This is a genomic window from Bordetella sp. MIP270_01_BMS (assembly GCF_054958705.1).
This window is the reverse complement of record NZ_CM143297.1, coordinates 3059153-3115357: the sequence shown is the minus strand read 5'-3', so window position 1 is coordinate 3115357 and position 56205 is coordinate 3059153. Positions and strand designations below refer to the sequence as shown.

Sequence of the window (56205 nt, the reverse complement as noted above, 5' to 3'; positions counted from 1 at the left end):
CTGCCCGTAGAAGTTGTACTGCCCGGCGATGCTCTCGTAGGCCTGCCGCGCTTGCGCGTCGCGGCCCAGGGCGGCGTGTCCCCGCGCCTTCCAGTACACCCAAACGGCTTCGGACTGTTGCGAGGCCGGCATGTGTTCGATGGACTCGATGACCCAGCGCCAGTCGATCCTGGGCTGGCGCAGCGCCGAGCGCACGCGCCAGGCTCCGTTGTATTCGGTGAGCTCGACCGTGTTGCCCACCTCGCGATACCAGGCGTCGGCACGGCTGTCCAGGTTCAGCGCCGCGATAAGGGCAAACTGGCTGCGCACCCAGGCCAGGTTCGACTTCGGCAAGGTGCGGGACCATTCTCGACGCACGTAGGCATCTCCCACGTCGAGATCCTGCCGGGCCAGGCGCGCCAGCGCCACCGTCACCAGCTCCTTCTCGTTGCGGCCCACGCGCTGGCGATTCTGCCGCGTCAACCATTTCATGGGGCTCTTGAGTATCGCGTCGAAAGCCTTCTGGTCGGCGGGCTCGAACAAGTATTCGGCAAACTTGCGCGCATCGGCCGTGCGATCGGTTTCGATGGCGGCCCGCAGTTGCGGCTGCAGGTGGTCCCAGCCCAGCACGCCATCGGCCACCAGCTGGTCATACAGATTCCAGCAATCGCGGCCGGGCGCAAAAATGTCGAGCGCCTCGCTGGCCTGGGCGCGCTGGCCGGTCAGGTGGCGGGCTTCGAGACTGGCGCATTGCACCTGCGCACCGGCACCCGGCACATTGCCGAGCTCGCGCACGGTTTCGAAATCGCCGCGACGCGCCGACGCCTGGATCCAGTTGCTGCGCAGCCGGTCGGCGAGATAGCTGCCGGAGTAATCCTGCAGGAAGCGCGCTATCTCGGCCCTGGGCACGACATTGCCGGGCGGATTCCACAACTGGTAGTTCAACAGCCAGTACTGCGGGTAATAACCCAGCTGGTCGCCACGGGCCTGCGGCGCCAGCATGGCCAGCACCGACCATTGCTTGCGCTGGTTGGCCTCTCGCGCCGCGACCACGGCCTGCAGGGCCGGCGTTTCAGGGGTGGCAGGCAGGCCCGCCAGCTTGGCCGGCGGCACCGCAATGACCGGGCGCCCGGTGGATGCAGCGTCACTGGCCAGACGCGGCTGCTGTGCATCGACCGATGTGCACGCAGCGGTGAAAAGCGCCAGCACGGGCAGCCAGCGGCGCCCGCGCGGCTCGGCCCGGGCCGATTTCTGATAAGGTCTGGATTCAAGCCACTGACGCATTGCCGACCCGCATGAACACTCCAAATTCCGAACAGAATAACGCAGTCGCGTTACGCACGCGATTGCGGCAAGCCCGCGCAGCGCTGCCTGAGGCGCAGCGCAACCGGGGCGGCCTGCTGATGCGGGGCCGCCTGTTCACGTGGTTGAATGCCGTGCGCGAACAGGCTGCCAAACGCGGGCGGCCGGGCCCAGCCACCATAGCAGCTTTCTGGCCACTGAATGGCGAACCCGACCTGCGCCCCCTGCTCGACCAATGGGCGCAAGGCGGCGTCAGCCTGGCGTTGCCCGCCATACGGGCCGCGGGAGAACCCCTGGAATTCCGCGCCTGGACGCCTGGCGACGCACTCACTCCCGGGCCATACCAGGTGCAGGAACCCTCACCCGACCGTCCGGTGCTTCGCCCAGACGTGGTCCTGGTGCCAACGCTGGGCTACACCAATCAGGCCGACCGCCTGGGCTACGGCGGCGGCTATTACGACCGTACCCTGGCCGCCCTGCGCGACACCGGTCACGACTTCACCGCCATAGGCATTGCCTGGAACGAAGGCCTGCTCGACCACGACTACGAACCGGCCGCTCACGATGTGCGCCTCGATGCCGTGCTGACACCCGACGGCTGGGTGCCCGAGCCGCCTTTGCTCGGCCCGGGCGCCCCCACGGGCGGCACGATAGGGTCATACGTGTTGCGCTGAAGCGCCAGGTTTACCAAGCTTGACAATCGCGCGCATGACGCGGGCGCGAGGCGCACGCTCCTGGGGCCGCAGGGCTGCGCCAATCGGGTGCACGCACGCAAGTGGTGCCCACTGCGGGGCATCCCTGCTACCTGCCTTGCAGCCCTTCTGCTAAAACGAACACGAAACCACGGTGTCCGCACGCCGCGCGCGCCGCGCTGCAGTTGGCATCAAGCTTGCTTGACTTTTCAACGGCGCAGTCAGTGCGCCCACGCTTCGGGCCGCAGGCTCCATCCGGACCACCCGGCGGGCCCGTCGCGCACACAGGAGGAGCCATGCAGCATCCCCAGCCGGCACCCGCTGCCGCCTATGACGAGATGGTCGACGCGCAAGGCGCAGTACGGCCGCATTATCAGGCGTTTTCAGAATGGCTGGCCCAGCAGCCCCCCGACGCCATGGCCACCCGGCAAATCGAAGCCGACCTGAACTTCCGGCGCGTGGGCATCACGTTTTCCGTGGCCGGCGATGAAGCCGGCACCGAGCGGCTGATTCCGTTCGACCTGATTCCGCGCATCATTCCCGCGGACGACTGGCAGCGGCTGGACGCGGGCCTGAAGCAACGGGTGCGCGCGCTGAACCTGTTCATCCATGACATCTATCATGACCACAACATCGTGCGGGCCGGCGTGGTGCCCGCCGAACAGGTGTTTCTGAATGCGCAGTACCGCCCCGAGATGCAGGACGTGGACGTGGCGGAAGACATTTACTGCCATATCGCTGGCGTCGACATCGTGCGGGCAGGCGCGGGCGAGTTCTACGTGCTGGAAGACAACCTGCGCGTGCCATCCGGCGTGTCGTACATGCTCGAGAACCGCAAGATGTCCATGCGCCTGATGGCGGAAGCCTTCAGCCGCATCAACGTGAGGCCGGTGGCGCATTATCCGGACCTGCTGCTGGACAATCTGCGCGAAGTCGCGCCTGGCAATATCGAGAGCCCCACGGTGGTCGTGCTGACGCCCGGCATGTACAACTCGGCCTACTTCGAACACGCCATCCTGGCCCAGCAAATGGGCGTCGAGCTGGTGGAAGGACAGGATCTGTTTGTCGAACAGAACGCGGTATACATGCGCACGACGCACGGGCCGCGCCGCGTGGACGTGATCTACCGGCGGGTCGACGACGACTTTCTCGATCCCCTGAGCTTTCGCGCCGACTCTGCGCTGGGGGTGCCCGGGCTGCTGTCGGTGTACCGCGCGGGACGCGTGACCCTGGCCAATGCCATCGGAACGGGTATCGCCGACGACAAGTCCACGTATCAGTACGTGCCCGACATGATCCGCTTCTATCTGAAAGAAGAGCCCATCCTGTCCAACGTGCCGACCTGGCGCTGCTCCCGGCGCGACGAGATGTCGCACGTACTGGCCAACATGCACGAACTGGTGGTCAAGGAAGTGCACGGTTCTGGCGGCTACGGCATGCTGGTGGGCCCGTGCGCCACGCGCGCGCAGATCGATGCCTTCAAAGAGCGCGTGCGCAGCCGGCCGGACAACTACATCGCGCAGCCCACGCTGGCGCTGTCTACCGTGCCGACCTATGTCGAGTCGGGGGTGGCGCCGCGCCACGTCGACCTGCGGCCTTATGTGCTGTGCGGCAAGGATATACGCAGCGTGCCCGGCGGCCTGTGCCGCGTGGCCCTGACCGAGGGCTCGCTGGTGGTCAACAGCAGCCAGGGCGGCGGCACCAAAGACACGTGGGTACTGGGAGACTGACATGCTGAGCCGTACCGCCGACCATCTTTTCTGGATGTGCCGCTATATCGAGCGGGCCGAGAACACCGCGCGCATGCTGGACGTCAATCTGCAGATGTCGCTGCTGCCGCAGGACCAGCAGGCCCGCGACGCCCTGTGGAAGGCCGTGCTGCATATTTCTGAATTGCAGCATGGCTACGACGCGCGATATCCCGCGGTGACCCCGACCGATGTGCTGCACTACATGGTGCGCGAGCCCACCAACCCGTCGTCCATCTACGCCAGCATACGCGCGGCCCGCGAAAACGCCCGTGCCGTGCGCGGCAGCCTGACGACCGAAGTCTGGGAGACCTACAACACCACCTGGCTGCAGCTGCAGCGGCATTTGCAAGAACAGTTGCCCGAACGCGACCCGGGCAAATTCTTCGAATGGGTGAAGTTCCGCGCCCATGTGGCACGCGGTGTGACCATAGGCACCATGCTCGAAGACGAAGCGCTTTACTTCATGCGCCTGGGCATGAATCTGGAACGGGCCGACAACACCGCGCGCTTGCTGGACGTGAAATTTCACGAAGAAGACGGCGACACCCCCGCCCGCGCCAGCGAGTTCTATCGCTGGTCGGCGCTGCTGAGTTCCCTGTCCGGCCTGGAGATCTACCGCAAGGTGTATCGTGACGTGATGACCCCCGACAGAGTCGCCGATCTGCTGATCCTGCGCGCGGACATGCCGCGTTCACTGCTGGCCACCGTGCAGGCGCTGACCGAAGACCTGCACCGCGTGTCGAATCAGCGCTCGGCCGAAACCGAAAGGCGTGCCGGCCTGCTGCACGCCGAACTGCGATACGGACGTGTCGAGGACATTCTGCGCGGCGGCCTGCACCGCTACCTGGAACGCTTCCTGGATCGCATCAATGACCTGGGCAACCGCATCAGCCAGGATTTTCTCGTGCCGCTGGCGGCCTAGCGCCTAACGGAGCATCGCATGAAGCATTTCATCAGGCACGTCACCCAATACCACTACACCGCGCCGGTCGGCTACAGCATCCAGACGCTGCGCCTGACCCCGCGCGGCGACGAGCACCAGCGCACCCTGCGCTGGCGCATCGAGGCCCCCGGCATACTGGAACAACAGGTGGATGCCTACGGCAACATCACGCACATGCTGACCCTGACACGGCCGCACGAAAACATCGAACTGTGCGTGACGGGCCAGGTCGAGATCGCGCCGCTGCAAGAAGGACGCCTGCGCTACGAAGAGAACCGCCTGCCCGTGCATGCCTATTGCCTGCAGACTCCGCTGACCCAGGCCGACGAGATCATCCGCGACTTCGCGCACTCCGCGCTGCCGGCCGGCCTGCGTACCCCGGCTGATGTGCTGGAGCTGGCCGGCGCCATCTGCGATCGCGTCATGTACGAACCGGGCACCACCGACGTGACGACGGCCGCGAGCCAGGTACTGGCTCTGGGCCACGGCGTATGCCAGGACCACGCACACCTGTTCCTGGCTTGCGTGCGCGGCCTGGGCGTGCCGGCGCGCTATGTCAGCGGCTACCTTTATACCGAAGCCGAGCATGCCGCCAGCCACGCCTGGGCGGACGTCTGGCTCGACGGCGAGGGCTGGATCAGCGTGGACATCACGAACCGTCAGTTTGCATCGGACTGCCATTGCAGGCTGGCGGTGGCGCGCGACTACGACGCGGCCGCGCCGGTGCGCGGCGTGCGGCACGGCGGCGGCGAAGAATCGATGACGGTCTCGGTGCACGTGCAGAAAGCCGCGCAGCAATAAATTAGGGCCGGTACCGGCACGGCGGCGCGGCGCCCGGGCCCGTCTGCCCCTACAATACGCCAGCTGTTCTAAACCCTAAGACCATGACCTATTGTGTAGCCGCCCGCCTGGATGCGGGCCTGGTTTTTCTGTCCGACTCGCGCACCAATGCTGGGGTAGACCAAGTCAGCGTCGCCCGCAAGCTCAATGTGTTCGAGCAGCCCGGCGACCGCGTCATGGCGCTGCTCACGTCCGGCAATCTGGCCATCAGCCAGGCCGTGGTGAACCTGCTGGCCCAGCTCGACGTCGGCAGCCCCGATTCTCTGTGGTCAGCCCCCGATATGTTCGAGGCGGCTCGCCGCGTGGGCAACGCCGTGCGCCGCGTCTACGAGCGCGACGCCGAAGCCCTGAACGAGCATGGCGTCGACTTCAACATCAACCTCATATTCGGCGGCCAGATCGGCACCGAACGCTGCCGCCTGTTCCAGATCTATTCCGCCGGCAATTTCATCGAAGCCAGCGCCGACAGCCCCTATGTGCAGATCGGCGAAGCCAAGTACGGCAAGCCCATCCTCGATCGCGTGCTGCAGCCTGATACCCCGCTGGACGAAGCCGCCAAATGCGCGCTGATTTCAATGGACTCGACGCTGCGGTCGAATATTTCGGTGGGCTTGCCACTGGATATGCTGGTGTACGAAAGCGGCGCGTTGCGGGTGACGCACTTCGCCCACATCGATGAGGACAATGAATACTTCCGGATGATCCGCAAGACCTGGGGCGCACGCCTGCGCCAGGTCTTCACCGAGATTGCCGACCCCGTCTGGACCGAAGCCCCGGCCTCTGACTCGCTCGCGGCGGCGGGGCGGCTGTATCAACCCCAGCCCATGACGCCGGACGGCGGCACCTCGACGCCGGCCACCTTGCAGGTGCTGGCGCAAGACCCCGGTCAATCGCAGGCGAGCTGAGCCGCGCGGGGCCCGGCCAAGTCAGCGCCCTCTACCCGAAACGCGCGGGAGAGAACGGCGCCATGGCCTGCATATCCTGCCGGCCATCACGCTTTGCGCCACCATGCGGCCCGTCACGGCCGCCGGCGTCAGGCCCCGGTGGCCGTGGCCCAGCGCCCGGGTCACGGGAGGTGTGCCCCTTCGCGCCGCACGTCAGCCTGGCGGCAGTGCGACGGCATGATGCGCATGCCTTCGCGCCGCCACCGCCGCCCTGGGGCATCACTTCTTGACGTTCTCGGCCAGGCCCAGTTTCTTGACGATTTCGCCTTCCAGCTCGAATTGATCCACGGCGTACTTGGCGTAGTCTTCCGTGTTCATGTAGCTTTCCTGCATGCCGAACTGATAGAGCGCGTCCTGGAATTCCTTGGTATCCGCGACCTGCTTGAATACATCGTGCAGCTTCTTCACCACCGCCGGGTCCATGTCCTTCGGTCCGATGATGCCCATCGGTGCAAAGATGGGCGGGGTGCCGTCGACTTCTTCCAGCGTGGGGGTGTCCGGGAACTGCGGCGCGCGCTGGGCGCCCCAGGTGACCAGCATGCGCATCTTGCCCGAGTTGACCATGGGCAGAATGGTGGTCGAACCGGCATAGACATCCAGGAAACCGCCCATGACGGCTGGAATCACTTCGGATTCGCCCTTGAAGGGAATGTGCCGCCACTTGATGCCGTGGCGCGCCGCCGATTCTTCCATCATTACATTGGAAAAACTGCCCACGCTGGCCGTGCCATAGGTGATTTTCTCAGGGTTCGCCTTGGCGTATTCCAACAGGTCGTTGAAGGTCTTGAAAGGGGAATCGGCCAGTACGGCCGCACCCACCGTGTAGCCCGCCAGGGCCACGATGTAGGTGAAGTCCTTGAGCGGGTCGTAGCCCACGTCGGCAATGTGCGGCATGCGCAACGTGGGGCTCAGGATGACGGCCAGCGTATACCCGTCGGGGCGGGCTCCGACCATCGCCTTCGAACTGAGCGTGGCGCCCGCACCGCCGCGGTTTTCGACGATGATGGTCTGACCCAGGATGGGTTCGGACAGTTCAGCCAGCCGGCGCGCCACCATATCGGTAGAGCCCCCGGCGTTGTAGGGCACGATCAGGCGTATCGGGCGGTTCGGATATTCGCTGGCTGCCGCGGGCGCGGCGCCCACCAGGGTAGCTACGGCGGCCAGGCCGGCCATCCATTTGGAGATTTTCTTCATACGTTCCTCGTTGATACGGTGCCGCTTATTTCGCCACGGACCAGATGGCGCCGAAAGCACGCTGGAAGTTGGCACCGAGCACGCCTTCGATCTGGGAAGCGCTCAAGCCGCCCTCTTCCAGGGCCTGCGTGATGCGCGGGAACTGCACGGGCGTGGGGATTTCCTCCGGGTACCTGGCTTCCATGACATCGCCGAAAGCGCTGGAAAAATCGCCCCCCGACGCCGCGTATTTCGTACGCGACATCACCATGACGTGACGCACGGCTTCATAGGTTTCGACCGACGGATAGTCGGTGCCGATACCTACGTGCTCGTAGCCCACCAGGTTGCCGATGTGTTTGATGTTGGCCACAAAGTCTTCCAGCGTGGGACGCTGCCCCGCCTTGCCGCGCCACAGGAGGTAGGCGTGGATGCTGCAGCCGATCACGCCGCCTGTATCGGCAACCGCGCGTATGACGTCGTCCGACTTGTTGCGCGGGCGCTCGATCACGGCATTGGCGTTGGCGTGCGTAAGCAATACCGGCCGGGTGCTGTGGCGCGCGGCGTCCAGGCACGTTTGCGGAGTGCAGTGGCTCAGGTCGATGGCGATGCCGACCCGGTTCATTTCTTTGACCATGTCGATGCCCAGCATTGACAGGCCGGCGTTGCGCTTTTCCAGGCAGCCGTCGCCGATGAGGTTCGCTTCGTTGTAGGTCAGCTGAATCACCCGGATGCCCAGCGTATGGAAGAGCTGGACGCGATCGATCTGGTCGCCCAGCGGCTTGGCGTTCTGCCAACCCATGATCAGCCCCAGCTTGCCCTGCTGCTTGGCTTTGGCGATGTCTTCGACATTCTGCACGAGCAGCCACGAACTGGACGGATCCAGGGCGCGCTCGCGCCAGGTGACGGCATCGCGAAGCGCTTCTTCGAACCCGGCGCTCATTTCCGTGACCGTGAGGTTGATGGCGCTGACGCCGCCCGCCAGCATGTCGCGAGTGTCGCCGTCGCTGAAAAACACCAGGCCGTCTATGACGACTGATTTGCGATGCAGCGCTTCAGATGTTGCGCTCATTGGAATTTCCTCCTGATGCAAACGATGGGGGGTGACCCCATTCCGTTGATCTATAAAAAACGCGCGAGGCGGAATGCGCCCATATCGGCCTGAGGCCGCGCGCCCACTATCAAGTCTTTCATGGCCTCGCCGGCGGCCGGGCCGATGCCGAAACCATGGCCGGAAAAGCCGGAGGCCAGGTAAAAGCCCGGGATCGCATCCACCGCGGACATCACCGGCAGCGCGTCGGGCGTGACGTCGATGTAGCCCGCCCACGACTGTGTCACCTGCGCCTGGTGGAATCCGGGAAACGCATCGGTAAGGTTACGCCAGGCCTGTCGCAGGCCCGCCTTCGATGGTTGCGGATCGAGCACGCGCGTACGTTCGAACGGGGTGATCCGGTCTAGCCCGAACCGCCTGGGCGTGGCCAGTTCCTGGAAGAAGCGCTTGCCGATGCGCAGGCGAACGAAATCGCGGTTGCGCAGCCAGCTTTTGAAAAAGCGGCCCATCAGCCGGAAGTTGTCGGGAACCAGATCCGCCATGGAGGCCCCGAACTGGGCAACGGTGTAGCCGCCATCGCTGCGCTGGCGACACGTGAAGTTCTTGCCATTGATTGCCGCCGCGGGCCCGTTTTCGACGGCCGTGGTACGCAATACCGAGCCGCGCACCTTGAGCTGGGGAAACTCGACACCCAGGTTGCCGCAGAACAGGCGAGACCATGCTCCCCCTGCCAGCAGCGCCGAAGAGGTTCGCACCACGCCGTGTTCGGTGACGACCGCACTGAGCCTGCCGGCACTTTGTTCCAATCCGCGCACGGCACAGTTCTCGACAATCAGCGCCCCGGCCTCGCGGGCGAGGTCAGCGATACGCTGCGTGGCAATGCCGGGTTCGGCCACACCGTCGCTGCGGCTGTACATGGCACCGGACCAGGGCCTGCGCGAAGCGGGAAGCAGCGATGCCAGCGCGTCGCCCGGGATGAGGGCCGCATCGACGCCGTAGTCGCGCACGCTGTTCAGCCACTGCTGGTGCTGCTGCAGGTCGGCTTCCGTCTCCTGCAAGTACAGCACGCCCGAGTTGCGGAATCCCACGTCCCGCTGCGCGTGGATTTCTTGCCACAGTTGTTTCGCCCTGATGGCCAGCGGCACCTCGGCGGGATCGCGGCCCAGCGTACGTACCCAGCCCCAGTTGCGGGAAGACTGCTCTGCCCCGATACGGCCTTTTTCGAATACCGCCACCTGCACACCGGCTCGCGCCAGGGCGTAAGCCGTGCTGACCCCCACGATGCCGCCACCGATCACCACGACATCGATTGCTGCAGGCAGCTTGGCCGCCATCCCTGTTGTCGCCATTTAATATCGCTGTTCGATAAATTAATTTGCAATGCGATATTTATACGCTTGAGCCGGGTGTTCGCGCAATAAGGAAATCCCGCAAGGCGCGGCCGCCGCCCCCGGGCGCCCGGGGCGCGCCGGGGGTCGAGAGACGCCGTTTCGCGACTTTCGCCTCGTATAAAGCGGGTGACGGTGACGACCACGCGTGCGCTGCCTTGCCGTGCGCGCTACGAGTTGCGGGAATTGCGCTGCGGTGCGGGACTTCGCCGCTTTCGACCCCTACGCGGTAGAGACCGGCCCCGGCGGGGCTGCCAGCGACACCGCCCGCCTTGAACGGGCGCACGCCGCGCGCCCGGCTCCGGTTGCACCGGGCCAGGCCACTGCCGCGACGGTCTCGCTCAGGCGGACAGATCCAGCTCGCGCCAGATGGCCATCGTGGCTTCGGACTGGTTCAGCGTGTAGAAATGCAGGCCAGGTGCGCCATTGTCGAGCAGCGTCTGGCACAGTTCGCTGACCACGTCGACACCGAACGCGCGGATCGATGCCTTGTCGTCGCCGAATTCGGCCAGGCGCAGCCGTATCCAGCGCGGAATCTCGGCGCCGCACATTTCGGAAAACCGCACCAATTGCGTGTGGTTGGTAATGGGCATGATGCCGGGCACGATCGGGATGGTCACGCCCTGGGCTTGCGCGCGGTCGACAAAGTCGAAGTACGCATCGGCATTGAAGAAGTACTGCGTGATGGCCGCATCGGCGCCGGCATTCACCTTGGCCACGAAGTGCTGCAGATCGGCCGCCGGGCTGTGCGCCTGCGGATGCATTTCCGGGTAGGCGGCGACTTCGATGTGAAACGCATCGCCGGTTTCTTCGCGGATGAACGCGACCAGATCGGCCGCGTAGCGCAATTCACCGGCGTCGCCGCCCATGCCCGAGGGCAAGTCGCCGCGCAATGCCACCAGGCGCCGAACGCCCTGTTCGCGATACGCGGCCAGGATTTCGCGCAACCCGGCGCGGGTCGCACCTATGCACGACAAATGCGGGGCGGCGTCGCAACCCATGTTCTGCAGCATGCGCACCGTATCGGCCGTGCCGGCACGGGTGGAGCCACCCGCCCCGAACGTGACGCTGACATAACGCGGCTGCATGGCCAGCATCTGCTTGGCCGCGCGCACCAGCCGTTCTTGGGCGGCGATGTCGCGCGGGGGGAAAAACTCCAGGCTCAGGGCGGCGGGGGTAGGTACGGTCATCAGTGGGAAAGAATCAGGGAATCAGGCGCGAAAGCAGGCCGGAAATAATGCTGTACAGAATGGCGCCCGCCACGGCCCACCAGAATCCATTGACCTGGAAGCCCCGCAGAATCGACCCCGCCAGCCAGAAGAGCAAGGCGTTGAGCACGATCAGGAACAGGCCCAGCGTGATGATCGTGATGGGCAGCGTCAGCAAAACCAGCACCGGTTTCACCAGCATGTTCAGCAAACCCAGCACCAGCGCGGCGATCAGGGCCGAACCGAAACTGGCCACGGCGATACCGGGCAGCAGGTAGGCCACGACAAGCAGGGCAACGGCGTTCAAGAGCCAGACGAGAATCAAGGTCATTGCGGTCTCCGGTTGGGCGCCAGCAGAGTGGCAGGGCCGCCGCGCCAGCCGGCGCGGCGAGGCCTATTGTGCTACAGATCAGTAGCGGTAGTGCTCAGGCTTGTAAGGGCCTTCGACGGGCACATTGATGTATTCCGCCTGCTCCGGACGCAGCTCGGTCAGCTTGGCGCCCAGCTTCTGCAGATGCAGGCGCGCGACCTTCTCGTCGAGATGTTTGGGCAGCACATAGACCTGGCCACGCACGTAGGCGTCATTGCGAGTGAAGAGTTCGATCTGCGCAATGGTCTGGTTGGCAAACGACGACGACATCACGAACGAAGGGTGGCCCGTGGCGCAGCCCAGGTTCACCAGACGCCCCTTGGCCAGCAGGATGATGCGCTTGCCATCCGGAAAAATCACGTGGTCGACCTGGGGCTTGATCTCTTCCCACTGGCAGCCTTCCAGCCCGGCAACGTCGATTTCGTTGTCGAAGTGGCCGATGTTGCACACGATGGCCTGGTCTTTCATGGCCTCCATGTGCTCACGCGTGATCACATGGTAGTTGCCGGTGGCCGTCACGAAGATGTCAGCGTGCGGCGCCGCTTCTTCCATGGTGACGACGCGGTAGCCTTCCATCGCGGCCTGCAGCGCGCAGATCGGATCGACTTCGGTGACCCACACCTGGGCGCGCAAGGCGGCCAGCGCCTGCGCGCAGCCCTTGCCCACGTCGCCATAACCGGCCACGACGGCGATCTTGCCGGCCACCATGACATCGGTGGCACGCTTGATGCCGTCGACCAGCGACTCGCGGCAGCCATACAGGTTGTCGAACTTGGACTTGGTGACCGAGTCGTTGACGTTGATGGCGGCAAAGGCCAGTTCGCCTTTTTGCGACATCTGGTACAGGCGGTGCACGCCCGTGGTGGTTTCTTCGGTAACGCCGCGGATTTCAACCAGGCGGGTCGAATACCACTTCGGGTCGCGCGCCAGCGTGGCCTTGATGGACGCGAACAGCACGCGCTCTTCGTCGCTGCCGGGCTTGGACAGCACGCCGGCGTCCTGCTCGGCGCGCGCACCCAGGTGCAGCAGCAGCGTGGCGTCGCCCCCGTCGTCGAGAATCATGTTCGCGTGGCGCCCTTCGGGCCATTCGAAGATGCGGTGCGTGTACTGCCAATATTCTTCAAGAGTTTCACCCTTGACCGCGAACACCGGGGTGCCGGTCGCGGCGATGGCGGCGGCGGCATGGTCTTGCGTCGAGAAAATATTGCACGAGGCCCAGCGGACTTCAGCGCCGAGCGCCACAAGCGTCTCGATCAGCACGCCGGTCTGGATGGTCATGTGCAGACTGCCCGCGATGCGCGCGCCTTTCAGCGGCTGGCTGGCGGCGAACTCCTCTCGGATGGCCATGAGGCCGGGCATTTCGGTTTCGGCGATGGCCAGTTCGCGTCGGCCCCAGGCGGCCAGCGACATGTCGGCAACGTGGTAATCGGCAACGGCTTGGTCGGATACGGTGTTCATGTTGGTGCTCCGGTAAAAAGTCAACGGCAATGCGCGTCGCGGACGGCCGTGCGGAACACCCATGTAAGAGTGGGCGCCCGCCTTTATCGCCCGCTGCGACAAAGGTGAGCGCCGTTGCTGGGCGCCGCCGGGGCGGCGCCTGTTGAGATTCCTGAGCCTGGCGACCCCAACCGGCGCCCATGGTCTGGGGCCAGGGATCGTCGCAGCGCTCCTCAGGACTGAATGGAATTGTACCGGGTGCCGTCAGGCGTGCAAGCTCTCGTTCCAACCCGTGCCGGGCTACAAACGGCCAGCAAGGGGCCAGGCGGCCCCCGGCACGTGCCCGCCATGCCTCAGGACTGCCGCCGGGTCAGGGCCAGCATCAGGGCCAGGGCGAGCATCACGCTTCCAGCCGCTTTCTCGAGCCATCCCGCGGGCCACCGCCGTCTGGCTCCAGACTGGAAAAGCGCGCCCGTTCCGATTGCCACCGCCACGCCCGCCAACGTATTGAACACGACGCAGATCGTGCCCAGCAGCAATAACTGCGGTGTTACCGGCGCCGCGCCGTCGACGAACTGCGGCAGAAAGGCCAGGAAAAAAAGCGCGGTCTTCACATTGAAAAGTTCCACGGCGGCGCCATCCCGGGCGGCCCGTAACGCCGCGGCCCTGCTCGCACCGTCCGGCCGTGCCACGCGCGCGCTGGCTGCGGCTTGCGGAGCACGTGCAAACATCATGCGCAGGCCCAGGTAGACCAGGTACGCCACACCGCAATACTTGATCACCGAGTACGCGACGGAAGACTGCGCAATCAATAGCGACAGGCCCAGCGCGGCAGCTGCCACATGCGCCATGCCCCCCGCGGCGGTGCCACAGCAGGAGGCCAGGCCCATTCGCCGTCCGCCCTGTGCCGCGCGGGCGGCGATGTAAAGCAGGCCGGGGCCAGGTGTCATGGCCAGGACGGCGGCCGCCAGGAGAAAGGGGCCCAGCATCATGATGGCACTCGCAAATTGGGGTTGCCCCAAGGACAGCAAGTGCCATGCCGTCAACGAGGCAGATGCTCGTGCCGCTGCACGCATCGGCAACTGGACGCGCAGCGCCGGGTCACGCATCTTGCCGTCCGCCAGCTGCGCCAGCCGCCACGCGCGCCCCCGCAAGGCGTGGGGCCACGCTACGGAGTGCGTCAAGCCGGGCGGGGCGGGCTCGCGACGGCGGGAGATTGGGCCGCGCCGGCGGCTTTCAGCGGTACGAGCGCCGCCAGCAAGTCCTGCGCGATCTTTTCCCAAGTGTGCTTGAGCGCGCCCTCTCGCACCCCGGCCCGGCCGAGTTCGAGCGCCTGGCGGCAGGCGATGCCCAGATCGTCATTGATGAATCCCGTAGCGCCGGCCTCGATCACCGCCAGCGGCGCCTCGGAGTGGAATGCAGCCACCGGCGTGCCGCAGGCCATGGCCTCCAGCATGACCAGGCCGAAGGTGTCCGTCAGGCTGGGAAACACGAACACGTCGGCGGCCGAGTACAGGGCGGGCAGCGCCTGGTCGGATTGCATGCCCAGGAAACGGGCTTGCGGGTACGACTTGCGCAGGCGTGCTTCGTCGGGACCCGCGCCCACCACCACTTTGGTGCCCGGCAGATCCAGCGACAGGAAGGCATCCAGGTTTTTCTCGCGCGCCACGCGGCCCACACTCAGGAACACCGGCCTGGGCAGGCCGGCGTAGGCGTCGCGAGGCCCCGGACGGAAATGCGAGGCGTCGACGCCTCGCGACCACACCCGCAGATTCGCCAGCCCGCGAGCCGCCACGATGTCGCGCACAGTGGGAGTCGGTACCAGCACGCATGCCGATGGTCGATGAAACCATCGCATGTACCGCCACGGCAGCGACGCGGGAATACCCATGCGAGCCTGCAGATAGTCCGGAAACAGGGTATGGAACGAAGTCGTGAATCGCCAGCCGCGCCGCCACGCCATACGGCGCGCGGCCAGGCCCAACGGCCCTTCGGTGGCGATGTGCAGCGCGTCGGGCACAGTGTCGCCCAGCACGCGCCGCAGTTGCCGGCCCGGTGTCAGGCAGAGCCGCAGTTCGGGCTCGGAAGGCGCGGGCACCGTGCGGGCGCCGGCAGGGCTGACGACAATCAGTTCGTGGCCCCACGAAGTCAGCAACCTCTGCATGGTGGTCCAGGTGCGGACCACGCCATTCACCTGGGGTGGCCAGGCGTCGGTAACAAGCACGATACGCATGCGCATCCTCCGCGCTCGGAAACAAGCAATATGCGGATTTAGCCTGCGATATGTGACCGCACCAAGTCAGGCGGGCCGAGGTGAGGGCGCCGTAGAATCAGCCTTTGCGGCGCGGATAGCCCTGGGCGCGGATACGCTGCCACACGACCTGCTTTTCCTGGTCGTCCATGAAAACCCAGTTGGACACCTCGGCCGCCGTACGGCCGCAGCCCCGGCAGATTTCGTCGAACAGCGTCGAGCATACGGCCACGCACGGAGAATCGGTGGCGGTAAAAGCTTGTTTGGAAGCGTCGGCGCAAACGGAATCGGGCGCGCCCGGGCTCTTGATGGGGGTGTTGCTCATGCGGCGCAGCTTACCACCCTCAGTGCGTCCCTATTTTGATGCCCCTGCTGGCCTGGCGGATTGCGCCCCGGCGGTCAGGTGAACAGCCGGGCGGCCTCTTCCAGCACGCGTTCGGGCAGTTCCTCGGCCAGATAGTGGGCGCCGGGCCAGGGCCCGCCTGCCACGTCGCGCGCCACCGCCCGCCACAGGCCCAGTACGTCGAAGTTGCAGCCCACGGCACCGCGCTCGCCCCAGAACACGCGGGTGGGCGGGATCAGGCGTTCGCCATTCAGGCGGCCGGCGCGATCATGCTCCAGGTCGATCGTGGCCGACGCCCGGTAGTCTTCGCAAATGCCGGTCGCCCATCCCGGCAGCCGGGCGCAGCGCTCGTACTCCGCCAGGGCGCGCGGAGCGAACAGCGCCATGCCCCCCGGGCGCCCGCCCATCACCGCGCGCACATAGAAAGCCGGGTCGTGCCCGATCATGGTCTCGGGCAGCGGCGCGGGCTGCGTCAGCCAGAACCAGTGGTAGTAGGCCTGGGCGAAAGCGCGCGTCGTGCCTTCGTACATATCCAGCGTGGGCGCGATGTCGAGCAGCATCAAGCGCCGCACCCGGGCCGGATGATCCAGCGCGAGCCGGTGCGCCACGCGCGCGCCCCGATCGTGCGCCAGGATGTCGAAGGTATCGAACCCCAGCGCATTCATCAGTTCTGTCATGTCGCGCGCCATCTCGCGCTTGGAGTGCGCGACGTGTCCCGGCGCGGCCGGCGGCTTGCTGCTGTCGCCATAGCCCCGCAGGTCCGCGGCCACGCACGTATGCCGCCGCGTCAGCTCCGGCCAAACGCGATGCCAGATGACGTGGGTCTGCGGATGCCCGTGCAGCAGCAGCAGCGGGGCGCCCGCGCCCTGTACACGGGCGGCGATGGTCACCCCATTGACGTCGAAAGCCTGGATGGGCAAATCGAATAAGTCGGTCACGGTCGCTCCGTTGGTCGAGGCAGGGCATCGGGCGCCTGCCCGGGCCGGGGTCGCGCGCCGCAGCCCGCAACGCGCACGCCGGCGTGTGGCGCGCCCGTGCCATGCCCGGCCGCCTGTGGGGCGCCGGGCAACAGGCGTCAGACGGCCTGCTTCAAGGCAGGGGCCTTGTCGATGGCTTCCCAGGAAAACTCGGGCTCGGCGCGACCGAAGTGACCGTAGGCGGCCGTCTTGGTGTAGATCGGGCGCAGCAGGTCCAGCATATTGACGATGCCCTTGGGGCGCAGGTCAAAGTGCTCGCGCACCAGCTTGGCGATCTGCTCGTCGGGAACGACGCCGGTGCCCTCGGTGTAGACCGTGATGTTGATGGGCTCGGCCACGCCGATCGCGTAGCTGACCTGCACCTGGCACTGGCGCGCCAGACCGGCGGCCACGATATTCTTGGCCACGTAGCGCGCCGCATAGGCCGCCGAACGATCGACCTTGGAGGGATCCTTGCCCGAGAACGCTCCGCCGCCATGAGGGCAGGCGCCGCCGTAGGTATCGACGATGATCTTGCGGCCGGTGAGGCCGCAGTCGCCCTGCGGGCCGCCGATGACGAAGCGGCCGGTGGGGTTCACGAGGAATTTGGTCTTGGGCGTGATCAGGCCGTCCGGGAAGCTCGGCTTGATGATGTCTTCGATGACGGCCTCGTGGATGGCCGACTGAGAAATCTCGGGCGAATGCTGCGTGGACAGCACCACCGTATCGACCTCGACCGGACGGCCGTCGACATAGCGGAACGTCACCTGAGACTTGGCGTCGGGCCGCAGCCACGGCAGGCGGCCGTCTTTGCGCAGTTCGCTCTGGCGCTGCACCAGGCGGTGCGCGTACCAGATTGGCGCCGGCATCAGGTCGGGGGTCTCGTCGCAGGCGTAGCCGAACATCAGGCCCTGGTCGCCGGCGCCCTGGTTCAGGTAGTCTTCAGAGCTGCGGTCGACACCCTGGGCGATATCGGGCGACTGCTTGTCGTAGGCCACCAGCACCGCGCAGCCCTTGTAGTCGATACCGTAATCGGTGTTGTCGTAGCCGATGCGGCGGATCGTGTCGCGCGCGACCTGGATATAGTCGACATTGGCCTTGGTGGTGATCTCACCCGCCAGCACGACCAGACCGGTGTTGCACAGCGTTTCGGCCGCCACTCGAGCATTGGGGTCTTGAGTGAAGATGGCGTCGAGAATGGCGTCGGAAATCTGGTCGGCGACTTTGTCCGGATGCCCTTCCGACACGGATTCAGAGGTAAAGAGGAAATCGTTATTGGCCACGGATACGTCCTTTAAGCGCAGGCGCTGCCGGCGCGCAGGGTTGACGAGGCGCGTAGCGCTCCCGATCTGGACCTGCCTGAGACGATCTGGGCGCGACGCTTTAGCGGATTTTGCCCGATACGCATGCCGCGCCCCGGGCGTCGCCCCGCAAGTTGTCGGTTAACTCGGCGACTGCCCGCATTTTAGGCGAAAATGCCCGGTTCATGCAGACCGCCTGAATCTAACGATATACCGCGCGTGCCCTCTGCGCGCCCCTGCCGCTACCCATTTGCATGCTGCTTGCCCTGTTCCGCGCCGTTGCCCTCTTACCCCTGCCCCTGTTGCATGCCGTCGGGCGGGCGCTGGGCGTGGCAGTCTATCTCTGCCCGGGCCGCTACCGGCAGCGGTTGCGCGCCAACGCGGCGCAGGCCGGGTACACCGATGCCGCTTTCGCGCGGCGCGCGGCCGCGGAAACCGGCGCCATGATGCTGGAAATGCCCAAGGTGTGGTTTCGCAATTCCGACAGCCTGGCCATGGCCGTTTCCGACAGCTTCCAGGTGGTCCGGGACGCACGGCAGGCTGGCCGCGGCATCCTGTTCCTGACCCCGCACCTGGGCTGTTTTGAAATCACGGCGCGCTACATCGCGGCGAACCAGGTACCCATGACGGTCATGTTCCGTCCGCCACGCATTGCCGCGCTGGCGCCGCTGCTCGATACGGCGCGCAATACGTCCGACCTGACCGCCGTGCCGGCCACGCGGCAGGGGGTGCGCGAGTTCGTGCGCGCGCTGCGCCGCGGCGAATCCATCGGGCTGCTGCCCGACCAGGCCCCGGGCGAAGGCGAAGGCGTGTGGGCGCCCTTCTTCGGACGCATGGCCTACACCATGACCTTGCCCGGCAGGCTTGCGGCACAGACCAAGGTCGCCGTCATTGTGGTCGCGGGCGAGCGCCTGCCGCGCGGGCGCGGCTGGCGCCTGCATTTCGAGCAAGTGCCCGAGCCGCTGCCTGACGATCCGCAGGCACAGGCGGCGCTGTTCAACTCAGCCATGGAAAATCTGATCCGCCGCATACCGCATCAGTATCTCTGGAGCTACAACCGCTACAAAACGCCGCGCGGCGCGCCTCCTGCGCCTCCCATGCCGGCCGCCGATTCCACCGAGCCGACTGCTGCCCATGACTGATTTCAAGACACGCGCTCTCGCCGCGCTGTTCGCCTGGTTCGGCCGCATGCGTCCGGCAAACCGCCAGCGCCTGGGAGCGGCGTTGGGCTGGCTGACGCCCAGATTGGCGCGGTCGCGCGCGCGCATCGTGCGCCTGAATCTGCGCCTGTGCTTTCCCGATCAACCCGAAGCCGTGCGCGAACGCTGGCTGCGCGAGCATTTCCGCGCCCTGGCGCAGACCATCGTCGACCGCGGCGTACTGTGGTACGGCACGCCAGACGCCATTCGCGAGCTCGTCACGCAAACGGGCGCCGAGCGCATCAACGCCCTGGTGGCCGAAGGCCGGCCCGTGCTGCTGCTGGCGCCCCATTTCGTCGCGCTGGATGCGGCTGCCACCCGCCTCACCATGGAAGTGCCCAGCAGCGCCACCATGTACACGCCGCAAAGCGACCCCGCGGTGGACACGATCGTGCGTGAGGGCCGTGCACGCTTCAACGAAGTCTTCCTGGTCAGCCGCAAAGACGGGGTACGCGAACTCATCCGCCACCTGCGCGCCCCCAGGCCCGTGTATTACCTGCCCGACATGGACTTCGGCCGCAGCGGCGCCGTGTTCGTGCCGTTCTTCGGCGTGCCGGCCGCCACCCTGCTGGCCACGGCCCAGCTGGCCCGCAAATGGAACGCGGCCGTCCTGCCCGTCATCGATTTCTGGGACCCGTCCACCGGTCGCTACCACGTCGAAGTGCTGCCGCCGCTGGAAGACTTTCCGGGCGCGGACTCCCTCGAAGCGGCCACGGCCCGCCTGAACCGCGAGATCGAATCCTGGGTGCGCCGCTGCCCCAGCCAGTATTACTGGGTCCACCGGCGCTTCAAGACCCGGCCGCTGGGCGAGCGCAAGTTCTATTAGCGGCGCCCCCGCGGCCGCGTAATGGGCGATAATCCGTCGATGATCTGGAACTTCACCAAAATGCAGGGCGCGGGCAACGATTTCGTCGTGCTGGACGGCGTGCGCCAAGCCATCACCATGACCCCCGAGCGGGCCCGAGCCCTGGCCGACCGGCATTTCGGCGTGGGCGCCGACCAGATCCTGCTGGTCGAAGCCGCCACCGTACCCAACGCCGATTTCCGCTATCGCATCTTCAACGCCGACGGATCAGAGGTCGAGCACTGCGGCAATGGCGCACGCTGTTTCGTGCGGTTCGTGCACGAGCAGCACCTGTCCAGCCGCAATCCGCTGCGCGCCGAAATCGCGACCGGCATTCTGGTGCTCGACGAAGGCGAAGACGAACAAGTCACGGTAGACATGGGCGTCACCAGCTTCGACCCCGCCGCGCTGCCGTTCGACACTGCCGGCCTGGCCAGCACCACGCAGGGCGACGACACGCTGTGGCAGCTCGACTTGCCGGAGGCGCCCGCCGGCGGCCCCGCCACCGTCGCCGTGTCCGCCGTGGCGATTTCCAACCCGCATGCCGTGCAGCAGGTCGACGACGTCGACACCGCGCCGGTGGGCGCCGTCGGCCCCCTGATCGAACGGCACCCGCGTTTCGCGCGCCGCGTCAACGCCGGTTTCATGCAGGTGGTCGATCGCCACACCATCCGGCTGCGCGTCTACGAGCGTGGCGCCGGTGAAACCCTGGCATGCGGCACCGGCGCATGTGCGGCCGTCGCAGCCGGCATACGGCGCGGCCTGCTCGACACGCCGGTGCGTGTGCACACGCGCGGCGGCACGCTTACCGTCGACTGGAACGGCGAACGCCTGCGCATGACCGGCCCGGCAGCTTCCGTCTACACCGGCCAGATCGACATCGACAAACTGGTTTTTTCCATGGCCCTCGGCCGCTGATCCCCACGCCCTCATGACCGACACCGCATTGACCGCCCAGGACGTCGCGGATTTCCTGCAGAACCATCCCGAATTCTTCGACCAGCACGCCGATGTCTTCGCCACGCTGCAGGTACCGCACCCGCACGGCGCGCGCGCCATCTCACTGGGTGAACGGCAGATACTGACGCTGCGCGAGCGCAACCGCGAACTCGAATGGAGGCTGAACGAACTCGCCCACCATGCCGATTCCAACGAAGCCATCGGCGAGCACGTGTCCGCATGGTGTTGCCGCCTGCTCGGCGAAACCGACCCGCAGCACCTGCCGGGCGAAATCGCCCTCGGCCTGGCGGAACAGTTCGATCTCAACCATGTCGCGCTGCGTCTCTGGAATCTTCCCGGCCAAGCCGAGACCGGCTACGGCGAGCCCGTGTCGGCTGACGTGCACGCGTTCGCCGACAGTCTCAAGGCGCCCTACTGCGGCACCGACACGGGGTTTGAAGCGGTAGGCTGGCTGGATTCGAAGCCCCAGTCAGTCGCCCTGATCCCCTTGCGGTTCGACGCCGACCAGCCCAGCGTGGGCTTGCTGGTGCTGGGCTCGGACGACCCGGATCGCTTCCGCCCCGACATGGGCACGGTGTTCCTGGAATCCATCGGCCGGCTGGCATCGGCAACGCTGCGGCGCCTCGCCGCGCCTGCCGCGCAGGCCTGAGCCGGTACCGGGGCGGCGCCAGCACACTGCCCGCCAGATCATGAGCCACGTCGAGCCCGTGCTGCCCGAATCGCTGCCAGCCCCGCTGAACGACTGGCTGCAGCACTTGCGCGCGCATCGGCGTTACTCGCCCCATACGCTCGATGCCTACCAGCGCGACCTGCGGCAGCTGGCCGCGCTGGCGCAGGCGGCCGGACTGCCGCTGGCTCAACTGGCCAATGGCCACATCCGCCAGTTCGTCGCGCGCCTGCATGCCCAGGGCCTGGGGCCGCGCAGCCTGGCGCGGACCCTGGCGGCATGGCGCGGTTTCTACCAATGGTGGGCGCCTTCGGCTGGCCTGGCCGGCAACCCGGTGGCCGGCATACGCGCCCCCAAAGCCGCCCGCGGCCTGCCCAAAGCGCTGTCGGTGGAACAGGCGCAGTCGCTGCTGGACCACGCCACCGCCCGGCTGGCCACCGACCCGGCAGGCCTGCGCGACCGCGCCATGTTCGAGTTGCTGTATTCCAGCGGCCTGCGCCTGTCCGAACTGGTGGGGCTGGACCTGCGCTATGAACGCACGCCTTCTTATGAATCGCGCGGATGGCTGAACCTGGCCGAGGCCGAAGTGCTGGTACTCGGCAAGGGGGGCAAGCGCCGCGCGGTGCCTGTAGGCCAGGCGGCCTTGGCTGCGCTGCAGCGCTGGCTGGAAGTGCGGCACCAACTCGCCGCGCCGGCGGCTCTCGAAGCCGATGCCGCCGCCCTGTTCGTGGGGTCGCGCGGCCGGCGCATCGCGCCACGCGTCGTGCAACTGCAACTGGCCAGACTGGCGCAGGCCGCCGGCCTGCCGGCGCACGTACACCCGCACGTGCTGCGCCACAGCTTCGCCAGTCACGTCTTGCAGTCGGCTCAAGACCTCCGGGCCGTACAGGAAATGCTGGGTCACGCCAATATTTCCACCACGCAGGTCTATACCCGGCTCGATTTCCAGCACCTGGCCCGCGCTTACGACCAGGCGCATCCCCGCGCAGGCCGTAAATCCTGACGTGGGCCGGCGTGCGGGCCCGGGTGCCTGATGCGCCCCGAGCCCACGCACCGCGCTCAGTACGTGACCCGCACGCCAAGCAGCACGCTGCGCCCCGGCAAGGGCGCGGCACGCGAGATGAACGACGCGTGGTTGTAAGCCAGCTTGTCCAGCAGATTGGTGCCACGCAGGTAGATCTCGTAGGCCGCCTCGGCGCCCAAACCGCCGCGATAGCTCACGACCGCGTTCACCAAGTCATAGCCAGGCGTGCTGGATTCGTACGCCGCCAGATCGTTCTGGCGGAAAACGTGGGCATACTCGACGCCGCCTGACCACTGGTGCCACTTCGCGTCGGCGCGCACGCCCAATCTGGCCGCCGGAATGCGCGGCAGGTTGCCGTTTCCACCCGTGAATCGCGCGCGCACATAATCGCCGAAGACCGCCGCAGAGAACACTTTGGTGAACTGATGACGCAGTTCGCCTTCCAGCCCCGCGAACTCGGCGTCGCGCTGCGCGTATTCAATCAGCCGAAAATCTTCGTACTGGTCGAGGGTATTGGCATAAATGTAGTTGGCCACCCGGTTGTGGAACGCGCTCAGGCTGAACGTGGTGTCGCCCTCATGTTTGCGCAGGGTGAGGTCGATATTGTGCGAGGTCTCCTTGCCCAGGTCGGGGTTGCCCACCTCGTAGGTATTGGTGGCAAGGTGCACCCCGTCGGCATACAGTTCCTGCGCCGACGGCAGGCGCTGCGAGCGCGACAGCGACAAGGCAAGCGAATACTGCGGCGCGAAGTCCCAGATGGCTGCCGCCGATAGCGATGTGCCCGATTGGTTCGATCGCGGGTGGTCGCCGTCGGGTGAAATGCTTTGCCAGTCCTGCCGCGCCCCCAGTTCGAATCGCCAATCGGCCAGGCGGTATTCTTCAAGCAGGAAGATACCGGTCGAGCGCGTGTCGCTGCGAGGCAGGTAGGCCTCCTCGCCGTCTGCGCTGAAGTCGCTGTAGGCGTTCTGAACGCCCACCACGCCGCGCCAGCCGTGCACGGGTTTGTGCTCGAGCTCCAGCCGCGCGTCGTAGCCCCGGTTCTTGAAGGTCGTGCCCACTACGCCTCCTTCGATCTCGCGATGTTCATAATCCGTCAGGCCCCCTCGCAGCCGGATTTTTTCAAAGCCGGCGAATGGATCGCGATATTCGGCCCGCAGGTCTACGCGCTGACTGCGCAGTTTCGTATAAGGCGGGGCGGCCTCTTCGTCCCCATGTTCGTGGTCGTGATCGTGATCATGCCCCCCATGGTCATGGCCATGGCCCCCGCAGTGCAGGTGCGAACCGTGCGGATGGCAGCTGGCATATTCATGGTCATGCCCCGGCAGCCCGTACTTGCTTTCCAGATAGGTGTAGGCCACGCCCACATATCCCCGCGGTGTGATCCATGACATGCCCACCGAGCCCTGTGATGCCTCGCTGTACGATCCTTTCAGCTCGCCGCCGGGCCAGTCGGGCACCCTGTAGTCGTCCGAGCGCCGCTTCAGCCCTTCCACGCGCACCGCAAATTCGCCTTCGCCCGCGGTGATCCCCACCACGCCCGCCCGTTCGCCCGTGCCGGTGGCGCCACGCACTTCAGCCTCTGCCTGCACTCCACGCTCGGGAATCGCCGTGGGAATCTTGCGGTCCAGCACGTTCACCACGCCGCCGATGGCCCCGCCGCCATATAGCAGGGTGGATGGCCCCCGCAGCACTTCTATGCCGTCGGCCAGCAAGGGTTCGGTCGTCACCGCGTGGTCGGGGGAAATATTGGACGCGTCCATGATTTCGGAACCGTCCGACAGCACCTTGACCCGTGGCGCCGTCTGCCCTCGAATGACCGGCCGACTGGCGCCGCCCCCGAAGGTGTCGGAATGTATGCCCGGCAGACCGTCCAGCGTGTTGCCCAGCGTGTCCTGCCGGCGCTCGATCAGGGCCTGCCCGTCCAGCACCAGGGCCGGCAGAGCCATACTGAGCGGATCCAGGCTCAGCGGGTTGGCCGACACGGTGATGGGCGCCAGCGTGGACACCACAGGGGCCGGGGCCGGCGTCGTCTGCGCCGCCGCGGGGTGCACCCACCCCAGCGCCAGGCTTGCCGCGACGGGCAACGGTCGAATCTGCATCACGTTCTCCTAACGTTATAACATTACATGATCGGAATGATATAACATAACTATTACGCAAAGCACATCGCTGACCGCCTGGCGGCGCTCGCCGGACATGCGCGCCGTGGCGCGGTCCGGAGCGCGGCCCGATTCGTCCTCTGCCGTGCCGTTGGCGTGGTCCAGGGGTCCGGCAGGCTGGGCGCATGGCTGGTCGGGCGCATGGCTGGTCGGGCGCATGGCGGGTCGGGCGCTTGGCAGGTCGGGCACTTGGCAGGTTGGCCCTCGTAGCCTGGGCGCTTGGCGGACGGCGTGCTTGGCGGCAGGTCGGCAGAAGGCGCGCGTGACTGGATGACCGCTGGCGCCCCGGGTGACGCGTTTTCTGATACCTTCGCGGAATCGCCCGACCGGCTTTTCCGAACTCCATGCCCTCTTCTTCCCGCACCTCTCGTGCCGACCTCCTCGACGACCAGCTTCGCACCGCCGAAACGCTGTGCGCGCAGCGCGGCCGCCGGCTGACGCCGATCCGCCGCAAGGTGCTGGAGCTCCTGTTACGGCATGGCCGAAGCCTGAAGGCCTATGAGCTGCTCGACGCGATGCGATCGGTGCACCCTGGAGCGGCGCCGCCTACCGTGTACCGCGCACTTGATTTCCTGATGGAAGAAGGGCTCATTCACCGCCTGGACGCCGTCAACGCCTGGACGGCATGCCACGACGCGGCGGGAGCGCCGCACGATCTGCTTGTGGTGTGCACGGGCTGCGGCGCCGTTGCCGAAGTGAGTGATCCCGCCATGAGCCGGCAACTGGCCGAACGTGTGGCCCGCACCGGCTTCGCCCTGGCCACCCACGAGACCGAAATCCGGGCGCTGTGCCCGCAGTGCCAGCAGAAGCCCGCCGCCGCGGCGCACGTCCACGGCCACGCGCACTGAATCCGGCCGGCCCCGGCACTTGGCAGGGCAACCGGCGCCCCGATCCCAGGTGCGTCCGCCCGCGCGCCGCGCCCCCGAATGCCGGCGCGGGCGAACCCGCCCTGCCCCGTCCCGCCGCCAGCGCATCGAACCCGCGCACAGGAACCGAGCCCGTGCGCGCACGACCTGCCCCGCAAGCCACAGGCGCTACCCTGCATGGGCCGAGCCCAGGAACGGGCGTCGCCGTAAAGTGACCACAGCACTTGATATTCGATTATCCAACCCCATATAACGGTATCTCTCGGGTTACAGCGCGGTTCTGCGGCGTTCTTGACGAGCGTATAGCTGGGGTTGGCCCGGGTTTGCCCCCCTGCCCCGACTGTGCTGTAATCCTGCGTCCGGCCGCTGCTGCGGCCCCCTGTAGTCACCGCCCGAGCGGCGCTCCGTGCGCCCCAGGCTTTCAGCCGTCGACTTGCCATGAATACCCAGCGCAGTTTGGACAAAATGGTTCCCGTCACCATCCTCACCGGCTTTCTCGGTGCGGGCAAGACCACCCTGCTCAAACGCATTCTCACTGAGTTCCATGGCCGCCGCGTCGCTGTGATCGAGAACGAGTTCGGGCCGGAAAGCATTGACAACGACTTGCTGGTTCAAGACAGCAATGAAGAAATCATCGAGCTGAGCAACGGCTGCGTCTGTTGCACAGTGCGCGGCGACCTCATGCGTACCCTGGGCGACCTGCGCGCCAAGCGCAAGGCGGGCGAACTGAATTTCGAACGCGTCATCCTTGAGACCACCGGCATGGCCAACCCCGGCCCGGTGTGCCAGACGTTTTTCATGGACGACGAAATCGCCGAATACTATCGCCTGGATGCGGTGGTCACGGTGGTCGACGCCAAGCACGGCATGGCCACGCTCGACGCGCAGTCCGAAGCGCAAAAGCAAGTGGGCTTCGCCGATCGCATCCTGGTGTCCAAGAAAGACCTGGTCAACGAAGCCGACTACGAAGCACTGCGCGCCCGTCTGGTGCGCATCAATCCGCGCGCGCCGATTACGCCGGTGAACTTCGGCGAAGTCGACCTGAAGTCCATCATCGACATCAGCGGCTTCAACCTGAATTCCATACTCGATATCGACCCGGATTTCCTGGCCGACGAGCATCCCGACGCGGCGCACAGCCACGCCCATGGCCATGATCACGATCATGAACACGAAGGCGAATGCGGGGATCATTGCCATCACGATCATCACCACCATCATCATCACCACGACGACGAAATCGGCGCGTTCGTGTTCCGCTCGAACAAACCTTTCGATCCGGCCCGCCTGGAAGAATTCCTGGGCGGCGTGGTGCAGGTTTATGGCCCCGACCTGATGCGCTATAAGGGCATCTTGTACATGAAGGGCATCAACCGTCGCATGCTCTTCCAGGGTGTGCACATGATGATGGGTGCCGAACCCGGCAAGCCGTGGACCGCGGCCGAAAAACCGTCCACCAAGATGGTTTTCATCGGACGCAAGCTTCCCCAGGAAATTTTTACCCGGGGTCTGGAGCAGTGCCTGGCGGGCTAACGCCGCAATCCCGACGCGCGCGTCGCGCCAGGATCGATTCATAGTGGAGTGTTTTCATGGCTACCAAGGCAGCAACCAAAAAATCAACGAAGTCGACGAGCGATACGGCGATTGATCTGCCCAGCGAACAAGAATTGCTGGCCATGCCCGAATCGGACTACATGAACGAACGCCAGCTGGCGTTCTTCAAGGAACGGCTCAAGCAGCTCGAGCAAGACATCCTGGCCAATGCCGGCGAAACCACCGAGCACCTGCGTGAAACGCAGTTCGTGCCCGACCCCGCCGACCGCGCCACCATCGAAGAAGAGCACGCGCTCGAACTGCGTACGCGCGACCGCGAGCGCAAGCTGCTGAAAAAAGTGCAACAGTCCATTGCTCGCATCGATAGCGGCGAGTACGGCTGGTGTGAAGAAACCGGCGAACCCATCGGCATTCCCCGCCTGCTGGCGCGCCCCACCGCCACCCTGTCGCTCGAGGCGCAAGAGCGCCGCGAAATGCGCCAGAAGCTATACGGCGACTGAGCACCGACACTTTCGGCTACCCCTGCAGGGCCGCGCGCATCGTCGCCGCGGCCCTTTTTGTTGTGCCGGGCGCGATAATTCAGATAGAGCCGGCCGCAGCCGCAGCGCTTGAAATCCGGCGTTTCACCCTCAGTTAAGCCCTTCAACGGAAGGAACGCATGGAACAATTTCACGCCACTACCATCGTCTGCGTGCGCCGGGGCAACCGCGTCGCCCTGGGCGGCGACGGCCAGGTCACCCTGGGCAATATCGTCATCAAAGGCACGGCCCGCAAAATCCGCCGCCTGTATCACGATAAGGTCCTGGCCGGTTTTGCCGGCGCAACGGCCGATGCCTTTACGCTGCAAGAGCGCTTCGAAGCCAAGCTCGAGAAACACCAGGGCCACCTGATGCGCGCCGCCGTCGAACTGACGCGCGACTGGCGCACCGACCGGGTGCTGCGCCGCCTGGAGGCCATGTTGATCGTGGCCGACGCCGAGCACACCCTGGTGCTGACCGGCAACGGTGACGTGCTCGAACCCGAACACGGCCTGGCTGCCATCGGCTCGGGCGGGGCCTATGCCCAGTCCGCGGCCCTGGCGTTGCTGCGCAACACCGAATTGCCGCCCCAGGACATCGTCAAGCAGTCGCTGGAAATCGCCGGCGACCTCTGCATCTACACCAACCAGAATCACGTCGTCGAAACGCTGGGCGAATAAGCCCGCCCCGCCCGACCGGGCGCCGCAAGGATTCCGCAATGTCCGCATCCACCATGACTCCCGGAGAAATCGTCTCCGAACTCGACAAGTACATCATCGGCCAGAACCGCGCCAAGCGCGCGGTGGCCGTGGCCCTGCGCAACCGCTGGCGCCGGCAGCAGGTCGCCGAGCCGCTGCGCCATGAAATTCACCCCAAGAACATCCTGATGATCGGCCCCACGGGCGTGGGCAAGACCGAAATCGCGCGCCGCCTGGCAAAGCTGGCCAATGCGCCCTTCATCAAGATCGAAGCCACCAAATTCACTGAAGTGGGCTACGTGGGGCGCGATGTCGACACCATCATCCGCGACCTCACCGAATACTCCATCAAGCAGACGCGCGAACTCGAAATGCGGCGCGTGCGCACCCAGGCCGAAGACGCCGCCGAAGACCGCATTCTCGATGCCCTGGTACCGCCCGCCCGCAGCACCTCGGGAGAACCGGCGCGCGGTGAAGAAGGCAGTGCGCGCCAGACGTTCCGCAAGCGGCTGCGCGAGGGTAAATGCGACGATCTCGAGATCGAGATCGAGATCGCCCAGCCCGTGCCGCAGATGGACGTCATGACTCCCCCGGGCATGGAAGAAATGGCCGAGCAGTTGCGCGGCATGTTCGCCGGCTTGGCGCGCGACAAGAAAAAGCCCAAGAAGATGAAGGTGAAAGACGCCTTCAAGCTCATCGTCGAAGAAGAAGCCGCCAAGCGCATCAACGAAGACGACCTGCGCACCATCGCCATCGCCAATGTCGAGCAGAACGGCATCGTGTTCCTCGATGAAATCGACAAGATCGCTGCTCGCCAGGAAACCGGCGGGGCCGACGTGTCGCGCCAGGGCGTGCAGCGCGATCTGCTGCCCCTGGTAGAAGGCACAACGGTGAACACCCGCTACGGCATGGTGCGCACCGACCATATCCTGTTCATCGCGTCGGGGGCGTTCCACCTGTCGCGCCCCTCCGACCTGATACCCGAGTTGCAGGGACGTTTTCCCATACGCGTCGAACTGGATTCGCTCACCACCAAAGATTTCGTGAGCATTCTTTCCGACACCGATGCCTCGTTGATCAAGCAATACTCGGCGCTGCTGGCCACCGAGGATGTGCAGCTCGAATTCACCCCCGAGGGCATCGAACGCCTCGCCGAACTGGCTTTCTCGGTGAATGAGCGCACCGAGAACATCGGCGCCCGCCGGCTGTACACCGTCATGGAAAAGCTGCTGGAAGAGCTGTCCTTCGACGCCACCGCCAGCAGCGGCCGCACGGTGAAGATCGACGCAGCCTACGTCGACGAACAGCTTTCCGAAGCGGCCGCCAGCCAGGACCTGGCGCGGTACGTGCTGTAGCAGTCGACCATCGGATCGGCCATCGGATTGGCCATCTGGCCGGTCATTGGGCCGGTCAGGTGGCCAGCCGGCGGGGCGACCAGGCGGGCGGCCGTAACACGCCCCCACCCACATGGCCGTTCGAGGCCAGCCAGCGTGGCCCTTGCCCTATTTGCTGATTTGCGTGACCACGTAAATGCCGCCCTGGCGCGTAGCCGTGAATCGCACGGTATCGCCCGGACGGATGTCCACCAGCAGCACCGGCTCGGCCCGGTAAACCAGCGTCATGGCGGGCAGCTCGAGTGCGGCAATCTCGTCATGCTTGATCGTGACCTTGCCAGCCGCAGGATCGACACGGCGAACTTCGCCACTGGCGGTGGCGGTGGGCTGGGACGCCTGCTGCGAGGGCTGCGCTTGCGCCACCCCGACCGCCGTACCCGCGAAAATGGCCACCGCCAACACGCCGGCGGCCGCCTTCAACCTCTGATGCATTGCATTTCTCCTGAAGCGCGCGCCGCCGGCATGGCCGGCGCCGCCCTTGTGTCGACAGCATAGCGCGTTCGCGGGGCGCCCGCGCTCGCACTACACTAAGGCTTGTTTCTTCACGCAACATCGACAAGGGCCATACGCATGGGCAATCGACTTTCCGCCGTCGCCACTCGCACCGGCGACGACGGCACGACCGGCTTGGGCGACGGCAGCCGCACGGGCAAAGATGCCCCGCGCATCAACGCGCTGGGCGAAGTCGATGAGCTGAACAGCGTCATCGGCCTGTTGCGTACCGAAACCCTGCCCGACGAGGTACAGGCCGACCTGGGCATCGTGCAGAACGACCTCTTCGACCTGGGCGCCGAGCTGTGCATTCCCGGGCACACTGCCGTGGAGCCTGCCCAGCTGGCGTTCCTGGACGAGCGCCTGGCCCATTACAACGGCCCCTTGCCACCCTTGCGCGAGTTCATCCTGCCCGGCGGCTGCCGCGCCGCCGCCCTGGCTCACCTGGCCCGCACCGTGGCGCGCCGCGCCGAACGCTCGGTCGTCGCATTGGGCCGCAGCGAAACACTGAACGCGCCCGTGCGCCAGTACCTGAACCGGCTGTCCGATCTGATGTTCGTGCTGGCCCGCCATCTGAATGGCGCGCAAGGCTCCGGCGACGTCTTCTGGACCAGCCGCCATTCACGAGTGCAGCCCTGAAGTCCGGGCGCCGGACCCAGCTGTGTAATCCATGAGCATCTTAGTCACCGGCGGCGCCGGCTTCATCGGCTCCAATTTCGTTCTGCGCTGGCTCGCTCACAGCGACGAGCCGGTCATCACGCTCGACAAACTGACCTACGCGGGATACGCCGGCAATCTCGACAGCCTGCAAGGCGACCCACGGCATCAGCTGGTGGTGGGTGATATCGCCGACCACGCTCTGGTGCTGCGCCTGCTGCACACGCATCGGCCCCGCGCCGTGTTCAATTTCGCGGCCGAATCGCATGTCGACCGCGCCATCCGCACGCCCGACGCATTCATCCACACCAACGTCACCGGCACCTTCCAGTTGCTGGAAGCGGTGCGCACCTACTGGCAGACGCTCGAAGAACCGGCGCGCGCGGTGTTCCGCTATGTGCAGGTATCAACCGACGAAGTCTACGGCTCGCTCGATGCCGACGCGCCGGCCTCGGTCGAAGGCGACGCGTACCGGCCCAACAATCCGTACTCGGCCAGCAAGGCGGCCGGCGACCACCTCGTGCGCGCTTACCAGCACACCTACGGCCTGCCGGTACTGACCACGCACTGCCCCAACAACTACGGTCCGCGCCAGTTCCCCGAAAAGCTGATTCCGCTGCTGATCCACCACGCGCTGGCCGGACGGCCGCTGCCGTTGTATGGCGATGGCTCGCACGTGCGCGACTGGCTCTACGTCGACGACCATTGCGACGGCCTGCGGCGCGTGCTGGAGGCCGGCCAGCCGGGCCACGTTTATCACATCGGCGCCAACCAGCAGCGCAGCAACCTGCAGGTTGCCCAGGCCGTATGCAGCCTGCTGGACACGTGGCGCCCGCTCAGCGACGGCCGCGCGCATGCCGAGCTGATACGTTTCGTCCAAGACCGCCCGGGCCATGACCGGCGCTATGCGATCAATGCCGGCAAGGTTCGGGACCAGCTGGGGTGGCAGCCTGCCCATGACTTCGATAGCGGCCTGCGTGCTACGGTTCAGTGGTACCTGGAGCATCCCGGCTGGGTGGCCAGCGTGGCCGACGGAGCTTATCGCCACTGGCTGCAGACGCAGTACACCTCATGAAGATCCTGCTGTTCGGCGCCACGGGGCAGATCGGCCATGCCTTGCGCCGTACGCTGCTGCAGCTGGGCAGTATCGTCACCCCGACGCGCGCCCAGGCGGATCTGGCGGATCTCGACGGCCTGCGGCAGACGCTGGCGGCGCACGCGCCCGGCATGGTCGTCAATGCCGCGGCCTATACGGCGGTGGACGCGGCCCAGGCGGATCCCGGCATGGCCCGGCGAGTCAACGCCGACGCCGTGGCGATCATGGCCGAGTACGCACGGCGCAGCGGCGCGCTGCTGGTTCACTATTCCACCGACTACGTGTTCGACGGGCACAAGCCGCAGCCATATACAGAAGCGGACCTGCCGAACCCGCTGAATGAGTACGGCCGCTCGAAGCTGGCGGGCGAGCAGGCCATCCAGGCCATCGGTTGCCATGCCCTGGTGTTGCGCACCAGCTGGGTGTATGGCGCCCATGGCCGGAATTTCATCAAGACGGTGCTGGACCTGGCCCGCCAGCGCGACGAATTGCGCGTCGTCGCCGACCAGGTCGGTTGCCCCACCTCGGCCGAACTGGTGGCAGACGTCACGGCAATTGCCGTGGCCGCGCACGGCCGGGGGCAGTTGCCCGATGGCCTGTACCATCTCAGCGCGGGCGGGCGTGCCAGCTGGCACACGCTGGCCTGCCATGCGGTGCAACGCGCGCACGACCGAGGCATGCCGCTGCGGCTGCAATCCGGCCATATCCATCCCATCGGTGCCGATAGCTATCCCTCGCCCGCGCCCCGGCCGCGCAACTCGCGGCTCGACACCCGGCGCCTGTCCGACGCACTGGGTCTGCAACTGCCCGATTGGACGATCCACCTTGACCGCACTATCGACCAATTGGCCGGCCTGGTGCGCGATGACTTGCCCGGTACGCCATGAAAACCACACGCCTGGCCATTCCCGACGTGGTGTTGATCGAACCCGAGATACACAGCGACACACGCGGCCATTTCTTCGAAAGCTACAACGCCGCGCGCCTGCAGGCGGTGCTGGGCCGCGCCCCGAATTTCGTGCAGGACAATCACTCGCGCTCGCTGCGCCATGTGGTGCGCGGCCTGCATTACCAAGTGCGCCAGCCGCAGGCAAAGCTGGTGCGGGTGGTGGCCGGCGCCGTCTTCGATGTCGCCGTCGATCTACGCAGGTCGTCGCCCACTTTCGGCCAATGGACCGGGGCCGTGCTGTCGGCCGAGAACCGGCGCCAGCTATGGGTGCCCGAGGGCTTCGCGCATGGTTTCATGGCGCTGTCGGACCTGGCGGAAACACTCTATAAGGCCACCGACTACTATGCGCCGGAACACGAACGCTGCATTCAGTGGAATGACCCCGACATCGCGATCGACTGGCCCGAGGCGCCGGCGGTGATGTTGTCGGACAAAGACCGCCGCGGCGTCCCGCTGCGGCTCGCCGAGACCTATGACTGAAGGCGGACGCGGCCCGCGCGTCGATAGCGCCCTGAGCCCGGCCTTTGCGCAGCGGCGCGGACCGGCTCGACGCGCCAACGCGACGCCCGCTACCCGCGCCGCCCCCTGTGTCAGTTGACGCCGGCGGCGTGGGCCTGTTCGTCGGCGTGGTACGACGAACGCACCATGGCGCCCACCGCCGCGTGCGAAAAGCCCATGGCATAGGCTTCACGCTCGAACATCGCGAACGTATCGGGGTGCACGTAGCGCAGCACCGGCAGGTGGTGCTCGGACGGTTGCAGGTACTGGCCGATGGTCAGCATGTCGACGCCATGCGCGCGCATGTCGCGCATGACCTGCAGGATCTCTTCGTCGGTCTCGCCCAGGCCCAGCATCAGGCCGGACTTGGTGGGCACCTCGGGGTGCAGTTTCTTGAACTCGGCCAGCAGCTTCAGCGAATGCGCGTAGTCGGAGCCCGGCCTTGCCTGCTTGTACAGGCGGGGCACGGTTTCGAGATTGTGGTTCATGACGTCGGGCGGGCCGGCGTTCAGGATGGCCAGCGCGCGTTCGAGGCGGCCGCGGAAATCGGGCACCAGCACCTCGATGCGTGTGGACGGCGACAACGCCCGGGTGCGCGAGATGCAGTCGACGAAATGCGCAGCCCCGCCGTCGCGCAGGTCGTCGCGGTCAACCGAGGTGATCACGACGTAAGACAGCTTCAGGGCCGCAATGGTGCGGGCGAGGTTTTCGGGCTCGTTTGCATCAAGCGGGTCGGGCCGCCCGTGGCCCACATCGCAAAATGGGCAGCGACGGGTGCATTTGTCGCCCATGATCATGAAGGTTGCCGTGCCCTTGCCGAAACATTCGCCGATGTTGGGGCAGGACGCCTCTTCACAGACCGTGTGCAGATTGTGCTCGCGCAGAATACGCTTGATGTCGTAGAACCGCGACCCGGGGGCCGCGGCTTTCACGCGGATCCACTCGGGTTTCTTCAGGCGTTCCGCCGGCACGATCTTGATGGGAATGCGCGAAGTCTTGGCCTGCGACTTCTGCTTCTGCGTGGCGTCGTAGACTGCCGGCGCGCCGGTTTGCGAGTCAGTCGGGGAAACAGAGGGATCGAGCGTAGACATTCGTCACCTTCGTCATGACCAGGCCGGCGGCGGGCGGCAAAGTCTGGGGAAAAAGGCATTTTAGCGCGTTGCACCGGCGTGGCCCGCCACGGCGGCCAGCAGCCGCTCGGCCATGCGCTGCCCCACCGGCTCGAGATCGGGATCAGACGCGCCGCAGGTGGCCATGTCTACCGTAGCCAGGCCGGCGTAGCCGCAGGGGTTGATGCCCAGGAAGGGCGCGAGGTCCATCTGCACGTTCAACGCGACGCCGTGATAGGCGTAGCCATTGCGGATCTTGATACCCAGCGCCGCGATCTTGGCCAGTTCGCCCTGCGGACCCTGCGGCACGTACACCCCGGGCGCGCCCGGCTTGCGGCAGGCGCCCGGGATGCCGAAATCGGCCAGCGTGCCGATGGCCGCGTCTTCCAGCAGCCTGACATAGTCGCGCACGTACAGGCCTGCCCGGCGCACATCGACCAGCGCGTAGGCCACGACCTGGCCCGGCCCATGATAGGTGACCTGGCCGCCCCGGTCGCAGGCAACCACCGGGATGCCGCCCGCATTCAATACGTGTTCAGGCTTGCCTGCCTGCCCCAGCGTGTACACGGGGGCATGCTCGCACAGCCAGATCTGGTCGGGCGTACCGGCCGCGCGCGCAGCGGTGAACGCGCGCATGTCTTGCCAGACCGCGGCGTATTCTGCCGGGCGGGGCAGCCATTTGATCATGGCACGGACCTGGCGAACGGCCTACAGCACGATGGACACCATGGGGTGCCCGTGCAGCGCGCGATACAGGTTGTCGAGCTGTTCGCGCGACGTGGCGCGTACAGTGAAGGTCAGGCCCATGTAGTTGCCGCCCTTGCTGGGCCGCATTTCGACCGAGGCCGGGTCGAAATCGGGATCGAACTGCCGCACCACATCGGTCATGGTTTGAGCGAAGTCGGGGTGCTGCTTTCCCATCACCTTGATGGGAAAGTCCGACGGGTATTCGATCAGCGATTCTTCGGGGGGGATAGCTTGCATGGCAGGTTCGTGGCGCCGGCCTACAGGGCGGCGATACGGGCATCATACCCCGCGCGCAGCCGGGCATAAACCGGTCCGGGTTTGCCGCCGCCCACCGGCTGGCCATCGAGCGTGGTGACCGGCAATACTTCTTTGGTGGCCGAAGTGACCATCAGTTCTTCGGCGCTGGCCACTTCCTGCCGGGAAAGCGGCCGTGCCTCGAACTCGATGCCGGCTTCGGCGGCAAGTTCGCCCATCAGCCCGTAGCGTATGCCTTCCAGGATGAGGTTGTTTTTGGGCGGGGCCAGCAGCTTGCCGCCCGAGACCACCCAGATGTTGCTGGAAGAGCCTTCGGTCAGGAAGCCATCGCGGAACTGGGCGACTTCGTCGACGCCCGCTTCGACGGCCTGCTGGCGAGCCAGCACGTTCCCCAGCAGCGACACCGACTTGATCTCGCAATGCAGCCAGCGTTCGTCGGGAATGCTGATCAGGCTGACGCCTTTTTCGCGCTGGGCCGCGCCGGGCGGGTTGAACACGGTGGCCATGCCGTAGACGGTCGGAGGGACATCCTGCGCAGGGAAGGCGTGATCACGCTTGTACACGCCTCGCGTGACCTGCAGGTATACGATGCAGGTGGGCGTGGCCGAGCGGCGCGCAAGCTCGCCGATGAGGTCGACCCAGGCTTCGCGGCCCATGGGTTGCGCGATGCGCAGCGCCTTCAGGCTGCGGTCGAGCCGATCCAGGTGTTCGTTCATGCGGAACGGCTTGCCGTTATAAACCGGCACCACTTCGTATATGCCGTCGCCGAAGATGAAGCCGCGGTCCAGCACCGAGATCTTGGCCTGGTCGGCCCGCGTGAATTCACCGTTGAGATACACCTGGCTATCGCCCGGCATGCCCGGAATCATGGATGGCTCCTGGAAAAAAGTGAGACGGGGCGGCCGGGCCGCCCCGATCGGGGTGTTATTGGAACTTGCGCTTGACCATGTCGACCAGTCGGCCAAAAATGCCGGCGCGTTCGACGTCGTCCTGGACGACCAGCGGCTCGGTACGCAGCACCTTGCCATCCAGCGTGAGCTGCAGCGTGCCGACTTGCTGGCCTTTGGTCAGCGGCGCCACCAGCGGGTCGGTGCGCTGCGCCACCGGCTTGATTTCGCCTGCCTTGCCGCGCGGCACCGTCAGGGCCACGGGCTGCGGAGGCCCGAGCTTGACGGTCTCGGCCGTGCCTTCCCAGACACGCACGTCCAGGCCCGGCTGGTCCTTGCCGTACAGCGTGACCGTATCGAAGTTCTGGAAGCTCCAGTTGAGCAGCTTCAGGCTTTCTTCGGCCCGCGTGGCTTCGCTGTCAGCGCCCGCCAGCACGGTAAGCACGCGGCGGTCGCCTCGCAAGGCAGTGGATACCAGGCAATAGCCCGCCGCGTCGGTGTGGCCGGTTTTCATGCCATCGACCGAGGGGTCGGCCCACAGCAGGCGATTGCGATTGGGCTGCGTGATCTTGTTGTACGTGTACTCTTTCTGCTTGTAGTAGTGGTAGTACTCGGGATGGTCGCGAATGAGGGCCGCCGATAGCAGCGCCAAATCCGACACGGTGGTCAGGTGCTGCGGATCGGGCAGGCCGGTCGAATTCATGAAATGCGTGCGCGTCATGCCCAGGCGTTCGGCTTCCTGGTTCATCAGCGCGGCAAATGCCGATTCGCTGCCGCCCACCGCTTCGGCCAGCGCCACCGAGGCGTCGTTGCCCGACTGCACGATGACGCCCTGGATCAGCTCGTCCACCGTCACCGGCTTGCGCGGTTCGATGAACATGCGCGAACCTCCGGTGCGCCACGCTTGCGCGGAAACCGGCACTTGCTGATCGAGCGTGATGCGCTTTTCTTTCAGCGCATTGAATACCACGTAGGCCGTCATGATCTTGGTCAGCGACGCGGGCTCGATCTGCACATCAGGATTGGCCGCTGCCAGCACCTGGCCGCTGCTCACGTCGACGGTGACCCAGGCGCGGGCGGCGATGGTCGGCGCCGGCACGGCCGACAATTCCACGACCGGGGTTGCTGCCGCCGGGGCGGCTGCGGTGCTGGCTGCAGGTGCCGCCGGCTGCTGTTGCGCCCACGCAGGCGCGGACGCCGACATCAGCGCTGACAACACGGCGCCCGCCAGGGCGCAGCGGGAAAACACGACAGTCGAACGGATACGGTTTTTAATCATTGGCAGGAGAATTCCACGGTCAAGAGCCGCCCAGCGGGCGCAAAGCTGCAACATTATAGGCAGTGGTATGAGACTGCGCGGGCGCGCTAACGTTCCGCTACAAGCGCGCACCGCCCTACATGCCTGGCGAACAAGAGGGCCGGCGCAGTCAGTCGAGCGCCACTTTCAGGCGCGCCTGCACCAGCGCACGCAATACCAGCAGCTTGCCATGGAAGAAATGCGTGGCGCCGGGCACCACCACGATAGGCAGGTCGCGGGGCCGGGCCCAATCGAGGGTTTCGGACAAGGGCACCACGTCGTCGTTCTCGCCGTGCACCATCAATGTGTCGGCGGGCACTTCGGTTTCCTGGGCCTGGAATCGCTGCACTGCCGCCCCCATCAGCATCAGGGCGGAGGGCAAGGCAGGATCGCCGGCCTCGGCCAGCGCCGCATAGGTCTGCGCGGCCACCGCCGTGCCGAACGAGAAGCCAGCCAGCACCCACGGCGCGGAAGCAAGTTTGGCATGCCTTTCCCGCACCTGGCTGACCAGGGCCAGCATGTCGCGCGTTTCACCGCGGGCCTTGTCGAACTGCCCTTCCGATTTCCCCACGCCGCGGAAGTCGGGCCGCACGGCCATCAGGCCATGCTGCACGCAGGCCCGCGCGATGGTGGTCACGACCTTGTTGTCACGCGCACCGCCTTGCAGCGAATGCGGATGCAACACCAGGGCCCAGCCGCGGGGCGGCTCCGCGGGCCAGTCAATGGCGCAGTCGATGGCACCGGCTTCGCCGGTGTAAACCTCGGTTTCGGTACGTGCGGACATAAGAAAGCGTCAAATGGGGTTGGCAGCCTTCATGTTAACAATCGGACGCCGCCTGGTGACCCGCCTTGCCGCGGTGCCCTACAATCGCCGCCATGCCTCACGATCCCCGCCATACCGACCTGCCGGCGCCCGAGGCGCTGGCGCGAGAGCTGTCCGCGCGGCTGGACGGTTTCCAGTCGGTCGACTGGACGGCCAGCACCGGCTCGACCAACGCCGACCTGCTGGCCCGCGCCCGCGGCGGTGCCGGAACCTGGCTGCTGGGCACGCACCTGCAACAGACCGGGCGGGGCCGCGCGGGGCGTCCCTGGCAGAACCGCAGCGGCGCCGCGCTGATGTTTTCGTGTGCCTATCCGGTGCGCATTCCGCCTGCCCGCCTGCCCGCGCTGTCGCCCCTGGCTGGCCTGGTGGCCTGCGAGGCCCTGCGCGGCCTGGCCGGCGGAGCCGAGGGGCTTTGCGTCAAATGGCCCAACGACGTGCAGTGGTACGACGCCAAGCTGGCGGGCGTGCTGGTCGAATCCACCCGCGATCCGGCCGTGCCGGGCGGCTATGCCGTCGTCATAGGCATGGGCGTGAATCTACGTGACGCCCACGCCCTGTCCCAGGCCCTCGGCCGGTCGGTCGCCGACTGGACCTGTGTGGTCGAACAAGCGGGCAGCAAGCCCGTCAGCGCCACCGATATCGTGTGCGCTGTGGCGTTGGCCTGGCAGGCGGCCGTGCGCGAGTTCGAAGCGCAGGGCTTCGGGGCCTTTCAACACCGCTACGCGGCGGTCGACGCGTTGGCGGGCCGCGCGGTGAACGTCATCGACCAGGGCGCCGTACTTTTCGACGGCACGGCCAGCGGCCTGGACGAACACGGGCGCCTGTATGTGCAAACCGCGCAGGGCAAAGTGCCGGTATCGGTCGGCGAGATCTCCATCCGCCCGGCGGCCGCCCTGCCGGAGAACCATTCATGATCCTGCTGATCGATTCCGGCAATAGCCGCCTGAAGGTGGGCTGGCTAGACCCTAGCTCGGCCGCCGAGCCGCGCGAGCCTGCGGCCGTGGCCTTCGACAATCTCGATCCCCACGCGCTGGGCGATTGGCTGGGCACACTGGACCGCACCCCCACGCTGGCCCTGGGCGTGAACGTAGCCGGCGCCGAGCGCGGCGAGGGCATCCGCGCGGCGCTTGCCCGCCACGCCTGTCCGGTGCACTGGATCCGCTCGCGCGCCGAACTGCTGGGCCTGCAGAATCGCTACACCCAGCCTTCCCAGCTCGGGTCCGACCGACTGGTATCGCTGCTGGGCGTGCTCAGCCGCCTGCCATCCGGCCACGCGCCCTTCGTACTGGCGTCATTCGGCACCGCCACCACCATCGATACCGTGGGCGCCGACAATGTATTCATCGGCGGGCTCATTCTGCCCGGACCTGCGCTGATGCGCAGTTCGCTGGCGCGCGGCACGGCCAATCTGCCCGTCGCGGACGGGCAGGTAACCGATTTTCCCGTCGACACCCACCAGGCCATCGCCTCGGGAATTGCCGCTGCCCAGGCGGGGGCCGTGGTGCGCCAGTGGCTCGCCGCCAGCCAGCACTTCGGACGCCCGGTCGATATATACGTGGCCGGCGGCGGCTGGCCCGAGGTACAAGAAGAAACCGTGCGCCTGCTGTCGCTGGCCAGTACCGTCGCGGGCCAGCCTCCCGCGCCGACCTACCTTGACCGCCCGGTCCTGGACGGGCTGGCCCTGCTGGCGGCGCAGCCCGATCCGCAATCCTTCTGAGCGTGCCTCACATGCGTGTACTGTTCCTGCTGATCGTAGTGGCCAACGTCTGGGTATATGCCATGGGCCAGGGCTGGCTGGGGCGCAGCCCCGACGACGCCGGGCGCGACCGCGCGAGCGCGGGCCAGGAACTCAACGCCGATAAAGTGGTTATCCGGCGTTGACTCTCCGCGCGGGCGCCTGGCCGAGAGCCCGGGTGGGTACAGCGCCGGCCCCTGACGCAGGATCGTTCAAGGCCGGCACCCATGCCCCCACCGGGGCCCGGCAACCCGGCGGCCCGTGCGGGTGCGAAGCAATACCCCGTGCCGCAGGCTACAGCCAGCCGTCGAGCGCCCGCAGGGTGCGGGAGCTGGCGCCGGTATGCGCCGCCGACCAGCGATGCGCCGCCTCGCCCATGGCACGGCGCCGGGCATCATCGTCAAGCAACCCCAGCGCCGCATCCAGGGCCGCCGCCGGACCCGCGACGCGCACGACGGCGCCGGCGGCGATCGCGTCTTCGGCAGCCTGCTTGAAATTGAAAGTATGCGGACCGACCACCACCGGCACGCCGGCTGCGCAGGCCTCGATGAGGTTCTGCCCGCCCAGCGGCGCAAAACTGCCTGCCACGATGGCCACGTCCGCCGCCGCGTAATAAAAAGCCATTTCCCCCAAGGTATCCCCCAGCACCACGTCGACGTCGCCGTCGACGGGCGGCAGGCCTTCCAGCCGCGCCTGCAGGCTGGAACGTCGGGCGCACGACAGGCCCGCGGCGCGCATCTGCGCCGCTGCGTCGTCGAATCGTTGCGGATGGCGGGGTATCAGGACATACAGCACAGGGCGGCCGCCGCCGGCCCGCGCGCGCATGGCGTGCGCGAAAGGGGCGTCTTCGCCTTCGCGGGTGCTGGCCACCGCCACCACCGGCCTCCCCAGGGCCTGTCGCCATGCCCGCCCGGCCTGCACCTGATCCCGCGGCAGTTCCAGGTCGAATTTCAGGTTGCCCGTGACCTGTACCTGTTGCGCGCCCGCAAGCTCCAGGCGCCGGGCGTCATCGAGGGTCTGCGCCAGCACCGCGTCCAGGCCCGCCAGCGCCTCGCGCAGAGCCTGCCCCATCCATCGCGCCTGCCGCAACGACGAGGCCGAGAAGCGTGCGCTCACCAACGCCATGCGCACGCCTTGCCGGCGTGCCTGCGCCAGCAGGTTGGGCCACACTTCGCGCTCGATCAGCAGACCGCAACGGGGCGTGTATCGCTGCAGAAAGCCCCGCACCGCACCCGGAAAATCGTAGGGCAGCCAGGTCTGGCGCAGCTGGCCGGCCGCAATCGCCGTGGCGAACAGGCGCGCCCCTTCGGCGCGGCCCGTGGCCGTCGTGTGCGTCAGCAGCACGGGCAGCTCGCGTTCGAGCAAGGCCTGTATCAGGGGTTGTGCTGCGCGCGTCTCACCCAGGCTGACGGCATGTACCCAGACGGGGGGCCGGGCGAATGGAGCGGGGTCGGACCGATCGGGCCGCCCGAAGCGCGCCGGAGAAAAAATGCCCCAGTCTCCCCCCGCGCGCCGGGCTCGCCGCGCCATCCACAGCCAGACCAGCGGGGCCGCCGCGCGCAGGGCCAGGGTATAGGCGCCGCGCCGCATGTCAGGCCGCCACCTCGCGGCGCCTGTTCAGGCGGGCAGGGCTGGCCGGCATGTCAGTCGGCCGCCAGGGCCTGGTCTACCGAGGCCAGCACGGCTTCGCGCGACGGCGGCGCACCCCGGTCGCCCAGGCTGGCCGTGAAACTCGAACCGACCAGCGGCGTGCGCACCGGTGTCGATGCGCGATAGATGCCGACCGTAGGTCTACCCAGGGCCGCCGACAGATGGGTGAGCCCGCTGTCGAGCCCGACCATGATGCGCGCGCCTGCCAGCTGGCGGGCAATGGCGGTCAGGTCCATGCGCGGCAGCACCTGCACCCCATCGAGGCCCTCGACCAGCGCTTGCGCACGCGCCGTTTCCTGGGCGTTGCCTGCCAGCAGGCGCAAAGTGCACCCGGCTGACCGCAGGCGCGCGAACACGGCGCGCCAATCGTCTTCCGGCCAGAGTTTGTCGTCCCGGCTGGCCGACGGCATGATGATGGCGTAGCCGTGATCCGTATTCAGGTGATGATGCGGACGCGCGCAGTCTTCCGTGCGCGCAACGCAGGCGCGCGCTTGCGCGCGCGCCTCTTGCACGAAGGCCTGCAGGCCGAAGTCCGGCGGCCCGTCATAGGTGTAGTCGAAAGCCAGGGAAGCCAGGGTCCGCTGCCGTATCACCGCAGGTTGCCAGAATTCGACCCGATGGCGATGCTGGTAGAAGAGCGACGCCAGCGGCTCGCGAGCCGACCGCCAATCGAGGCCGTGGCGCGCCCCGCGGGCCTGACGCACCAGCCACGCCGACTTCATCAACGCCTGCATATCGAGAATGACGTCGTACTGCACGGCGCGCAGGCGCTCGGCCAGCGCGCGCCGTTCTGCCTTGACGGGGGCGGACCACCACGCCTTGCGCCAGCGCCGGTGAGCCACCTTGATAACCTCGTGCACCGCAGGGTGCCAACCCGGAATTTCGGCGAACGCCTCTTCCGCCACCCAATCGATGACGGCGTCGGGCACATGGCGGGCGATGTCGGATATCGCCGGCAGCATGTGAACTAGATCGCCGAGCGACGAGGTGCGGACGATGAGAATTCGAGTGGACATTAAATGCGGAAAATCCACGCCGGGCGACCGTCAGGCGTGAACTTACGAAAACAATAACTGGCCAGCATAACGCATACAGGCGCCATTCGCAGCCTTCTTAACGTTGCGCCAATTCGCGAAACAGCGCCGCGTACGCTTGCCCCAGCGGGGCTCCGGAGAATAAACGCTCGTAACGCGCCCTGGCGCCCTGCCCCAGCCGGTTCGCCAGCAACGGCACGTTCAACAAGTCATTCATGGCCGCAGCCAGTGCATTTTCGTTCTCGGGCGGCACCAACAGGCCGCTTTCGTCGTGCGCGTTGACATACGACATGCCCGACCCGATCTCACAGCAGACCAGCGGCCGTGCATGCATGGCGGCTTCCACGAGCACCATGCCGTAGGCCTCCGACCGCAGGTGGGACGGCAGGACGAACGCCAGGCAACGTTTCATGAGTGCGGTTTTCTCGGCGTCAGACACCTGCCCAGCAAATATCACGTTGCGGGCGCCAAGACGGGTCGCAAGCGCCCGCAATGCTTCGTCTTCCGTGCCCGATCCGGCGATGACCACCGGCGCGTCGACCTGCCTGGCTGCAGCCACCAGGGTGTGCAGGCCCTTGTAGTAGCGCAGCGCGCCCAGGAAAAGGAAGTAAGGCCGATCCGCCGCCACGCCCAGCCGGCTGAACACGCCCGTGTCCTCCACTTCCGGGGATTCCACGATGCCCAGGGGTATGGTGCGGACCTTGTGCTTCCAACGTTCATCAGACAAGACCGGGCTCGTCGCGGCGTAGGTGGGCGAGGTCGCAACGATACTGGACACCGACGAGAGCATGCGCCGCATCAACGGCGCATACGCGCGCCCTAACCAGCGCTGCCGCACGATATCCGAGTGATACACGAGCACCGAGGGCGCCTTGGGCCGGGTCACCAGATCCATCAAATCCGCGAATGGCCAGGGAAAGTGATAACAGACGACGTCGGCCTGGCGAGCTTGCTCGGCAAATCGGAGCAGCGCGCCCGGCCCGCCCAGATCGCAGGACGCCGGCGCCGCCCACGAACGGGCCCGCACCACGCGACCCTCGGGGCGATCCAGCTGCGGGGGGCTGGGCTGCGAAGACAGCGTGAAAATGGTGCTTTGAACGCCGTGGAACGAAGTTGCCAGGCAGATTTGACGCATGGCCTCGGCGACGCCGCCGGGCGGATCGGGGTGATAAACGCGGTAAACGTGCAAGACGCGTAACGGCGGATTCATGAACTCTGCCTCGGGGAATCGCGTCGCACTGCGCACGCCTCTTCAAAGACTTCCCACGTCTCTCGAGCCGCCTTGCACCATGAAAATCCGGCGGCCACATCACGCGCACGCGACGCCAGTGCGCCGTGCAGGTCATCGTCGGCAAGCAAGCGCAGCAAGCCCTGGGCAATCGAGGCTTCGTCTCGCGGATCCACCTGCAGCCCTGCGTCCCCCGCCACTTCGGGCAGTGAAGAGACGTTTGATACCAATACCGGTACGCCGCAAGACATGGCCTCGATCAGCGGCAGACCGAAGCCCTCATAGAGCGACGGCATGGCCAGGAACCGGGCATGCGCATACAGTGAGGCGAGAAGCGTGTCATCCACGTATCCCGTGACGACGACATCTCGCGCGATGCCAAGCTCGCGCGCCAGCTGGTGCACATCCACGCCGCCCCAGCCGCTGCCTCCCGCGATCACCATCTGATGACCGCTGCGCACCGATTCTGGCAGGCGTGCAAAGGCGGTCAGCAGTCGGCGCAGATTCTTGCGCGGTTCGAGGGTGCCCACAAACAGAAAATAAGGGCGTTCCACACCGCGTTGGACCAAAGCGGTCCGAGGTACCGGCGTACCCATCGGCGTCACGCCCAGATGAATCACCCGGACCTTACCGCGGGCGTCAGGGAACTCGTCTTCCACGTCCTGCGCGGTGCTGTGCGACACCGCGATGATTCGATCGGCCAACCGAACGGCGTCTGGCATCAACCGCTTTTCCATCCAGCGGCTGAGCGGACGCATGGTTTCACCTGCGTGGCGCCACACCAGATCGTGGATCGTGACCACGCGCGCGATGGAGCGCGGCAGAAAGCGCGGCAGGCGATGCGCGCCCCCCCAGAACACATCAACTTTATCTCGCGCCGCCTGCCATGGCATGACGCTCTGCGACCAGAGCATGCGTCCCGCGCGGCCTGGCATGGACATCGAGCGGACGCGCGCATTGCGCGCCGACCAATCGCCGGCGATGGGCTCTCCGGGCATATACAGGAAGAATTCGCCGTCCCGGGCGAGCAGTTCGCGCGAAGTCTGCCACACATAGCGGCCGATGCCCGTAATGGGCGCTGCCAGCAGGCGCGCGTCGACTCCTACCCGCATTCCGGCTCTTTCCCGCTAAACATCCACTGCAGAGTGTCTTGCAACGCAATGTGGCGCAACGGACCGATGGCTTGCTCAAGCCTGTCGGCGCTGCCCTGCAGTCTGCGAACCTCGTTGGAACGCACGAAGGCCGGGTTGACGCGCACTTCGATACGATAGCCGGCTATGGCTTCCATCATGGCGATCACGGCTTTCAGCGATACCGCCCGTCCGGAACACACGTTGAACACGCCGCCGGCCGGCGCCTGTTCCAGCAAGCGCCGATACGCGTCGACAACCCGGCGCACATCGGAGAAGTCGCGCTCCACGTCGATATTTCCCAGCTCTATGACACGTTCACCACGCTGGAAATGACTCACGATCTTCGGCAGCAGAAACTGCGGCGCCTGCCCGACTCCTGTGTAGTTGAACGGTCGCACAATGACGATCGGCAATTTGTCCGTCCATAACCGCGCCATGTACTCCATTGCCAGCTTGCTGACCGCATAATCGTTGGCCGGATCAGGCAGCACGGATTCGTCTATCGTCTCTACCTGGGCGTTGCCGTAGACATTGGCGCTGCTGGCCAGCAGCACGGCACGCGGCCGACGGTCGAGTTCCGCCAGAGCATCCAGCAGATTGCGCGTACCCACCACGTTCGTGCTGTACATACTCTGCGCGTCGCCATGCGCCACGAACGCAATTGCGGCCAGATGCACCACAACGTCGGGCTGCACGTCGGCCACCACCCGCGCCATTTCCGCACGGTCGCAGAGATCGGCCGCATAAACATCCGGCGCCAACCGTTCGGCACCGTGCGCGGTGCCAAACACCCGGTAGCCCGCCTGCTGCAACGACTGTGCGAGATAGCGACCCGTAAACCCGCACAGCCCCGTCACCAGGGCGCGGGGCGCGTCAGAACGAGAAACCGCGCTCATTTCGACCGATGTCCGCTTCAACCATCATCGTGCACAGCTGCTCGAGCGTGGTCTTGGGTTCCCAACCCAGCTCGTTGCGAGCCTTTTCCGGATTGCCAATCAACAAATCGACTTCGGCCGGCCGGTAGAACCGCGGGTTGACCTTGACCAGCGTTTTGCCGGTTGCCGCATCTATGCCGACTTCGCTCTCGGCCGCTCCCTGAAAATCCAGATCGATGTCCACAGTCTTGAAAGCCATGCGGACAAAATCACGCACCGTTTCCGTGCGATTGGTGGCAAGTACGTACGTATCGGGCGCGTCGGCCTGCAACATGCTCCACATGCCCTCTACGTATTCCTTGGCGTAGCCCCAGTCGCGTTTGGCATCCATATTGCCTAGCTCGAGCACGTCAAGCTTCCCGAGCTTTATCTTGGCCACCGAATCAGTGATCTTGCGGGTAACGAACTCACGGCCACGCAGCGGCGACTCGTGATTGAACAGAATACCGCTGCACCCAAAGATGCCGTAGCTTTCCCGGTAGTTGATCGTTATCCAATGGGCATAAAGCTTGGCGACACCGTACGGACTACGCGGATGGAATGGCGTGGATTCGACCTGCGGAACCGACTGCGCCTTGCCGAACATCTCGGACGTGCTTGCCTGGTAGAAGCGAATTTTCGGGTTCACCACCCGAATGGCTTCCAACAGATTCAGCGGGCCGATACCGGTGATTTCCGCCGTGGTGACAGGCTGGTCAAACGACACGCCCACGAAACTTTGCGCGGCCAGGTTGTAGACCTCGGTCGCCTGAGTGCGCTCCAAAAGACGGATGCTGGCGGAGAGGTCCGTCAAGTCGTACTCCACCAGGTGCAAATTCGGATGCTGATCGATCCCGAGCTCTTGAATGCGCCAGAAGTTGACAGAGCTGGTGCGCCGGAAGGTGCCATAAACAGTGCAGCCCTTGTCCAGCAGGAACTGCGCCAGGTACGCGCCATCTTGACCCGTAATGCCCGTAATGATGGATATATTGTTCATACGATCGATTAATTATTAAGTCGGCGAAGCTTCAAGGCTACGCAGCGTTTTCAGGGCCGGCAGCCGTGCCCTGCCCATCGAGCAGGACCTCACTCAACCGGGCAGCACTGTCTTTCCATGTCATGAAGGGCATACCGTCGGAGGCGGGCGCCTGGCCCTCGGCATTGCGCGACAACCAGTGATCGATCGCGTCGGCGAGGTCTTGGCCTTCCTGCGCTTCAAAATAAGCCGCATGATGCCCCGCTACCTCGCGGAACACCGGGATATCGCGCGCCAGTATCGGAAGCTTGTGACGCGCGGCTTCGATGAGGGGCAAGCCGTAGCCTTCTGCATACGAGGCCGCAAGCAAGCAGATGCAAGCCCGGTACATCTGCTGCAGGAACTCATCGCTCGCGTCCTCGAACCAGAACAGCCGGCGGCCGTGCTGGGGGTGATTGCGCAGCCTCTCTGCCAGCTCGGCCGTCTTCCAGCCTTCTTTCCCGACTATCACGAGATTGACCGGGCGGTCGGCACGCCACAGTGCCTCGAATGCGTCCAGCGCCTGCGCATGGCCTTTACGGGGCTCCAGCGTGCCGACCATCAGAAAGGACGGATCGGCGCGGAACGCGGCCAACCGTTGTTGCGCGTTGTCGGGCAAGCCAGCCGTCGGAATCGAATTCTCCAGATCGGCCCCCATATGGAACCAGCCTTTTGAAAATGACCTCATCCGCTGAGGTCGATGGGCGGCAAGCCATTTGGTGAGCTCGCCCTCCGTCGCTTTTGAAATGCAGATGGCGCCGTCACTTTCAGCGACCACCTCCGCAAGCCATCGCTCATAATTCGCCACGACGGGCGGTTCCGAGTAGGCGGGATTCAATGCTAACAGGTCGTAGACCACAAATTTCACTTGCACGCCCTGCCTACGCATCGTCTGGTAGAAGGCGGCCTGTGCCAGGCTGATGGGCGGCGAGAGGTCCAGCCCAATAAAGACATCGCGCTGCGAGAACTCGATCAAGTCATCCTTCAGCCCGCCGGCATCGCTGCCCATCAAACGCGCTACGAAATTTCTGGCGTAGCGATAAGGCTGGTCAAGTTGCGCGTAGACCGGTGCGAGCGTATAGCCTCTCGGAGGATGTTCGAGCCACTCTTTCAACAGGCTGCGTACCACGCGCTGAATACCGGTTCTGGCATCGTGGCGCACCAACTCCGAGATGTCGACGAAGAGCTGTGGTCTCGCCGCGTTCTGCACCAGCGCGGTTTTCAAATGTTCCGCACTGTCTTCCCAACTGGACCAGGCGATATGCTCGGACCGCGGATGCGTTCCCTCGCGATACATGGACAGCCATTGTCCGAGCGACTGCCGAAGATCATGCGCGGACTCGCCGGAAAAGTACCATGCTGCATCACCCGCCACCTCGCGAAATACGGGGATGTCTCGAGCAATAACGGGCACCTTGTGTCGAGCCGCCTCGATTACAGGCAAGCCGAACCCTTCATTCAGACTCGCCGCTACCAGGCAGCTGGAAGATTGGTAGATCGCGTCCAGATAGCGATCGCTGATACCTTGCAACCAGAATAGGCGCCTGCCAGCTTCGACGTGCTGGCGCACACGGTCGGCGAACGCCTCCATTTTCCAACCCAACTGCCCGACAAAGACCAGATTGACATCCTCACCGTCGGCCCACAGCAGTTCTACCGCGTCGAGAATCTGTACCTGGCATTTGCGAGGCTCAATCGTCGACACGCAAAGAATGCTGGGCCGGGACCGGATGATGGATAGCGTTGCCTCGGCATCAGCCGGGAGTTCGCCTGCCGGTTCCGCAGCCGTCTCCACCCCGTTATGGACCCATGTGCACTGGAAATCCCGCGAAGTCGTCAGGCCTTGATCGCGTATCCAGGCCAGCAAGGCATCTGAAGTCGCCTTGGAAACGCAGATGGCGCCGTCGCTGGAGGCGATGACCTGCATCAACTGCTCGTGTAGCGATGTGAGCTCCGAGTTCCAGAAACATTCCGGCATCTCGATAGGCAGGAGATCATGAACCAGGAACTTCACCGTCACGCCGTGACGCATCAAGGTCTGATAGAACTCGCGATGCGCTATCTGGACCTGATGCTGCATGTCCAATGCGAAGAAGATATCGCCACGCTGCCATCTCATCGGCAGCTCCGTGGCATCGGATGCGCCATCAGCCTGTCGGGGCGCGGCGTGTGCATAGCGGCGAGCATACCGGTAGCCCTCGTGCGCCGTCGCATACACCGGTTCGACGCTGAACCCCTCGGGCGGGGACTGCATCAAGCAACGCAGATAATTTCGCACGACGCGCTGAACACCCGTACGCGCGTCGTCTTGGTAAAGCTGCGAAATATCGACAAGCAACTGCCTCTGGAAACCGGTCTGGGCGTTCTGGGCCAGGCAGGCCGCGAGCGGCTTGAGAATCTGCGAATCGGCCTCTTTCGTCAATCGGCCGACCACCGCGGCGGCCAAGGCATCCGGCCGTGGAGGCTTATCGCCCAACCGCCGTGATGACACCACCCCCGTCCATGCTTCGATGGCACGCCGCGCGACGATGTCCCAGGAAAACCGCTTCGACTGTTCCAGCCCGTATTCTCTCAAGCTCTCGCGCCACTCGGCATCGCGAAGAACCCTGATCATGCTTTCGGTAATTGAGCGTGTATCGGAGGGATCGAAGAGGACATCATCCCGACCCACCACTTCGGGAAGACTGCTCGAATTGGCGCAGATAACAGGTGCACCGCACGCCATCGCCTCGAGCGCAGGCAAACCGAATCCTTCGTGCCAGGACGGAAACACGAAAGCACTGCACAGGTTATATAGCCATATGAGCTCTTCGTCGCTGATGTACCCGGTCAGTATGAAATCGGATGTGGCAATGCGCCTTGCCTTGGCCTGCTGTCGCAGCGCCTCGGACTCATGAGCCGGCATCTTTCCTGCAAACACCAATTTCACTTCGGCGCGCAATTCCGCCGGCAATTGGGCATAGGCGTCGATCAAGCGTGGCAGGTTCTTTCTTTCGTCCGCCCCACCGGTGTACAGAAGGAAGTTCTGGGTCAGGCCGAACTTCGCCTGAAGAACGGCCTGCTGCTGCGGGCTGACGACCAACTTTCGAAAAGCGCCATCAGTCGCGCTCGAGACTGAAACGATACGTTCTGCCGGCAGGCCCAGGTTCGTCAGCCCTTCCTGCCTGGTGAACTCCGAGTTCGAGAGCAATACTGAGGCCCGCTTGAGATATTCCACTTTCCGGAAATACCAACGCGACACTTCCGGATGGGGATCCAGGTACTTGGCCGAGTTCACCAGTGGTATCAGGTCGTGCAGTAGCACGCTTACCGGCGTCGTGTTGTCGAACTCCCCGATACTGGTCACGCCGAAGCCCGCGACGCCCTCGAACAAGCTACCCAGGTGAACGACGTCTGGCCGGAGGCTTGCGATGAACGCTTCCCGAGCAATCTCTGCAATTTCCCGACGTGCGTCGTTGCCGGGCACACACTCTTCCACCGGCCCCACCGCATGCCAGACCAGAATATTCTGTTGCGGCAACAGCCCCTCGAACTCGCTTCTTATCGCTTCAATGGACTCGGGCATCAGGCCATTCAGCGCCAGCAAAACTTCGTGATCGCCGCGATTCCGGACAACGCCCTTGGCGAATCCCATCACGTAACGGCCTATGCCCCGATAACGGCTTTCGGTCTGCGCCCCCTGCATATCGAGCACTATGCGCATTAGAGCTTCTCCCGCTTGAGGTGTTGATATGCCGCTCTCAGCTCGTCGTATACGCGGTTGCCGTGAGCCGTGAGGCTCGTGCCATTGAAGAAGTCGAGGTGCGCGGACCCGGCTGACGCTGCGGCGCCGGGGCCTTCAACCACCCGTCGCAACCTGCTCTTCAATCCGGGGGCGCCGTTCAGTACGCTCAGTGCAAAGCGCCGCAGTCGCGGGTTGCGATTCACGCGCATTGCGCTCCACCTGAGCGCCGACTTGGCCGCGGCCTTCAACCCGCGCGGGAACAAAGTGCGTATGGCCCACCGCATGGGTGCCGTTATGCGCCAGGACGTGCTCGCGAATACGTCCCGGAGCTGCTGCTCCAGCTGTGCACGCTGGTGCTCGGCGGACCGAGCTCGTTCCTCTGCATTGCGCATATCAAGCTCGGCGGTCTGATGCATCGCCTCTGCTTGTTTCAATCGCTGCTCCGCCAGGTGCCGCTCCGCCTCTGCCTGGTGCAAACGTTGCTCGGCCAGCTGTCGCTCTGCGTCCGCCTGGTCTAAGCGTTGCTCTGCGAGCTGTCGCTCGGATTCGGCCGCTTGGAATCGTTGCTCACTTTCTCGCGCCTGCACTTCGGCGGCAACCCAGCCTGAGCGTTTGTAGTCGTCAAAAACGTTTGGTGGGTATCGCAGCAAGGCCGCAAGCTCCGCACGCTCATCGGCGACATAGAATCGATTCAACCCATCAGCATAGGCCAGGGCATACCCATTATTCAAAACCCGGGTTTCCCATCGGTAATGAACCTCTTCGGTGGAATCCGGGCTCGTCGATTCCACGATCAATATCCATGGGCGGAACCTGGAAAAATCCATGCCCTCGATGACGGCTTCCTCGAACCCCTCTACATCGACTTTCAGAAAATGAATGTCGGGCGAGGTGACATAGGTCGCGCAGATGTCGGATAAAGGTCGAACCGGCACCTTGATCATGGTTCCAGCGTGCCCTGCGGCTCGGCGATTCGCAATCACGTCGGGCGCAGCGCTGGCCCAGCCCCTTACCTCGGAATCCCAAAGGTCGAGCTCGCCGACTTCGCGACCGGCCGCGCACTGAAGGTTGATGTCGTCCGGGCGGGCTTCGACCAGGTTTTTCCAGTGCGTCGCCACGGGCTCGATATTGATGCCGCGCCAACCCCGGTCGTAGAAGGCCTTGGTGACGGAGTCCTCTGCCGGGTCATTGGCTCCCACATCGATATAAAAGCCTTTGTCCACTTGCCTCAAGGCCCGCCACAGCATGACATCTTCGAGGTTCTGCGCGTACGAGATGAAGCTCATGTTGATCGCTCGATGACGACTTCGGGATCCAGCCAAGCCACGCCCGAGAAAAAGGGCTTGTCAATGTTGATGACATTGAAGACCAGGGCAAGATCTCGCCATTCGTAGTTGTTTACCAGATGGGTGTCGGTGCTCGATAAGGAGGTCTGGATGGAATAGTCGCCCGGGCCTAGATTCGCTTCGAAATCGAACCTGAACAGGAGCTTGGAGTCGGGCGCCACGTCGGTCAACGCGCACTTCTTGAGATCTGTATTGGTGCCGTAGATAACCTGGCCGAGCCGGTCCTTGATGCCATATCCCAACACCAGTCGGGGAATGAAGTCTCGCGTCTGCACCTCGACCTGCAGGGTGACGGCTTGTCCGACATCGAGCACCTCGAGACGATTTCCCGACTTGTCGAGCAATGCGATATCCGTGACCGTCGCCTCGCCGGTGCCCGACACCGTCTGCACCTTGCCGCTCTCGAGTACCTCTTGCTTGACCTCCTGACCTTGATGGTCTGCGAGCATGGCGTTGTAGTAGTCCATGACAGCTTCGGGCTCGCCTTCCATCAAGAGTTTGCCCGCGCTAAGGAGAATGGCGCGGTCGCAAATCGACTGGATAGCCTGTTTGTCGTGCGAAACGAGCAGGAGCGTCGTCCCGAGTTTCCGGAACTCACGGATACGATCGAAACTCTTGTGCTGAAAGTACGTGTCTCCGACCGACAACGCCTCGTCCACGATAAGAATGTCCGGGCGCACGGCGGTGGCCACGCTGAAAGCCAGGCGCACCTGCATGCCGCTCGAATACACGCGCACAGGCTGGTCGATGTATTCGCCGATTTCTGCAAAGGCCTCGATCTCGGGCATGCACGAAAGGACTTCTCCGACGCTCATCCCGAGCAGCTGGCCCGCCATGATCACATTCTGGCGACCGGTGAATTCGGGGTGGAAGCCCATGCCCAGTTCGAGCAAGGCAGCAACGCGACCGCTCATGTAAACCGACCCGGTCGTCGGCTGGGTGGTTCCGACGATCATCTTCAGGAGCGTACTCTTGCCGGCGCCATTGATGCCGATGATTCCCACCGCTTCACCAGGCGCCACAGCAAAATTCAGGTCCTCCAGCACCCAATGGAGCTTGTGACGCGGCGTGCCGCGCGGATCCATCCATTCAATCAGGCGCGACCAATGCGTCGGGTACTGCTTGTACGCTTTACCCAGATTCGTGACAGTAATGCTGCCCATCAGAGTTCATCCACCATTTCGCCGACATGCCGGCGGAACAGCCGCAAGCCCAGTAAACACAACAAGGCCGCCAATGCGGCCACCCAAGCCAATGCACGCATATCGGGCCATTCGCCCTGCATCAGGATTGTCTGGCTGGCGCCCACCAATACGGCCATGGGATTGAATTGCATCAGCGATTGCAGGCGCTCCGGAAGAATGCTCGCGGGATACACAATGGGAGTGCCCCAGAACCAGAAGTTCAGGAAGATCGCGAAGAACTGACCGACATCTCGAAAGAAAACGTTGAGCACTCCCAAGGTAACCCCCAGGCCGACGGCGAAGGCAACCATCACGGTCAGCACCGGCACCAGCGCCACGAAAGGCCATCCGGGGAAGTTGCCCGTGGCGATCAGGAACAGCGTGAACAGCGTGAAAATAATTGCGAAATTGACCAGGCCGTTGGCGACTACCGTTACCGGCAGGCACATGCGCGGGAAGCTCAATTTCTTAATCAGATTGGCGTTGTCGACGAAGGTGTTCTGAGCACGGCTGACGATCTCGGCAAAGAGCCCCCAGGTCAGCACGCCCGCACACAAGTGGATGCTATAGGCGAACGTGCCATCTACGCCCGGCAATTTGGCCCGCATGACCTGCGAAAAGATCACCGTGTAGATGACGATCATCGACAACGGGTTGAGCACATTCCATACAGCTCCCAGCATGGAATTGCGGTATTTCGACTGGAACTCGCGTTTCACGTTGCCCGCGATAAAGCCGCGGTAGTTCCATATAGCCCTGACCATTCCAACCATCATGCGCGCCCGTATATGTCTGCGAAACGTACGATATCGTCTTCGCCCAGGTATTCGCCGCTTTGGACTTCGATCATCACCAGATTGAGCACACCCGGGTTTTCGAGTCGGTGCTTGTGCCCGGCCGGGATATAGGTGGATTCGTTCGTCGCCACCAGCAGTTCCTGGTCGCCGTTGACGACTTTCGCCATACCGCTGACAACGATCCAATGCTCGCTGCGATGGTGGTGCATTTGCAGGCTAAGGCTCGCGCCCGGCTTGACCTCGATACGCTTGATCTTGAAGCGCGAGCCTTCTTCAAGCACGGTATAGGTGCCCCAGGGACGCGTTACGGTGCGATGCAGCCGATAAGCGTCATGACCCTGCAGCTTCAGCTTGCTCACCACCTTCTTCACTTCCTGCGCCTTGTCGGCGTGTGCCACCAGCACCGCGTCGGGCGTGTCGATGACCAGCAGGTCCTGTACGCCAACGGCTGCCACCAGCCGGTCGTCACTCTGGACATAGACGCGTTGGCTGTCGACGAACACGGCGTTGCCTGCGGCGCGGTTGCCGTCGGCATCGGGGGGTGTCAGGTCGCTCATGGCAATCCATGACCCAATATCGCTCCAACCGAAATCGCCCGGCACGACCGCCACATTCGGAGAGCGCTCCATGACGGCGTAGTCGATCGAAATATCGGGCACCTGCGCGAACGTGTCGGCGGGAATCTCCGCCATTGCGCTTTCGCCCGCGCCGGCCGCGCAAAGCGAGTCCCAGCACGCGCGGGTGGCCGTATCCACATCAGGCGCCACGGCAGCGATTTCCTGCAGGACCGTACCAGCCTTGAAGCAGAACATGCCCGAGTTCCACAGGAAACGGCCGGAGTCGACGTAGGCGCGAGCCTTGTCCAATGAAGGCTTCTCGACGAATCTGACGACCTGCTTGCCGCCCCCGAGATCGGCGCCGGTCTCGATGTAGCCGAACCCGGTTTCAGGTGCCGTGGGGATAATGCCGAACGTCACCAGCTTGCCTTGTTCGGCCAGGACCTTGGCAGCCTCGACGGCACGGGTGAAGGCAGCCAGGTCTTGCACCAGATGGTCGGCCGGCAATACCAGCATCAGGGCATCGGGCCCGTACAGCGCGGCCACCTGGTGTGCGGCCATGGCCACGGCCGGGGCCGTATTGCGACCGGCAGGCTCCAGCAGGAACGCGTTGGACGAAACATCCACCTGGGCCAGTGCCATCTCGTCCTTGCTCATGAAGTAGTAGTCACGGTTCGTGACCGTGACGATGCCTTCGGCGCCCACCGCGGCCGCCCGCTTGTAGGTCTTCAATAACAGGCTTTCGCCGTCGGCGAGCTTCATGAAGGGCTTGGGATAGCCTTCTCGCGAAACGGGCCAGAGGCGGGTGCCTGCACCACCGGAGAGAATGACGGAAATCAGCATAGAAAACCTTCAATGAGCGCTTTTGGCTGAACCATGTTTTCATGGAAGCAGCTGCCTAGCCAAGTATGAGTTGATCGTGCTTTCCGGCGGTGCCATCTTGCAGCCCTTTATTGCCATGGGCAGCACCGCAAAAACACTCAATTTGTTCGCTTCTTCTTCCTCACGAGCATCCACTTCGGCATGCGAAACAATACCAGCCGGCGATAGAGCATCACGTAGGTCACCGAGAACACCGCCACACAGGTCATCAATACGATCGGCATCTGCCAGAAGAGCACCGCCGGGATCACGGCCAGCGAAGAAAGCAGCCACAGATACGGCGAGGTCAACGAATTTCGCCAGGTCAGGTGATGCGCTTCGCGCGAACCCACTGCCCACCGCACCACGCGCTTGTAGATCAGCATGTGCAGGTGCACGCCGTCG

General features: G+C 65.1%; 54 protein-coding genes and 1 riboswitch (2 of these 55 only partly in view). Of the genes, 22 read left to right on the top strand and 32 right to left on the bottom strand.

Annotated features, from left to right (window positions below; all coding sequences use genetic code 11):
* Nucleotides 1-1263, bottom strand: partial view of a lytic transglycosylase domain-containing protein gene (locus ACV17W_RS14600; protein WP_462593050.1) — the 5' portion only. Its footprint begins 825 nt before the window's first position; only the first 1263 of its 2088 coding nucleotides appear in the window; its start codon is at nucleotides 1261-1263; its stop codon lies beyond the left edge, outside the window.
* 11 nt (nucleotides 1264-1274) lie between these two features.
* Between ACV17W_RS14600 and ACV17W_RS14595 the strand changes: the two genes are divergently transcribed.
* The 5 genes from ACV17W_RS14595 (at nucleotide 1275) to ACV17W_RS14575 (ending at nucleotide 6412) form a co-directional block, all read left to right on the top strand.
* Nucleotides 1275-1955, top strand: a complete 681-nt coding sequence (locus ACV17W_RS14595; RefSeq protein ID WP_462593049.1) for a 5-formyltetrahydrofolate cyclo-ligase — start codon at nucleotides 1275-1277, stop codon at nucleotides 1953-1955.
* A gap of 314 nt (nucleotides 1956-2269) precedes the next feature.
* Nucleotides 2270-3703, top strand: coding sequence for a circularly permuted type 2 ATP-grasp protein (locus ACV17W_RS14590; protein ID WP_462593048.1), 1434 nt, complete (start codon nucleotides 2270-2272; stop codon nucleotides 3701-3703).
* A gap of 1 nt (nucleotide 3704) precedes the next feature.
* A complete protein-coding gene (locus ACV17W_RS14585) occupies nucleotides 3705-4646 on the top strand; it encodes an alpha-E domain-containing protein (RefSeq protein WP_462593047.1) in 942 nt (313 codons plus the stop codon).
* Nucleotides 4647-4664: 18 nt separating this feature from the next.
* Entirely contained in the window at nucleotides 4665-5468 is an 804-nt protein-coding gene (locus ACV17W_RS14580; RefSeq protein WP_462593046.1) for a transglutaminase family protein, read from the top strand.
* Nucleotides 5469-5551: 83 nt separating this feature from the next.
* Nucleotides 5552-6412 (top strand): peptidase, encoded by an 861-nt coding sequence (locus tag ACV17W_RS14575; protein ID WP_462593045.1) that lies wholly within the window; start codon nucleotides 5552-5554, stop codon nucleotides 6410-6412.
* A gap of 258 nt (nucleotides 6413-6670) precedes the next feature.
* Here the strand turns inward: ACV17W_RS14575 and ACV17W_RS14570 are convergent, their stop codons facing one another.
* The 11 genes from ACV17W_RS14570 to metK form a co-directional block, all read right to left on the bottom strand.
* Entirely contained in the window at nucleotides 6671-7645 is a 975-nt protein-coding gene (locus tag ACV17W_RS14570) for a Bug family tripartite tricarboxylate transporter substrate binding protein (RefSeq protein ID WP_462593044.1), read from the bottom strand.
* A gap of 25 nt (nucleotides 7646-7670) precedes the next feature.
* Nucleotides 7671-8696, bottom strand: a complete 1026-nt coding sequence (locus ACV17W_RS14565; protein WP_462593043.1) for a dipeptidase — start codon at nucleotides 8694-8696, stop codon at nucleotides 7671-7673.
* A 50-nt stretch (nucleotides 8697-8746) separates the two neighbouring features.
* Nucleotides 8747-10024 (bottom strand): NAD(P)/FAD-dependent oxidoreductase, encoded by a 1278-nt coding sequence (locus tag ACV17W_RS14560; protein ID WP_462593042.1) that lies wholly within the window; start codon nucleotides 10022-10024, stop codon nucleotides 8747-8749.
* A gap of 380 nt (nucleotides 10025-10404) precedes the next feature.
* Nucleotides 10405-11253 (bottom strand): methylenetetrahydrofolate reductase [NAD(P)H], encoded by an 849-nt coding sequence (metF, locus tag ACV17W_RS14555; RefSeq protein ID WP_462593041.1) that lies wholly within the window; start codon nucleotides 11251-11253, stop codon nucleotides 10405-10407.
* A 13-nt stretch (nucleotides 11254-11266) separates the two neighbouring features.
* The gene (locus tag ACV17W_RS14550) at nucleotides 11267-11602 is read right to left on the bottom strand and encodes a phage holin family protein (protein WP_462593040.1); all 336 of its coding nucleotides are present in this window, start codon (nucleotides 11600-11602) and stop codon (nucleotides 11267-11269) included.
* Nucleotides 11603-11680: 78 nt separating this feature from the next.
* Entirely contained in the window at nucleotides 11681-13099 is a 1419-nt protein-coding gene (gene ahcY, locus ACV17W_RS14545; protein ID WP_462593039.1) for an adenosylhomocysteinase, read from the bottom strand.
* 99 nt (nucleotides 13100-13198) lie between these two features.
* Nucleotides 13199-13319: riboswitch (S-adenosyl-L-homocysteine riboswitch) on the bottom strand.
* Between the two features lie 112 nt (nucleotides 13320-13431).
* The gene (locus tag ACV17W_RS14540; RefSeq protein ID WP_462593038.1) at nucleotides 13432-14070 is read right to left on the bottom strand and encodes a LysE family translocator; all 639 of its coding nucleotides are present in this window, start codon (nucleotides 14068-14070) and stop codon (nucleotides 13432-13434) included.
* Between the two features lie 188 nt (nucleotides 14071-14258).
* Nucleotides 14259-15311, bottom strand: coding sequence for a glycosyltransferase family 4 protein (locus ACV17W_RS14535; protein WP_462593037.1), 1053 nt, complete (start codon nucleotides 15309-15311; stop codon nucleotides 14259-14261).
* A gap of 97 nt (nucleotides 15312-15408) precedes the next feature.
* Entirely contained in the window at nucleotides 15409-15654 is a 246-nt protein-coding gene (locus ACV17W_RS14530) for a DUF1289 domain-containing protein (RefSeq protein ID WP_462593036.1), read from the bottom strand.
* 74 nt (nucleotides 15655-15728) lie between these two features.
* Complete coding sequence (locus ACV17W_RS14525) at nucleotides 15729-16610, bottom strand: alpha/beta fold hydrolase (protein ID WP_462593035.1); 882 nt, start codon at nucleotides 16608-16610, stop codon at nucleotides 15729-15731.
* A 137-nt stretch (nucleotides 16611-16747) separates the two neighbouring features.
* Entirely contained in the window at nucleotides 16748-17911 is a 1164-nt protein-coding gene (metK, locus tag ACV17W_RS14520; RefSeq protein ID WP_462593034.1) for a methionine adenosyltransferase, read from the bottom strand.
* Nucleotides 17912-18183: 272 nt separating this feature from the next.
* On the opposite strand from metK, the gene ACV17W_RS14515 reads away from it, so the two are divergent.
* Genes ACV17W_RS14515 through xerC form a run of 5 tightly spaced genes read left to right on the top strand, consistent with a single transcriptional unit; the run spans nucleotide 18184 to nucleotide 22602 of the window.
* Entirely contained in the window at nucleotides 18184-19071 is an 888-nt protein-coding gene (locus tag ACV17W_RS14515; protein WP_462593033.1) for a lysophospholipid acyltransferase family protein, read from the top strand.
* Nucleotides 19064-19954: a lysophospholipid acyltransferase family protein gene (locus tag ACV17W_RS14510; protein WP_462593032.1), complete on the top strand. Its 891-nt coding sequence runs from the start codon at nucleotides 19064-19066 to the stop codon at nucleotides 19952-19954. The genes ACV17W_RS14515 and ACV17W_RS14510 overlap by 8 nt, the downstream gene beginning before the upstream one ends.
* Before the next feature lie 21 nt (nucleotides 19955-19975).
* Nucleotides 19976-20890: a diaminopimelate epimerase gene (dapF, locus tag ACV17W_RS14505; RefSeq protein ID WP_462593031.1), complete on the top strand. Its 915-nt coding sequence runs from the start codon at nucleotides 19976-19978 to the stop codon at nucleotides 20888-20890.
* Nucleotides 20891-20903: 13 nt separating this feature from the next.
* The gene (locus tag ACV17W_RS14500) at nucleotides 20904-21581 is read left to right on the top strand and encodes a DUF484 family protein (protein WP_462593030.1); all 678 of its coding nucleotides are present in this window, start codon (nucleotides 20904-20906) and stop codon (nucleotides 21579-21581) included.
* A gap of 40 nt (nucleotides 21582-21621) precedes the next feature.
* Nucleotides 21622-22602 (top strand): tyrosine recombinase XerC, encoded by a 981-nt coding sequence (gene xerC / locus ACV17W_RS14495; protein WP_462593029.1) that lies wholly within the window; start codon nucleotides 21622-21624, stop codon nucleotides 22600-22602.
* Between the two features lie 56 nt (nucleotides 22603-22658).
* Here the strand turns inward: xerC and ACV17W_RS14490 are convergent, their stop codons facing one another.
* A complete protein-coding gene (locus ACV17W_RS14490) occupies nucleotides 22659-24722 on the bottom strand; it encodes a TonB-dependent receptor domain-containing protein (protein WP_462593028.1) in 2064 nt (687 codons plus the stop codon).
* A gap of 404 nt (nucleotides 24723-25126) precedes the next feature.
* Between ACV17W_RS14490 and ACV17W_RS14485 the strand changes: the two genes are divergently transcribed.
* The 5 genes from ACV17W_RS14485 to hslU all read left to right on the top strand — a co-directional run bounded on the left by ACV17W_RS14485 (nucleotide 25127) and on the right by hslU (nucleotide 29773).
* Nucleotides 25127-25630 (top strand): Fur family transcriptional regulator, encoded by a 504-nt coding sequence (locus ACV17W_RS14485; protein WP_462593027.1) that lies wholly within the window; start codon nucleotides 25127-25129, stop codon nucleotides 25628-25630.
* Nucleotides 25631-26086: 456 nt separating this feature from the next.
* A complete protein-coding gene (locus tag ACV17W_RS14480) occupies nucleotides 26087-27181 on the top strand; it encodes a CobW family GTP-binding protein (RefSeq protein ID WP_462593026.1) in 1095 nt (364 codons plus the stop codon).
* A gap of 56 nt (nucleotides 27182-27237) precedes the next feature.
* The gene (dksA, locus tag ACV17W_RS14475) at nucleotides 27238-27702 is read left to right on the top strand and encodes an RNA polymerase-binding protein DksA (protein WP_462593025.1); all 465 of its coding nucleotides are present in this window, start codon (nucleotides 27238-27240) and stop codon (nucleotides 27700-27702) included.
* A 158-nt stretch (nucleotides 27703-27860) separates the two neighbouring features.
* The gene (hslV, locus tag ACV17W_RS14470) at nucleotides 27861-28400 is read left to right on the top strand and encodes an ATP-dependent protease subunit HslV (RefSeq protein ID WP_462593024.1); all 540 of its coding nucleotides are present in this window, start codon (nucleotides 27861-27863) and stop codon (nucleotides 28398-28400) included.
* Nucleotides 28401-28438: 38 nt separating this feature from the next.
* Nucleotides 28439-29773: an ATP-dependent protease ATPase subunit HslU gene (hslU, locus tag ACV17W_RS14465; RefSeq protein WP_462593023.1), complete on the top strand. Its 1335-nt coding sequence runs from the start codon at nucleotides 28439-28441 to the stop codon at nucleotides 29771-29773.
* 147 nt (nucleotides 29774-29920) lie between these two features.
* Here the strand turns inward: hslU and ACV17W_RS14460 are convergent, their stop codons facing one another.
* Nucleotides 29921-30244, bottom strand: a complete 324-nt coding sequence (locus ACV17W_RS14460; RefSeq protein ID WP_462593022.1) for a copper-binding protein — start codon at nucleotides 30242-30244, stop codon at nucleotides 29921-29923.
* A gap of 138 nt (nucleotides 30245-30382) precedes the next feature.
* Between ACV17W_RS14460 and ACV17W_RS14455 the strand changes: the two genes are divergently transcribed.
* From ACV17W_RS14455 to rfbC, 4 genes are read left to right on the top strand one after another with little or no spacing between them, the layout of a single operon-like run.
* Nucleotides 30383-30943, top strand: a complete 561-nt coding sequence (locus ACV17W_RS14455; protein ID WP_462593021.1) for a cob(I)yrinic acid a,c-diamide adenosyltransferase — start codon at nucleotides 30383-30385, stop codon at nucleotides 30941-30943.
* 31 nt (nucleotides 30944-30974) lie between these two features.
* Nucleotides 30975-32036, top strand: a complete 1062-nt coding sequence (gene rfbB, locus ACV17W_RS14450) for a dTDP-glucose 4,6-dehydratase (protein WP_462593020.1) — start codon at nucleotides 30975-30977, stop codon at nucleotides 32034-32036.
* Nucleotides 32033-32944: a dTDP-4-dehydrorhamnose reductase gene (rfbD, locus tag ACV17W_RS14445; RefSeq protein WP_462593019.1), complete on the top strand. Its 912-nt coding sequence runs from the start codon at nucleotides 32033-32035 to the stop codon at nucleotides 32942-32944. The genes rfbB and rfbD overlap by 4 nt, the downstream gene beginning before the upstream one ends.
* Nucleotides 32941-33486 (top strand): dTDP-4-dehydrorhamnose 3,5-epimerase, encoded by a 546-nt coding sequence (gene rfbC / locus ACV17W_RS14440; RefSeq protein WP_462593018.1) that lies wholly within the window; start codon nucleotides 32941-32943, stop codon nucleotides 33484-33486. The genes rfbD and rfbC overlap by 4 nt, the downstream gene beginning before the upstream one ends.
* Nucleotides 33487-33596: 110 nt before the next feature.
* Here rfbC and lipA read toward each other — a convergent pair whose 3' ends face one another.
* The 6 genes from lipA to ACV17W_RS14410 form a co-directional block, all read right to left on the bottom strand.
* A complete protein-coding gene (gene lipA / locus ACV17W_RS14435) occupies nucleotides 33597-34595 on the bottom strand; it encodes a lipoyl synthase (RefSeq protein WP_462593017.1) in 999 nt (332 codons plus the stop codon).
* Nucleotides 34596-34655: 60 nt separating this feature from the next.
* Nucleotides 34656-35300: a lipoyl(octanoyl) transferase LipB gene (gene lipB / locus ACV17W_RS14430; protein WP_462593016.1), complete on the bottom strand. Its 645-nt coding sequence runs from the start codon at nucleotides 35298-35300 to the stop codon at nucleotides 34656-34658.
* A gap of 21 nt (nucleotides 35301-35321) precedes the next feature.
* Nucleotides 35322-35597 carry a YbeD family protein gene (locus tag ACV17W_RS14425; protein ID WP_462593015.1) on the bottom strand — a complete coding sequence of 92 codons (276 nt, stop codon included), beginning with the start codon at nucleotides 35595-35597 and terminating at the stop codon, nucleotides 35322-35324.
* A 20-nt stretch (nucleotides 35598-35617) separates the two neighbouring features.
* On the bottom strand, nucleotides 35618-36484 hold the full coding sequence (locus ACV17W_RS14420) for a D-amino acid aminotransferase (protein ID WP_462593014.1): 867 nt from the start codon (nucleotides 36482-36484) through the stop codon (nucleotides 35618-35620).
* A 55-nt stretch (nucleotides 36485-36539) separates the two neighbouring features.
* Nucleotides 36540-37781: a D-alanyl-D-alanine carboxypeptidase family protein gene (locus ACV17W_RS14415; RefSeq protein WP_462593013.1), complete on the bottom strand. Its 1242-nt coding sequence runs from the start codon at nucleotides 37779-37781 to the stop codon at nucleotides 36540-36542.
* A 148-nt stretch (nucleotides 37782-37929) separates the two neighbouring features.
* Nucleotides 37930-38583, bottom strand: a complete 654-nt coding sequence (locus ACV17W_RS14410) for an alpha/beta hydrolase (RefSeq protein WP_462593012.1) — start codon at nucleotides 38581-38583, stop codon at nucleotides 37930-37932.
* A gap of 92 nt (nucleotides 38584-38675) precedes the next feature.
* Here ACV17W_RS14410 and ACV17W_RS14405 point away from each other — a divergent pair, with 92 nt between their 5' ends.
* Genes ACV17W_RS14405 through ACV17W_RS14395 form a run of 3 tightly spaced genes read left to right on the top strand, consistent with a single transcriptional unit; the run spans nucleotide 38676 to nucleotide 40503 of the window.
* Nucleotides 38676-39536 carry a biotin--[acetyl-CoA-carboxylase] ligase gene (locus tag ACV17W_RS14405; RefSeq protein WP_462593011.1) on the top strand — a complete coding sequence of 287 codons (861 nt, stop codon included), beginning with the start codon at nucleotides 38676-38678 and terminating at the stop codon, nucleotides 39534-39536.
* A complete protein-coding gene (locus ACV17W_RS14400; protein ID WP_462593010.1) occupies nucleotides 39533-40339 on the top strand; it encodes a type III pantothenate kinase in 807 nt (268 codons plus the stop codon). The genes ACV17W_RS14405 and ACV17W_RS14400 overlap by 4 nt, the downstream gene beginning before the upstream one ends.
* Before the next feature lie 11 nt (nucleotides 40340-40350).
* A complete protein-coding gene (locus ACV17W_RS14395; RefSeq protein ID WP_462593009.1) occupies nucleotides 40351-40503 on the top strand; it encodes a hypothetical protein in 153 nt (50 codons plus the stop codon).
* Nucleotides 40504-40651: 148 nt separating this feature from the next.
* On the opposite strand, the gene ACV17W_RS14390 is transcribed toward ACV17W_RS14395, so the two are convergent.
* The 12 genes from ACV17W_RS14390 to ACV17W_RS14335 all read right to left on the bottom strand — a co-directional run.
* Nucleotides 40652-41947, bottom strand: a complete 1296-nt coding sequence (locus ACV17W_RS14390) for a 3-deoxy-D-manno-octulosonic acid transferase (protein WP_462593008.1) — start codon at nucleotides 41945-41947, stop codon at nucleotides 40652-40654.
* A gap of 53 nt (nucleotides 41948-42000) precedes the next feature.
* Complete coding sequence (gene waaC / locus ACV17W_RS14385; RefSeq protein WP_462593007.1) at nucleotides 42001-43023, bottom strand: lipopolysaccharide heptosyltransferase I; 1023 nt, start codon at nucleotides 43021-43023, stop codon at nucleotides 42001-42003.
* Nucleotides 43024-43120: 97 nt separating this feature from the next.
* Nucleotides 43121-44251 (bottom strand): glycosyltransferase, encoded by a 1131-nt coding sequence (locus ACV17W_RS14380; RefSeq protein ID WP_462593006.1) that lies wholly within the window; start codon nucleotides 44249-44251, stop codon nucleotides 43121-43123.
* Nucleotides 44248-45381 (bottom strand): glycosyltransferase family 4 protein, encoded by a 1134-nt coding sequence (locus ACV17W_RS14375; RefSeq protein WP_462593005.1) that lies wholly within the window; start codon nucleotides 45379-45381, stop codon nucleotides 44248-44250. Before ACV17W_RS14375 ends, ACV17W_RS14380 begins: the two co-directional genes overlap by 4 nt.
* On the bottom strand, nucleotides 45372-46298 hold the full coding sequence (locus tag ACV17W_RS14370; RefSeq protein WP_462593004.1) for an NAD-dependent epimerase/dehydratase family protein: 927 nt from the start codon (nucleotides 46296-46298) through the stop codon (nucleotides 45372-45374). Before ACV17W_RS14370 ends, ACV17W_RS14375 begins: the two co-directional genes overlap by 10 nt.
* Nucleotides 46276-47313 carry a GDP-mannose 4,6-dehydratase gene (gmd, locus tag ACV17W_RS14365; protein ID WP_462593003.1) on the bottom strand — a complete coding sequence of 346 codons (1038 nt, stop codon included), beginning with the start codon at nucleotides 47311-47313 and terminating at the stop codon, nucleotides 46276-46278. The genes ACV17W_RS14370 and gmd overlap by 23 nt, the downstream gene beginning before the upstream one ends.
* A 37-nt stretch (nucleotides 47314-47350) precedes the next feature.
* The gene (locus ACV17W_RS14360) at nucleotides 47351-51034 is read right to left on the bottom strand and encodes a glycosyltransferase family 4 protein (protein ID WP_462593002.1); all 3684 of its coding nucleotides are present in this window, start codon (nucleotides 51032-51034) and stop codon (nucleotides 47351-47353) included.
* Nucleotides 51034-52341 carry an FkbM family methyltransferase gene (locus ACV17W_RS14355; protein ID WP_462593001.1) on the bottom strand — a complete coding sequence of 436 codons (1308 nt, stop codon included), beginning with the start codon at nucleotides 52339-52341 and terminating at the stop codon, nucleotides 51034-51036. The genes ACV17W_RS14360 and ACV17W_RS14355 overlap by 1 nt, the downstream gene beginning before the upstream one ends.
* Complete coding sequence (locus tag ACV17W_RS14350; protein ID WP_462593000.1) at nucleotides 52338-53564, bottom strand: ABC transporter ATP-binding protein; 1227 nt, start codon at nucleotides 53562-53564, stop codon at nucleotides 52338-52340. The genes ACV17W_RS14355 and ACV17W_RS14350 overlap by 4 nt, the downstream gene beginning before the upstream one ends.
* Nucleotides 53564-54358, bottom strand: a complete 795-nt coding sequence (locus ACV17W_RS14345) for an ABC transporter permease (RefSeq protein WP_462596559.1) — start codon at nucleotides 54356-54358, stop codon at nucleotides 53564-53566. The genes ACV17W_RS14350 and ACV17W_RS14345 overlap by 1 nt, the downstream gene beginning before the upstream one ends.
* Nucleotides 54358-55782, bottom strand: coding sequence for a mannose-1-phosphate guanylyltransferase/mannose-6-phosphate isomerase (locus tag ACV17W_RS14340; RefSeq protein WP_462592999.1), 1425 nt, complete (start codon nucleotides 55780-55782; stop codon nucleotides 54358-54360). Before ACV17W_RS14340 ends, ACV17W_RS14345 begins: the two co-directional genes overlap by 1 nt.
* A 137-nt stretch (nucleotides 55783-55919) precedes the next feature.
* Nucleotides 55920-56205, bottom strand: the 3' portion of a protein-coding gene (locus tag ACV17W_RS14335) for an MraY family glycosyltransferase (RefSeq protein WP_462592998.1). Its footprint extends 821 nt past the window's final position; only the last 286 of its 1107 coding nucleotides appear in the window; the start codon falls outside the window, past its right edge — the gene reads right to left on this strand; its stop codon occupies nucleotides 55920-55922.

Excerpts from the sequence above, each read along its gene's own strand:
- ACV17W_RS14455 (WP_462593021.1), top strand. The coding sequence starts at position 30,383 with ATGGGCAATCGACTTTCCGCCGTCGCCACTCGCACCGGCGACGACGGC.
- ACV17W_RS14415 (WP_462593013.1), bottom strand. The coding sequence starts at position 37,781 with ATGATTAAAAACCGTATCCGTTCGACTGTCGTGTTTTCCCGCTGCGCC.
- waaC (WP_462593007.1), bottom strand. The coding sequence starts at position 43,023 with ATGTCCACTCGAATTCTCATCGTCCGCACCTCGTCGCTCGGCGATCTA.
- ACV17W_RS14375 (WP_462593005.1), bottom strand. The coding sequence starts at position 45,381 with ATGCGGGTAGGAGTCGACGCGCGCCTGCTGGCAGCGCCCATTACGGGC.
- ACV17W_RS14595 (WP_462593049.1), top strand. The coding sequence starts at position 1,275 with ATGAACACTCCAAATTCCGAACAGAATAACGCAGTCGCGTTACGCACG.
- hslU (WP_462593023.1), top strand. The coding sequence starts at position 28,439 with ATGTCCGCATCCACCATGACTCCCGGAGAAATCGTCTCCGAACTCGAC.
- ACV17W_RS14530 (WP_462593036.1), bottom strand. The coding sequence starts at position 15,654 with ATGAGCAACACCCCCATCAAGAGCCCGGGCGCGCCCGATTCCGTTTGC.
- ACV17W_RS14565 (WP_462593043.1), bottom strand. The coding sequence starts at position 8,696 with ATGAGCGCAACATCTGAAGCGCTGCATCGCAAATCAGTCGTCATAGAC.
- ACV17W_RS14540 (WP_462593038.1), bottom strand. The coding sequence starts at position 14,070 with ATGATGCTGGGCCCCTTTCTCCTGGCGGCCGCCGTCCTGGCCATGACA.
- ACV17W_RS14380 (WP_462593006.1), bottom strand. The coding sequence starts at position 44,251 with ATGAATCCGCCGTTACGCGTCTTGCACGTTTACCGCGTTTATCACCCC.
- ACV17W_RS14535 (WP_462593037.1), bottom strand. The coding sequence starts at position 15,311 with ATGCGTATCGTGCTTGTTACCGACGCCTGGCCACCCCAGGTGAATGGC.
- ACV17W_RS14350 (WP_462593000.1), bottom strand. The coding sequence starts at position 53,564 with ATGGGCAGCATTACTGTCACGAATCTGGGTAAAGCGTACAAGCAGTAC.
- ACV17W_RS14585 (WP_462593047.1), top strand. The coding sequence starts at position 3,705 with ATGCTGAGCCGTACCGCCGACCATCTTTTCTGGATGTGCCGCTATATC.
- ACV17W_RS14340 (WP_462592999.1), bottom strand. The coding sequence starts at position 55,782 with ATGCTGATTTCCGTCATTCTCTCCGGTGGTGCAGGCACCCGCCTCTGG.
- ACV17W_RS14575 (WP_462593045.1), top strand. The coding sequence starts at position 5,552 with ATGACCTATTGTGTAGCCGCCCGCCTGGATGCGGGCCTGGTTTTTCTG.
- ACV17W_RS14425 (WP_462593015.1), bottom strand. The coding sequence starts at position 35,597 with ATGCAAGCTATCCCCCCCGAAGAATCGCTGATCGAATACCCGTCGGAC.
- ACV17W_RS14560 (WP_462593042.1), bottom strand. The coding sequence starts at position 10,024 with ATGGCGACAACAGGGATGGCGGCCAAGCTGCCTGCAGCAATCGATGTC.
- ACV17W_RS14395 (WP_462593009.1), top strand. The coding sequence starts at position 40,351 with ATGCGTGTACTGTTCCTGCTGATCGTAGTGGCCAACGTCTGGGTATAT.
- ACV17W_RS14355 (WP_462593001.1), bottom strand. The coding sequence starts at position 52,341 with ATGAGCTTCATCTCGTACGCGCAGAACCTCGAAGATGTCATGCTGTGG.
- rfbD (WP_462593019.1), top strand. The coding sequence starts at position 32,033 with ATGAAGATCCTGCTGTTCGGCGCCACGGGGCAGATCGGCCATGCCTTG.
- xerC (WP_462593029.1), top strand. The coding sequence starts at position 21,622 with ATGAGCCACGTCGAGCCCGTGCTGCCCGAATCGCTGCCAGCCCCGCTG.
- lipA (WP_462593017.1), bottom strand. The coding sequence starts at position 34,595 with ATGTCTACGCTCGATCCCTCTGTTTCCCCGACTGACTCGCAAACCGGC.
- ACV17W_RS14360 (WP_462593002.1), bottom strand. The coding sequence starts at position 51,034 with ATGCGCATAGTGCTCGATATGCAGGGGGCGCAGACCGAAAGCCGTTAT.
- ACV17W_RS14410 (WP_462593012.1), bottom strand. The coding sequence starts at position 38,583 with ATGTCCGCACGTACCGAAACCGAGGTTTACACCGGCGAAGCCGGTGCC.
- ACV17W_RS14345 (WP_462596559.1), bottom strand. The coding sequence starts at position 54,358 with ATGGTTGGAATGGTCAGGGCTATATGGAACTACCGCGGCTTTATCGCG.
- ACV17W_RS14570 (WP_462593044.1), bottom strand. The coding sequence starts at position 7,645 with ATGAAGAAAATCTCCAAATGGATGGCCGGCCTGGCCGCCGTAGCTACC.
- ACV17W_RS14405 (WP_462593011.1), top strand. The coding sequence starts at position 38,676 with ATGCCTCACGATCCCCGCCATACCGACCTGCCGGCGCCCGAGGCGCTG.
- metF (WP_462593041.1), bottom strand. The coding sequence starts at position 11,253 with ATGACCGTACCTACCCCCGCCGCCCTGAGCCTGGAGTTTTTCCCCCCG.
- ACV17W_RS14510 (WP_462593032.1), top strand. The coding sequence starts at position 19,064 with ATGACTGATTTCAAGACACGCGCTCTCGCCGCGCTGTTCGCCTGGTTC.
- ACV17W_RS14420 (WP_462593014.1), bottom strand. The coding sequence starts at position 36,484 with ATGATTCCGGGCATGCCGGGCGATAGCCAGGTGTATCTCAACGGTGAA.
- dapF (WP_462593031.1), top strand. The coding sequence starts at position 19,976 with ATGGGCGATAATCCGTCGATGATCTGGAACTTCACCAAAATGCAGGGC.
- ACV17W_RS14550 (WP_462593040.1), bottom strand. The coding sequence starts at position 11,602 with ATGACCTTGATTCTCGTCTGGCTCTTGAACGCCGTTGCCCTGCTTGTC.
- ACV17W_RS14480 (WP_462593026.1), top strand. The coding sequence starts at position 26,087 with ATGAATACCCAGCGCAGTTTGGACAAAATGGTTCCCGTCACCATCCTC.
- ACV17W_RS14400 (WP_462593010.1), top strand. The coding sequence starts at position 39,533 with ATGATCCTGCTGATCGATTCCGGCAATAGCCGCCTGAAGGTGGGCTGG.
- ACV17W_RS14515 (WP_462593033.1), top strand. The coding sequence starts at position 18,184 with ATGCTGCTTGCCCTGTTCCGCGCCGTTGCCCTCTTACCCCTGCCCCTG.
- rfbB (WP_462593020.1), top strand. The coding sequence starts at position 30,975 with ATGAGCATCTTAGTCACCGGCGGCGCCGGCTTCATCGGCTCCAATTTC.
- dksA (WP_462593025.1), top strand. The coding sequence starts at position 27,238 with ATGGCTACCAAGGCAGCAACCAAAAAATCAACGAAGTCGACGAGCGAT.
- hslV (WP_462593024.1), top strand. The coding sequence starts at position 27,861 with ATGGAACAATTTCACGCCACTACCATCGTCTGCGTGCGCCGGGGCAAC.
- ahcY (WP_462593039.1), bottom strand. The coding sequence starts at position 13,099 with ATGAACACCGTATCCGACCAAGCCGTTGCCGATTACCACGTTGCCGAC.
- ACV17W_RS14460 (WP_462593022.1), bottom strand. The coding sequence starts at position 30,244 with ATGCATCAGAGGTTGAAGGCGGCCGCCGGCGTGTTGGCGGTGGCCATT.
- lipB (WP_462593016.1), bottom strand. The coding sequence starts at position 35,300 with ATGATCAAATGGCTGCCCCGCCCGGCAGAATACGCCGCGGTCTGGCAA.
- ACV17W_RS14500 (WP_462593030.1), top strand. The coding sequence starts at position 20,904 with ATGACCGACACCGCATTGACCGCCCAGGACGTCGCGGATTTCCTGCAG.
- ACV17W_RS14485 (WP_462593027.1), top strand. The coding sequence starts at position 25,127 with ATGCCCTCTTCTTCCCGCACCTCTCGTGCCGACCTCCTCGACGACCAG.
- ACV17W_RS14580 (WP_462593046.1), top strand. The coding sequence starts at position 4,665 with ATGAAGCATTTCATCAGGCACGTCACCCAATACCACTACACCGCGCCG.
- ACV17W_RS14390 (WP_462593008.1), bottom strand. The coding sequence starts at position 41,947 with ATGCGGCGCGGCGCCTATACCCTGGCCCTGCGCGCGGCGGCCCCGCTG.
- gmd (WP_462593003.1), bottom strand. The coding sequence starts at position 47,313 with ATGAACAATATATCCATCATTACGGGCATTACGGGTCAAGATGGCGCG.
- ACV17W_RS14490 (WP_462593028.1), bottom strand. The coding sequence starts at position 24,722 with ATGCAGATTCGACCGTTGCCCGTCGCGGCAAGCCTGGCGCTGGGGTGG.
- ACV17W_RS14590 (WP_462593048.1), top strand. The coding sequence starts at position 2,270 with ATGCAGCATCCCCAGCCGGCACCCGCTGCCGCCTATGACGAGATGGTC.
- ACV17W_RS14370 (WP_462593004.1), bottom strand. The coding sequence starts at position 46,298 with ATGAGCGCGGTTTCTCGTTCTGACGCGCCCCGCGCCCTGGTGACGGGG.
- rfbC (WP_462593018.1), top strand. The coding sequence starts at position 32,941 with ATGAAAACCACACGCCTGGCCATTCCCGACGTGGTGTTGATCGAACCC.